This is a genomic window from Hymenobacter cavernae, from assembly GCF_014641455.1.
Lineage (GTDB): Bacteria > Bacteroidota > Bacteroidia > Cytophagales > Hymenobacteraceae > Hymenobacter > Hymenobacter cavernae.
In genome coordinates, this window is record NZ_BMHT01000010.1 from 57,672 (window position 1) to 115,342 (window position 57,671).

The following is a 57,671-nucleotide window of genomic DNA, read 5'->3' on the forward strand; positions in this document are numbered from 1 at the left end:
ATTTGCTCACTCAGGGTCCAGAGCTGCTTGGCACTGGCTTCGTCCAACGAGTAAGGCTGCACGCCCCGGGCCGTCGATGGGTCATCGTGCCGGTGCTCAATCTGCCCTGCGTCCAGTTCGGCTACATCAGCATCCTCGCAATAGACACCGCCCAGGTCGTTCAGCAGCGGACTGGTGGCGCACCAAACGGTGGTAGCCGCACCCTGCGGAATGGTTTTCAGCTTGGCAGCTACTTCCGGCAGAATGTTGCCCTGTGCATCACAGAACCCCATTTGCTGAAACAGCTCGACGGGGGCTTCACGCCCTAGCTCCGTCCCGTTGATGGAGCCTGGATGTACGGAATACGCTTTGATATTGAAGTGTTTACCGCGCTCATCCAGCTCTACGGTAAATAGGTTGCTCGCCGTCTTTGATTGACCATAGCCTTGCAGCGTGTGGTATTCCCGCTGCTCAAAATTGGGGTCCTCGAAGTTGAACGGAGCCATCTGGTGCCCGAACGAGGATACATTGACCACGCGGGCGCCGTTAGCTTTTTTGAGCGCCGGCCACAAGCGAGCTACCAGCTGAAATTGCCCCAAATAGTTAGTAGCGAGTTGCGACTCAATGCCGCGGCTGTCGCGGCGCAGCGGCACCCACATAATGCCGGCATTGTTGATCAGCAGATGGAGCGGCCGGCCAGAAGCCAGAAACCGCTCAGCAAACGCATCGATGGATGTGGGATTCGTCAGGTCCATGGGCTCCAGCTCTACATGGGCTATTCCTTGCAGGTTTTTCCGAGCCTTTTCAATATCTCTGGCCGGCACAAGCACCGTGGCTCCGGCTGCGGCCAGCACCTTAGTGGTTTCCAGCCCGATGCCGGTATTGCCGCCGGTCACGATGGCCGTTTTTCCGGTGAGGTCAATGCCTTGAATGACATCGTTGGCGGTAGAGGCAGCGTTGAAGCCGGAGCCCAGCGGCTTCTGCAATGCGCCTTGATAATTAGCTTGTCTCATGATCAAGTTATTAAGTTGATTTCGTTGAGACAAAGGTGGGATGGTTGTAATCGGCTGGCTTTGTTGAGAAGTCCTACTTTGCTTTGTTTAAAAGACCAATTCTCCTCTTAGCTGGGCAGAACCCAGGTTTGGGCTGACTCTTAAACCTAGGTCCTGCTTGTCGCCAATTTGAGCAAGCCTTTACGCAAGCTTAGACCTCCGCCGGCTGCCGCGTTTCCCACACCAGCTCTTCGGCTTCCGCGGCCTTGCTCACCAGAATCTCGGCGCCTTTGGCCACTTCACCGGCGATGATCATCCGCGAAATGGGGCGGCGCAGCTGCTGGCGAATCACGCCTTTAATCGGCCGGGCGCCGTAGCGCGGCGTGAACCCCGACAGGGCTAGGTGCTCGCGCGCTTCGTCGGAGAGGTGTAGGCTGATTCCCTGGCGGTGCAACTGCTCCAGCAGTGGCCGCAGGTGAATGTCGAAGATGCGCACCACGTTTTCCTCCGAGATAGGCGCAAAGGGCACGATTTCCGTGAGACGCGCCAGAAACTCGGGGCGGAAATAACGGCCCATCACGTCCATCAGCTCATTGCCGGCCGGAATCTTTCCTTCCCCGAACGATTTGATAATCTGCTCGCTACCAATGTTGGAGGTGAACAGAATCACGGCGTTGGAAAAGTCGCCCTCCCGACCTAGGCGGTCGTGCAGGCGGCCTTCGTCCAGGATCTGCAAAAAGATGTCGAACACCGAGCTGTGGGCTTTTTCAATCTCATCGAACAGCACCACGGAGTAGGGCTTCTCCCGAATCTTGTTCACCAGCAAGCCGCCTTCCTCGTAGCCCACGTAGCCGGGAGGCGCGCCGTAAAGTAGCGCAGCCGAGTGTTCTTCCTTGAACTCCGACATATCGAAGCGAATCAGAAACAACTCGTCATTAAACAGAAAGTCGGCCAGCGACTTCGCCAGCTCCGTTTTGCCCGTGCCCGTCGGACCTAGCAGGAAAAATGACCCAATCGGCTGCCCCGCCTTGGTCAGGCCCGAGCGCGACTCCAGAATAGCTTCGCACAAAGCTTTCACGGCGTGGTCTTGCCCGACCACGCGCTTCTGCAAAGTCAGGTTCATATTGAGCAGCTTTTCGCGCTCATTGCTTTGCAGCTTGCCCAGCGGGATGCCCGTTTTGCCCGACACGACCGCCGCAATGTCTTGCCGCTCCACGCTTTCCTTCTTCGTGCCCGAAAGCTCCACCAGCGCCGCCAGCTGCGCCCGCAGGTAGCTTTCGAGCGCTTCGGCGGTTTCCAAAGCTTCCGGCTGTTCTTCGGTTTCGAGCTGGTTTAGCCACAGGTGACTTACCTGGTTTTGGAGCAGATACAGGAACCAGCGCAGCTCCTTTAAGTATTCTGTTTCTTCCAGCTCAGGGCCGCGCGCCGCTAATGTCTCAAACTCTTCTTGTAGCCGCAGCAGCTCGGCCACGGCGTGCTCATCCATCATCCGGATGGCGGCCATGGTGCGGTCTACCAAATCAATGGCGGAGTCGGGTAGCTGGCGGTCCTTGAGGTAGCGTTTGGCCAGGCGCACGGCTTCGCTCACGGTGCCTTCGCCCACGCGCAGGCCGTGGTGGTTGGCGTAGAAAGGCAGTACACTCTCCACCATCCGCTCGGCCACGACGAGGCTAGGTTCCTCCACGCGCAGCACATCGAAGCGACGGTTAAACGCCTCATCTGCTTCGATATACTGGCGGTATTCGTCGCCGGTGGTGGCCCCAATAACGGTGATTTCGCCGCGGGCCAGCTCGGGTTTCAGCAGCTGCGCAATGCCCGAGCCCGCCGCGCTTTTCGTGTCGAGCAGCACATGGATTTCATCAATAAACAGAATGGCCCGGTTGTACTGCTTGATTTCGCTCAACACATTCTTGATGCGGTCTTCCACTTCTCCTTTATAAGAAGCGCCCGCTACCAGCGTACCTAGGTCCAGCTCGAAAAGCACGACTTGCTGCAAATGCAACGGCACTTTCTGCTGCACAATCTGCTGGGCGAACCCCTCTACCAGCGCCGATTTGCCCACGCCCGGCTCGCCCACCAGCAGTACGTTGGGCTTGGTGCGCCGCCCCAGAATCTCGGCCATTTGGCGCGTTTCCCGGTCACGCCCCACTATGGGGTCCAGCTTGCCGGCGGCAGCCTGCTCGGTTTTATTAACGCAATACGTTGCCAGCGCGCCCGCTTTACCGGTTGGCTTCGGGGAGCTGGCTTCCGGTGTACTGGCATCAGTTCCCGAACCTAGGTCTGCGGCCCGGGTGGGCTCATCCTCGGCTACGGCGTCCATTACTTCCTTCTGCGTCAGGGGCAGCGACTTCAGCTGCTCGGTGGTGAAAGCCAGCCCCGCCCGCAGCAAAGCCGCCAGCGCCGAAACCGGATCGGTCCAGTCCTTGGAGAGCTGCATGGCCACCAGGTCGGCCACTTCCAGCACCTGCTTGGCCTCGGCATCGGCCGTCGGCATTTCGGGCGGGCGCGTAGACTTGGGCAAACTTTCCAGGCGTACTTCGGCCCACTCCCGCAAATAATGGATGTCTTTGTCGAGGCGCGCCACCAACCACGAAGCGAGGCCAATTTCGTTGTGCAGTAGCGCCAGTAGCAGGTGCGGCGCGCCAAAATGCTCGTGGCGATATTCGTGGGCCACCGCTTGCGCAATGTGAATAGTCCGTTTCAGGTCGTCGGTGTAGGGCACGGGCAGAGGAAAGAAAAAGTAATGTTAAAACTGATTTAAAGGCAGTTGCACAACCAGGCAGGCAGTCCCATCATAAAGAATTAGTATAGGATAATTGTAACACTCAACAGTATTCTACGTTGAGGTAGGCAGCAATTTCCTGAAGCGTACGCCGGGCGCTACGGCGCAGTTACGTCCGCTTCAGCAACATAAAGCAACTTCCCTTCAATTACCAGTTCAGGCGGGCAGCAAACGAAAAAAGCCCGTAAAATGAACCTCGTGGTCGGACTGTTTTTAGTTGATTTGCTATATCTTAGCCTAAGCCGCTTGCCATCGGGTAGGCAGAATACCTTAGTTTTAAGTCCTTCATCATCAGTAGCCAGTCTATGTATAACTACGGAATCGGTGGACAGGAGCGCAAGCTCGATAACGCCCAGGAAGCTATTACGGATATTCCGCTGAACCGCACCTTGCTTGTGCAGAAGCTCACGGCCGATCCGCCCCTGCGGGCTCAGATTGTGGAAGGACTGCGCACGCCCGAAGCCGTATTTGCGCACTTCAAGCCCGAAGTAGAAGTGGAGTTTGAAAAGGAGGACGGCAGCGTCATTCCCGAAACCCTGCAATTTCAGTCGCTCGGCGATTTTGGCAAGAAGGGCATCATCAATCAAAGCGAATTTCTGCAAGATCTGAACACGCAGGCCGATGACTTGCAGAAGCTGCTGCGCCAGCTTAAGTCCAACAAAATCCTGAAAACGGCCCTGGAAAACCCGGAAACCAAAGCCGCTTTCCTGGCCACCATTCAGGCCATGATCAGCGAGCTGGAATAATCCACTGCCCGCTTATTTGCCCGATCAAGTTTACGCACCCTACCTAGGTAGGGAACTACAGAACGTATGGCAACCGAACAACAACAATCTGCCGCCGCGGCGGCTACCCGCGAGCGAGAGTCGGCGGTTTCGCTGGAAAAAAGCGCGCAGGCCCTAGCCAAATTCGGCGGTTTCGACTTACTGGAAACGACTATTGAGGGCGCCTCGAACCTGAACCCCGAGAAGAAGGCCCGCAAGAAGATCTTCCTGACCGAAGAAGCTAAGAAAGAGGATCGGGAGCAGCTGAAAAAGCGCCTTGCGCTCTGGCACCAGGTGCTGAGCAGCGCCGATTCGGTGGCTGATGCGGTGGAAAAAAGCGAAGCCCAGGTGGAATCGGCCAAGCACCAGCTGACCGACAACCTCAAAAAAGCCCTCGAAGCCACCCACGACCTGGAGCAGGCGTACCGCTCGGTGGCCTTGTTCTACCGCAACACGGACCAAGACGAGGTGAAGAACGTGTCCATCATGAACGCGGACAAAGAGCAGCTGCAAGACCTGGACAACACCACATTCATCGACGCCGTGTCGGATGAGCTGGAGCAGAACTACGACCGCCTCGACCTGCGCGACAACTACTCGCTGCTGGTGGTGCCGGGCTACCTAGGTTCCAACAAGGTGATTGACAAGTGGGCCAAGATTGCGCACAAGAATAAAGTGATGATGGTCACCGACTTCGAGCACTACGACACGCCCGACGACGTGATTGAGCTGTTTGAAGACGCCAACCTGACCGGCGGTGACGCGCACAAATCCAATGTCATCATGGCCTGCAACTGGCTGGTCGGGCGTGGCAAACTGGAGGAAGTAGGAGAGGAGGAGGACCTGTTTGTGCCGCCGTCTTCGGCGCTGGCGGGCCGCATCTACACCACCCTGGCTTCGCAGGTAACAGCGGGCCGCAAGCACGGCACCCTCAACGAAGTAGACGGCGTGCGCTTCCCGCTGCGCAAAAGCGAGATTGCCAGCCTGGAAAAGCTAGGTCTGGTGCCAATGGTGAACGAGTACGGCCGCGTAATGGCGTTTTCGGCCAAAACCTTGTTCAACGGCGACAACATCGGCTTGCAGACCTACTCCGTGGTGCGCGTGTTCGACTACGTGACTAAGGTACTGATCGACTTCCTGAACCGGCGCGCCTTCGAAAACTGGGACCACAACATGCGCATGGACATTCAGAGCCAGATTGTGCGCTTCCTGGATGGCATTGCCGGCCCCGGCAAGCTGATTGAGAAATTTTCGATCAAGAAGTTTGAGCGCGACCCCAATCAGAAGGACCGAATCCTGCTGGATATTCATATGGTGCCCTACTTCCCGGCCAAAACCTTCCTGGTGTCATTGGATGGTACGAAGGGCGACGACCCGGATGCGCCGGGCCGCGATTGGAATGCCGAGTACAAGCAGCAGTAGTAGCGCTGTGCGGTTGAGTGAGCTAGCTTGATAGTCTTGATTGAATTGCCAATTTCCATTTTCATCTATTCCCCAACCCCCTAATACCTAACCTTATGGCCTCTTTCAGTGCATTCTTTAACGCCGCTGGCAGCGGTGACTGCGAAGTAGTGAGCTGCAGCTACGCTTTCGAGCAAGCCATCGACGACAAAGGCAGACCATCGTCGAAAGTGCAGGGCGGTACTATCAAAGTGACCATTGTATCTACCGACAGCGCCTCGCTAACCAGCTGGATGCTTGACCCGTACAAGCGGGAAAGCGGCAAGATTACGTTCAAGCGCATCGACCAGGATTCGACGCTGAAGGAAATTGCTTTCGAAGAAGCCTACTGCGTAAGCTACGCCGAGCACTTCGACGCTCGTGGCGCCGACACTAACACTTCCATGACCTTAAGCCTCACCATTTCGGCCAACAAGATCAACGCCAATGGGGCCATGCTGGATAATAAGTGGGTGTAATCCCAGCTGTTATCATCAACTAAAAAAACCTTCACAACCTAGGTTGTGGAGGTTTTTTTAGTTGGATCTAGGTATGCTCAATAGTCCTTATTCTGGCGTGCAATATGAAAGAGTTTATTGCCAACGTCTAGGCTTTGAAAGTCTATCTTACTTACGCCGGTTGTTGGAATCACCCCAATTCCTTTTTGCAGTAATGCCAGAGGAAGAAGACGCAATTATTATATCTGCCTGGGCTAGACCACTCACTCTCAGAATCCTTTTTGAGAACGATAAAAGGTGGTCTACTACTTAATAGAAGATTGCCGGAAGTGGTATGAACACCTGATGCTTATTACTTGATTCGCTTGTACCAAGATCTTCCTACCTCCTTGAAAGAAGCAAAGTAAATCTTCAGGCGCGGGCTTCAACGCCAGGTCACCCGTTTCCTCGTGCCAGGACCAGATCAGGCCCCCAACCTGAACATCCTCAATGTTCTAATAGGCTAGTAAGAGAAGAGCGTTATAAGATCTTCTATTGTGGTATCATTACGTAATAAGTAGGTTCTATCAAGATCCTCATTTATTAAATATATGCCTTTACAGACGGGATATTGTGACCAAGCAAAAAAGCTAAATCTGGCCAGCCAAGTGTAGGATGATCCTTTAAACTCAATAGTAGCTTGATCATTTGCAATGAATATCTCTAGATAATGTTCCCCTTCTGTAACCCGCCAACCCCAACCATCAGGAGGAGTTATGAGGCTGTATATAAAATGGTTTTCTGTTGTGTATAATTTTATTAGCTTGTTTTCAAAACTCACTACATCAAGCTGGAAGTTGGGATAATATGATGGCGTAATATAATAGCGCATAAGTAGGTTATGTAAGCTCGTTGCCTAAGTAAATTGGGACTTGTTTCAGCTCTAAACCTGTAATGCTATTTCTTTGAAGAGCATCTTTTAGTCTTTCGCTAATAATAGGATAGGTGAAGATATTATCGCTTATTCCATTTGTATAGAATAAGTCTAATGGGTTGCTGGTATAATGATTATTGAAAATAAGCTTCTTGTATATGATAGAGTTATCTGTCTCTAATGTTGAATCAATGGCTTCCAAAAGCCCTCCAGGAGTTTTTATGTTAACGTGATTTATAATCTCTTCTTCGAAATCATCGAAAAGAAAAAAATCGGAGTTGTCATAATCAATCCATTTGTAAAAATCTTCGCTAATAATTTGTAGCCAACTGTAATTTATGAGAGGTTTTTTTTCGCTTTCATATTCAAAAGTATCAAGCGGGTAGAAGCGGTGTCTGCCAAGGCGAAAACTTGCAAGCAAGTTCTTTAGTCTATCACTAACTATAAGTCCCGAACCGCCGATAGCTCCTCCATCTGTTATTACATCTGTAGGAGAGCCTGTGATTAATAAGCGGGAGAAATTTGGCTCTGTTTGTGGGAAATGGTCGTATGATAATTTGCTTTGTGAATTATCCGCTTCAATATCATATTCCCATAAAGGAACTACCTCTCGTGAACCTGCTTGTTCAACATCTTCTCTGACCTTATAAAAACTCATGGCTAAAAACCTTTTAGTTGGGCTAAATCATTTAATGTTGTTTTTTCACTTATTGCTTGCTCGATAAACCTGTCAACTCTGGGCATCACCTTCTCTTCCAACAACTTGGACGCCGACATATTAGGATACTTCTTTGCTGCATTACTTATTAATGATTCAACGTATCGGTTGTAAGATGCGTGATGGTAAGCTAATTCGCCATTAGTAAATATGTGTGTGTAGGCCGACAAGGCTTTGCCATTAGCAACGCCATTAAAGTCAAAGCCTTCATGATAAGCTCTTTGAACCAGTGGATTTCTTTTTAGAGATTCTAATGGAATCTTGTGGTGCGCGTGCGCGCCAGTACCAGCTGATCCGATAGCGGTACGCAACTCTGCTCTCGCAGCTTTGGCCCACTTCTGCCATTCTTTAGCACTCTTGAGCGCGTCTTCCAAAGCTGCTTTTAAGCAGACTGTGGCATTATGAACCACGAACATCCACCAGCTAACCAGGTAGGTGTGCCACTCCGCTACTTCGAAGTTGTACACCGTAGTGGACTGCTCCGTATGGTGAGTGGTTGCACTCACGGGCATGGTAAGTCCATCGGAACGCAGCAGCGTATCACCTGTTACTAGCTCTCCTGCCTTCTTCCACGCGCCATTGGCCCAAAACGGGTGTTCGGGTGTCGCTTGCACCGTGTCGGCGCCTATCTGCAACTCAACGAGCGCATCCGAGTTGCGCTGCATAGTCTGTAGCACGGGCTTCAACGCCAAGTCACCCGTTTCCTCGTGCCAGGACCAGACCAGGTCTCCAATCTGAACGTCCTCAATGTTCTTATAGCCGCCTTCTACCGCCACCGGAGTACCGGCCGGAAAGCAGGCTGTCACGCAGATGCGCGGAATTTTGGCTACAAAGGCCCGGATACCTTTCAGCCCGTTTTTCAAGGCTAGCCCCTTAGCAGCTACTTCGGCCATCTGCTTCTTAGCTGCACTTAAGCCTACTTTCGCGCCGGCCTTAATAGCGGTGCGCACGCCGGCTTTGGCCCCCATCATGGCCGCAGTAGCCGTGCCGAAGCTGAAAACACCAGCTACCACCGATGCCACATCCCACACCAGAAACGCCGCATTCATGGCCATGCCTACCTTGTCGCCAGTCTGAATGGAGTGGATCAGGTCCCGGCCCGAGCCCCAGATAGGAATCATTCCTTCCAGAAATCCGGCTTCTCCCACCGAGTTCTTCTCTTTCTCGGCTTGCTCCAGCGCCTCCTCTGCCTCTTCCTTCGTCTCCTTGATCTGCTGGCTCATATCCGGAGGGATGGGCAGCTGACCTGAGGTCAGAAACTCGATTTTTCCCTGACCTAGGGGGCAGTGGATACAAGAGCGAAACAGCAAGGTTTCTGCGCCGCCCACTTTGGCCGGGTACGTGTCTTCCCACTGTAAGGGCTGCGGCGTGCAGGGTACGGGCGAACCACCCGCTTGTTGGGTAAGCTTCTGACAAATGACAAAAGAAGGAATGTTCGTCAGGGGCGCTTTGTCTAGTGCGTTGCCGGCTTGCAACCCGGCAATCTTGCTGGTGCGCGGCGTAGTTTGGAACGGCATAGGTACCGTGCCCTGACTACACTGTAGCAGGGCTCCGGTCGTCACGTACTCAAGCGGATGCGGCATAAGCGGTGAGAGGAAGAAGCTAGCGAAGCGACCGGGATTAAATAATATCGGTATCCTGCGACCTGATCTTAGCTTGGGCGCTAGCGTTGATAGTCAGGTTGTTGCGGAAATCGGCTGTTAAGTTCTCGGCTACTAGATCCAATGCTTGTTTAGCATCAAGGGCCACCGCTGCTTCCTGGGCTGTCACGACCACGTTCTTTTTGGCCGTAATGGTTATATTATTACCGGCTGTGAGGGTGATATCTTTTTGGGCCGTGAGTGTGATGTCTCCGCCAGCTGTGAGGCTGATCGGACCATTCGTCTTCAGCGAAATACTGCCGTCGCCATTAAAGCCGACTTCTAAGGCCGTACCCTTGTTGTTGGAATTGGAGATGAGAATCTTTTGCTGCCCGGCCGTGTCGGTCATCACGAACTTGTTGCCGCCGGCCGTTTGCAGGCCCTTCAGGCTGTTTTGCGGGTTGGTGTACTTGGCGCTCTGCTTGTTCTGCGGGTGAAACAGGTTGCCGAGCACCAGCGGCGTCTCGGCCCGGTTCAGGGCGTAGCCGATGAGCACCTGCGAGCCGACTTCGGGGGTGAAGAGCTGGCCTTTGCCGTCGCCGGAGTAGGGGGTGCTCACCCGTATCCAGTCGGTTTCGGCTTGCTGGGGCTGCTCGGTGGGCCAGTAGTAGCGCACCTTGATGCGACCTAGCCGCTCGGGGTCTTGCAGGTTGATTACTTCGGCCAGCTCGGGCTGCGCTGCCGGACTGAGCACGTGTGGATTCAGGGGCGGCAGCTCCAGCGAATGCAGAATAGCCGTGAAGGTATTATGGTAGTTGCCCGCCTGATCGACGACATGCTCCAGGCTGACAATCCGGTACTTACCTAGGCTGTCGAGCATGGTGTTGGCGCTACCTAGGCCCTCGGCCGATACGTCGATGATGGTGCCCAGGCGCAGGTTTGGGTCTTCGCTGCGGCCCTGAAACGTGAGCGACGACGTAGCCTGCGCCCGCGTCATGTTGCGGTTGGCCTCGTCCAGCTCACTCTGGCTGCGCGCCCCCAGGCCCGGCGCCACGTACGAGGTTTGGGTAAATACTTCGTGCGAGGTTTGCAGAGCAAATTGCGCGTATTGGTTGGTGCCGATGCCCGCAACCTGCTCTTCACCCTGCCCCCGAAAATGCTTGTGCTGCGGCGCTTCGTAGCTGTAGAGGCTCACCTTGGGCGGCCGGATGGTGGCCGAAAGCTGAAAGTTGCTCCAGTAGCCATCCAGGTTCAGCTTCACCGTTTTATCCTCCTTCGGCCGGCCAATCTGGAGACGGGTGCCATCGTAGTAAAACCACTCGTGGCACTCGGCAGCCAGGCGGTTCAGAAAGTCGAAGGCGCTTTCGTTGTACTGCACCACGTAGGGTAGGGGCTTGCTGCTGGCGGGGGCGTTGGTCTTGGTCAGTAAGTCGGCGGGGTAGGGCTGCATCACCTGATCCACAATGGCCGAGAGCGACTTATTCAGGAAGGTGCGCTTCTGAATGCCGTCGGTCATGAGGCAGGTGGGGCTGTAGCCTTTGATGAGGAAGCTGCCCGTGTAGTCGTTGTCATTGCCGAGCACCAAGTCCGTCACGATGCCGGTGAAAGCAAAGTCGGTGCTGGCGCCGGTGGCCTCTTCCTGAAGCAGCAGCGAAATGGGCTTGCCCACTAGCTCCTGGTGCGCCGTCTGCATAAAGCTACCCAGGCTGCCTTCCAGGTAATCGAATGGAACGCTAAGCTCGAAGGAGTGATGCGCGTGCAGATCCTGGTGCAGCCGCAGGTAGCCAACTTCCGTGATGGGGAGCTTTCGCCCCTTGGGCTGCACAACTAACTTAACCAGACGAGACATAGACAAGTAGGGATAGTGAGCGTCATCAAAGCTAAAAAAATACTTGTACTTCGCGGGGCAGTACGATACATTTAGAAAAGGGCTCGTATTACTTCGATAACCCACAGAAGCTCAACGGTAAAGCAACGTGCCAACCCGAATTTAGGTTATTTCTGGTCAACTTTTCGCTTATCGGTACCGGCATTTTCTGGCTTTACGAACCGCTATGGAATACAACGTCGTTCTGAAGAGTCCTTTTGCGAAAGCCGCAGTCATTCAGCAGCTTACCAGCACCTACGGGTTTGGCGGCCTCACCCGCTGGGGCGGCTGGCCGACGTATTCGCTGGCTTCGCCCTCCGTCTCGTCGCTTGCTTTTTCGGGGCTAAAGCCGACCGGCAATTTCTCAGTGCAGGCCCAGCCGGTGTTCGAGAATCAAGATTTTGTCCTTTTCTCAAAATCCAGCAAAGGCGGCCAGGATGTCGATTATTTCGACATCGATAAGCAGCACCTGGTGTACGTGCGCAGCGTGAATTTCTTTTACTGGGAGTGGCCTTCTACCACGGGTGCGCCCAACAAAGGCATCACGCAGGAAGACCTAGTGCAGGCCGCCAAAGACCTAGGTTTGGAGGTGGAAGTGATGATGGCCATTGCGCGGCAGGAGTCGCACGGCGGCGGGTTCTTTGCCGATGGCCGCCCCAAAATCCTGTTCGAGCGCCACAAGATGTACCAGCACCTGCGCGCGGAAGGGCACGACCCGGTGGCGCTGGCCAAAAAGTACCCCGACATCGTGAACAAGGCGCAGGGCGGCTACGGTAAGGAATCGGTGCAGTACGATAAGTTGGAAAGGGCCCGCAAGCTCGATGAGGAAGCCGCGCTGGAATCGGCATCGTGGGGGCGCTTCCAGATTATGGGCGAGAACTATAAAAACCTGTATGCCACGCCGCAGGAAATGGAGAAGGCCATGCGCGAATCGGAGAAGCAGCAGCTCGCTTTTTTCGTGGCCTTCTTGCGAAAGAAAGCAGGCGGCAAGCTGATTACGGCGCTCAAAAACCATCAGTGGGAAACGGTGGCGCTTTATTATAATGGCAAGTTCTGGAAGAAAATCAACCCGCAATACGCCAACAACCTCCAGAAATACTACGCCGAGTATAAGAAAAAACCGGCCCGTTAACGTAACCTAGGTACGTCTTTCTCACCACTTTCTGCTCCCACCATCATGAGGCGAACTGGTCTTCCATCCTGGGCTTTCCTTGGGCTAGGTTTGCTCGCGGCTTGTGCGCAAGCGACTGATACACCGGGTAGTTCGCCAACCAGCCAGCCGACGACGCCTGTAGCTGCCACGGCCACCCGGCAGTCCGCACCAGCGGCACCTAACCTATACCGCCTTGATAGTATGCGCACCCAGCGCGAAGACCCGAAGCTGCCGCTCAGCGTGTCCGTGTCATACCCGCAACTCCGGGCTGAAGGCAACACGGGCGCGGAGTCGGGCAAACTCGCCGGTTTCAACCGGGAGGTAGCTAGGTTCGTGCAATCGTTGGTAAGTGAAATTGATTCGGTGGCGAAGGAAAATGCCGCCACCGAAGTAGGCGTAGGGGCTGGCTTGCAGGTTGCTTTCAAGCCTTACACGCTGACCAACAAGCTGGTAGGCGTGAACCTGACCGTCACCCAGGATGGCATCGGACCTAGGTCCATCACCTGGGCCAACACGTTTTTTTATGATCTGGAGCGCGGTAAAAAGCTAGCTGCCCGCGATGTATTTCGGCTGAATCCGGCCTTCAAGAAGGCCGTCGCTGCCGCACTGCAAAAAAATGGCGCCGACTCCGGGTGCGAGCCCGACGCCAGCACGCTCGACTTCGATAACTTTTGCGTAGCTGGCAACGCGGTCTACTTTTTCCTGGGCGATGTGCAGGTAGGACAGGCCTGCCCGACGCGGCAGCTACAGATTCCGCTGGCCGCGTTGCAGCCCTACGTGGTGAACCAGGCGCTGGTGCAAGCGGCACAGTAAACCGCTGCTGTTTAGCGGCTTTTAGCCCAATAGCTGTCCTTGGAAGTAGAGCCCATCGAGAGGCGGGCGGCGGAAATCTGGAGCGTGCAGACGTAGGAAGTAATGTCGGTGGTGGTGCCGGGCGAAAAGCTTTCCTCGTAGGCCACGCAGAAGCCATCTTCAAAGGAGAGCTCCTCATGCGTGAGGGGCTGATCGACGTGGTCGAAGGTGAGCTGGCCGCTCATTTTCTTGTGCGGATCGGCGGCCCAGGCGAGCAGCACGTCGTCGTCGGGTACAGGTAAGGTGATGGTAATGAGGCTGGTGCGCACTTTACCCATGGCCCGGCCCCGCTCGTTCACGTTTTGCTCAAACTCGTAGCTGCACTTCGTAACCGGGTATTGTCGGCCGTCCAGGTGAAGGGTGCTGTTGAAAGAAGCCATAAGGATAGGAGCTAAGCGTCAGGAGGTTATTGCGGCCACTGGTTGTCAATCGTGACGCTCCCGACCGTCAGCCGGCTGGCCGACAGGTGCAGGGTCATCGTCATGTTCTGACTGTTCGTCGAGCTGTCGAAGTCTTTGCGCATGGCCACGCAGTAAGCATCTTCGAAGGCAATGGTCTTGCGCACCGACCTAGCATCGGAGTGATACACAACTAAGTTGCCGCTCATCTTCTTGGTGTCATCGAGGGCCCAATGATGGAGCTGCTCGTCGGGCTGCGAGTCGATTTCCAGTTGGAGCTGGCCGCCTGATACGCGCGTATCGGGGCGGCCCACTGCGTCCACATTCTGGCTCACCGCCCACACAAAGTGACGCAGCGCGTACACCTTACCTTCCAGATTCAGTTCAGCAGTAAACGACATAAGTAGCAGTTCGTATCAGACAATGAAGATACTAAGCGCAGCGGATTAAGGCCATCAATACCAAACACAAGGACCTGGGTAGCGGTACGCTGCGTACCAGGCCAACGTTGCGGGAATGACCGTTGTGCTTCTGTCAGCTTGTTTTTGTGGTTAACTGCTAGACTCCTCGTTATGATTCATTTGCTTCGTGCTTTTATCCCGGGCTTATTGCTGCTTGTGCCGTTGCTGGCAGCTGCGCAAGTACCTCAGCGGCAGAGTGTAGTAGAACTGCTGCGCGCCAACAAGTGGCAAAAGCGGCTGGTGCTGCTCTGCGCGCCTACGGCCGACAACGGTGAATTTAAGCAGCAAAAAAGCCTGCTGTCCCAGGATGCCAAAGCCATGCAGGAGCGCGATATTCAGGTGCTGGAACTGGTGGCAAACCAGCTATCAGAAGCTGACAAACAATACTTGCAGCAACAACTCAAGGTTGTGCCAGACCAGTTCACGGTGCTGCTACTCGGCAAAGACGGCGGTGTAAAGCTGCGCCAAACCGAACCGCTAACGACGCAGCAACTATTTGGCACCATCGACACAATGCCTATGCGGCAGCAGGAAATGCGCAAAAAGCAATAAGGCGAACCTAGGTTCGCCTTATTGCTTTTTGCGTGGTTAATATCTAGCCAAAAGGACGGTGTAGAGACGCAATATTTTGCGTCTCCTCGTTGCTGATGTTGTTTACCTAGACAGACCTAGGGTGTGCTAAGCCGCATCGTTCAACGACGAGACGCAAAATATTGCGTCTCTACATCGCTCAGGTAATTAATTGCCTCCGGTACTAGCTGGTTTGCTTTTGTTTATGCTTGCCAGCTGCATAAGTAACTCGCGCACTGCGGTATCCAGCTGCACATCGCGGCTGGTGTAGCTCTCGCCGATAGGGCGAGTTACGGGCACATCTACTGGGCGTGGGTTCATCTCCATCACCTTGCCGTCGCGGGTGGCGCGGATGGTCGTGTTGGGCAGGCGCAAGCTGGAGCCGTCGAGCAGCGACACGTTCGACGTAAAGATGATCCAGCCGCCAGTCGGCTCGCCTACAATCTTACCTAGGCTCAGAGCGCGGTAACCTTCGGTAAAGTCCTCGGCGTCAGATAGGGAATGTTGGTTTGTGACAAGAACCGTCGGCAGCTCCACGGCGCGTTGCCCCAGCGAACCTCGTGCAGGAATAGCTTGCGGCATGTTGCGGTTGGTCATGGTCAGGTAGCTGCGCCGGGCCAGCACGTCGATGGCGTACACGTTCACGAAGCCGCCGTTGTTGTTGCGTACGTCCACCACCACGCCTTCGCGACCTAGGTTTTCCGCATCAAGGTCGAGGTAAAGCTGCGCCAGCGAATTAGCCGACATGTCGTACATGTGCACGTAGCCCAGGCGGCCGCCGCTGGCTTTCGCTACGTAGGCGCGGCGCTCTTCCACCCACTGCCGGTAGGCCAGGCCTTTTTCCGTGTCGCGACTCAAGGGCCGCACTACTACGTCGCGGGCGCTGGTGCCCTTGGCGTTCGGTGCCACGCGCAGCGTCACGCGGCGGTTCACTTTATATTGCAGCAGTTCGTCTAGGTTGGTGGGCGCGGTCAGCTCCTGACCGTCCAGGGCGAGCAGGTAGTCGCCGGGTTTGAGGCCGGCCAAGCCACCGGCGCTGAGCGGCAACAAGTTGGTAATCCGAAACTTACCTTTCTGCTCGTATTCTTCGCGGTCAAACTCAACGCCCAGGCGGCCGGTGGAAGGCGAAACAGTGCCCGTAGTAGGAACGGCGGGATTCAGGCCGGTGTGCGAGGCGTTAAGCTCCCCAATCATCAGGTTCACCAAACGGCGGGCTTCATCCACGGTGCGCGCCCCGGCGATATACGGCGCATACTGCTCGTGCAACGCGTTCCAATTGGCGCCGTTGAAGTTCGCGTCGGCAAAATGGTCGCGCAGGTAGCTCCAGGCTTGCTCAAACACGGCTTGCTTTTCGTGCTCAAAGTCCACGTCCATCTCGGCCGATACGGCTATGGGGCGCGCCTTGCCCTTCTCGGGGTCCACGAAAATTACCTGAATCTTGCCCTGATCGAGGTAATAAATTTCCTTGCTATCGGGCGAAAACTGGGCGTCGCGCTTCAGGCCGGTCGTTGAGGTAAGCTGCCGCACCACGGCGGTCGGCTCTTTGCTCAGCTCGTCCAGCGAGTAGAGGTAGAGGTTCGATTGGTTGGCCACGAAAGCCGTCAGCAGCAGCCACTTACCATCGGGGCTAATGGAGTGAGAGTTTACGTTAACCCCAATCGGTAACAAGCTCAACCGCCGCCGGATATCTTCAAACACAATGCTCACCGGCCGCTTGGCGGAGGTCGAATCAGCGGCGGAAGCTAGGTTGTTCTTGCCGCCCCGCTTTTTGCCCCGACCTGTAGCCAAGCTCGGTGTGGTGGCGCGAGTTGAATCTGGCGCGGCGGTGGGCAGCGGGCTGGCAGGCTTCACCGTTGGGGCCGTGTTTTTGTCGGGCGCGGTGGGGGTCGGGGTTTGCTGCTCGCGGAACAAGTCACGGAACTGGTCTTCGCGGAAGCGCGGCGTGCGAGGCAGCAGATCCACGCGGGCCACTTGGGTATCTTCGGTGCGCTGGCCGGTGTCAAAAAGCAGGAACTTCCCATCCGGGCTCCACGACACGCCATTGCTGTTGGTGTTGGCCACGAAGCTGACTGGCCTGGCTTCCTTGCCGCCCGCCACCGGCACCACCGAAACGTTAGTGAAGCGCCGGGCGCCGCGGGGCAGAAACGCCAGCCACTTGCCGTCCGGCGACCAGGTGAACGAGCGCTCGGCGTGCAGCGGCACCCGGTCGAAGTTGGCTGTCGTCACCACGCGCTCTTGCTTGGAACCTAGGTCTAGCACGCGCAACTCGCGGGCGTTGCGCTCAAAAGCCAGCAGCTTGCCGTCGGGCGAAAAGCTAGGTGCCGCATCGTTCTGCTTGTCGTTGGTCAGGCGCGTTTCCTTGCCGGTGCTGAAATCGTAGCGGTAGACGTGCGTCGCCGCGTCGCGCTCCGAGATGTAGATGAGGCTGCGGCTATCCGGCGACCAGGAAATGTTCATCTCGGCGGCTGGCGTAAGGGTCAGGCGAGTTGCTTCGCCGCCGGTAGTAGCGCCGGCCGCAAACACTTCGCCGTGTACTACAAAGGCCACTTTCTTGCCATCAGGTGAAAGGGCTAGCTCCTGCAAACGGTCGGTGAAACGCACGCGCTCCACGGGACTGCCCGCCGGCGCACCCCGCCGCCGAATCGTCACTTCCTTTACTTGGCCGTTATCCGTGTCCATCGTCCAAAGGCGGAAGTTGCGCTCAAACACGATCAGCTTGCCATCATACGAAATGCTCGGCCAGAGCAAACGGCCGTCTTTAAAGCTCGTTACCTGCCGGGCCGGTGAGCGGTCGAGACCAATTGTCCAGAGGTTTTCGCTGCCGCTACGGTCCGACATGTAAAACAGCCGCTGTCCGCCGGCTGCCCACATCGGCCACAGTTCCTTGGCGCCGCTGGTCGTCAAGGCTTCGTAGCTAGGTTTGCCGTCTTTCTCGTGGCGCAGCCAGATTTCGGATTCATCTAAGTGGCTGTGGCCGTGGCGCCACCAGTAGTTGGAAGCCACCCCGCGCGCCGAAAAAGCCAGGGTCTTGCCGTCGGGTGCGGGGGCGGCGAAAAACTCGTTGGCGTAGCGGTCGGCACTCACCGGCATGGGCGTGCCCCCATTCACCGACACCCGATAGATGTCGTTCATGGAGGCAATGTCGTGGCTCGTAGACGAGAAATAGAGCCACTTGCCATCGGGCGACCAGGCGTCGAGCTGGTCGTTGGCGTCGTCGAAAGTGAGGCGCCGTAGCTGCCCGCTTTCCAGATTCAGCACGTACACGTCGCCCGCGCCGGTGCGCGTCGAGGTGAAAGCCAGCGACTTGCCATCGGGCGAGTACAGGGGCCGCGCTTCGTTGGCGGGGTGCGCCACCAGCAACCTAGCTTCGCCGCCCCCCACCGGCACCGTCCAGATATCGCCGCCCGACACAAACGCCAGCTCCGTGCGGTCGGGCGACAGGGCTGGCTCGGTGAAGTAAGCCGCCGTCGGCGGATCGGCGGCCAGGGTTGGCACTACTGGCGCGGCCAGCAAGGCCGCCAGCAACACGCGTTGAGGAAAGCTGTGCAGGGTAGAAATAGGCATATGGCAGAAAAAGGTAAAGCAGTGAAGGAGTATCCGCTGTTCTCTCAACGCGACACTAGGTAAGATAAAACGACGGTTGCGGCCGGCCAAAGGCTGCTTCTGATTTTTAACTGCTTGAAATGATGGGCTTGCTTTCGTTTTACCTAATTGAATAAACCCTTGCTGTTTAGGAGCAAGAGCGACCTAGGTCGTTTAGCCCCAGCGGGGCAGTATATCGGTAGGAACCAACGCTGTAGCACCACCAAGCCCCAGCGGGGCGGCACCTGTCGTTGAAACCTAGGTGTCGCCCCGCTGGGGCTTGGTCGTTTGTACAGGTTATTCTTCTACCGACATGTCGCCCCGCTGGGGCTAGGTTCCAAAACTCCGCAGCTTGGGTTATTATAGGAGCAAGTCTACCTAGGTGCTCAACCTGGCTACTTCTCAAAATGATAGAGAAACGTGATAACGCCCGTGTAAGCAGCTTTCGGCTGATCCTGAATTTCCAGCGTCACTTCAATTCTGGTTTTGGCTACGCCGCGCAAATCTTTCACTGACAGTACTTTAGCCCGGAGCCGCACGTAGCTATCTACCTTCACCGGCTGGTTGAAGCGCAGGCTTTCGATTTCGTAGTTTACCTGGAGCTTCAGGTTGTTGATGGTAACAATCTGCGTCCACAGATACGGTAGCAACGAGAGCGTCAGGTAGCCGTGAGCGATGGGCATCTGGAAGGGCGACTCACGCCGGGCGCGCTCCGCATCAACGTGAATCCACTGGTGGTCGAGGGTGGCTTCGGCGAATAAGTTGATCTGCGGCTGCGTGACTTGGTAGTACGGCGAGACGCCTAGCTCCTGGCCTTCATAGCGAACCAGCTCCTCTAAGCTGCTGATAATGACTTGACTCATGCGGGGCAAAGGTTGTGTAGTAGTGGCCCACCTAGGTTTCAGGTGGGCAATGTTGCGGCCGCAATATCGTGCAAAGTTGCTAGGGGTGTATAAGGTAATGCTGCTTTGGCGGCTATCAACAGTTCGGCCTGGCTGCTAGCTCTTTTCAGAACCAGTAACCAGGCCGAACGATGCTTCCGAGGAAAGTAATTTAGTTCGAAGCTTGCGGGTCAGGCATGTCTGCTTTTGGATGACGGATGAGCACCGGCTGCGTCGTCGTCTTCGTGCCTACGGTCAGGTGTAGGTTGTAGTCGCCGGTAGGCAGCGTCAGGAAGTCGAGCGTCTGGTTGTGCGGCCCCGCCGTCTGGCGCCGGTAGTCGGAAACGCGCACCACGATGCCGCGTTGGTCGTAGAGCACCCAACCCAGGGGCTGCTCCTGCGGCAGCTGGTAGTTCATCTGCACCACCCCGTTGGAAGGGTTGGGATACACGCTCATGTTGTTGTCGCCAACACCCTGAAGCCGAGTGGCAGCCATCAGAACCGGCTGCGTTGCCACGGCAGGCTCCAGTTTCCACTGCTGGTCTTCGTGGCCATTATAGCGCCACTGCTGAATGCCGCCTTCCGCAGCTAGCTTAGCCGTCAGGGCTTTACGGCTGTGCTTGGCCGTGAGCTTGTAATAGCCTCCTTCTACTTCCTCAATGCGCCAGAGCTGGTTGTTGCCGCTATAGTACGTCCATAGGCTCAGTGGGGTGCCGTTGGAGGTTTCGCTGCCCAGCACTTCCAGCACCCGGTTGCTGCCCTGCACCACGATGCGGTAGTAACCCTCGCCCACACTCTCAATTTTCCACTGCGGATCTTTCGGTGCATTTGCCGGAGCGGCACCTTCACCGGTATAGGGGTGGCTAGGTTCAATGACTTCAAGCGGCGTGCTATTAGCCCGTGACTTCAGCGTAAATACCCCCGATAACGGCGGCGCAGACGGCGCTGCGGGTTCTACTACCTTCGGAGCTCGAACGAGCTGAGGAGCCGAAGAGTTTTTGGGTTTGGGACTCTTGTCCGCCGGCTTGGCTACCGGGGCAGACTTGGGGGTTGATGCAGCTGCCACAGCGGCGGGTGCCGGTGTAGTAGGCCGAGTTTGCGTAGGTGTTTTAGGTTTCGCTACTGCGGGTGGCCGCGGAACAGCTATAGCCACGGCCTCCGTTTCCACGGGAACTGTGGCTACCGGTGCTTTGGCCGGGGTAGCCACAGCCTTAGCCGGAACTGAAGCAGCTGCAACAGCGGGCTTGCTTGCGCCCGCCGGATCCGGGGTAGTAGGCGAGCCAGATGGATATAAGTACGCCATCGGAATAATCTGCGGAGCTTTGCCCGGTGGCGTCCATTGGAGCTGTACGGTAGCATCGCCTTCTTCTTCGTAATATTCTAGCTTGAGGCTGGTTTTTTCGCCCGCAGCGAGGCTTACAGGCACTCCGATAATGCCGGTGGTACCTTTCGTGCTCCAGGTATCAATTACTTTTTTGCCATTCACCCAAAGCCGGACGCCGCTATCCGTGAGGACGGCAAATGTGTAGCTGCCGGTGCTGGGTGCAGCCAGCAACCCTTCCCAACGTACTGAAAAATAATCGGTTGGCAAGCCAGTAGCCGGTGCGCCTTTGCCCCAACGGAAGTCAACGCTGGCATCTACGCGCTGAAGCGCCGGCGCGCCGGCCAGGGTGCCGTTGTTGAAGTACGATGCCGTGAGGCCGGTGCCCGCGCCCTGCATCAGCTCGGCCTCGGTGGTGTCGTGGTGGGCAGATTTATCGGGGCCAGTGGTAGGGAGCAGAATGGGCGCGCCTGCCAGCGCGGAACTGGTTATGCTAAGCCCAAGGATAGAACAGAGAAGTAGATGTCGCACAATTCAAAGAAGATATTGACTCAAGACAGGAGAGGAAGCCGGAACAGCTAAGTGCAAAAACGGCTTACAAATTTCCGGCCGTATCTGCTTCCTGTTGAGCACAATCAGCGCCTTCTAGTGGCCTTTTTAGTCTGAGTAGCTGCTTTTTTCATACTTTATATAGTGTTACGACTATTTTTATCTTGCGTAAGGTCCTATTAAATCTGTCCTATTTGCTATTTTGTGGGGTGCCAGGTAAGTAGGGACATCTGTGCTACACCAAAATTATGTTCAAGAAACACCTAGGTTAAAAGATTGACCCAACGCTAGCCCTGCGCTGACACGATGCGTAAGGAGCTATTTTGCAGTTTGTTTTGTTTTGTTCCTGTGTCTGTCCTCCCCGAAAACTCCCGCCGCCCCGACCTGCTGCGCCTGTCGTACGACGACTACCGCGCCGCTCCGGCCATTGCTAATTCCGACCTCTCGCGCCTGCGCGATGCCCTCAATGGTCGTCCTCCGCGGTCAACCTCTTCCTCGAATGCGTTGAGCCTAGGTACGGCTTTTCACACGGCTTTGCTGGAACCTGACCTGTATGAGCCCGCCCAGCCCGGCATCAACGATACGCTGGTTTGGTGGCTAGTCGATGGCGTGAAGCTGAACCCGGACCTGAACGCGCTGCTGCAAGCCGGCACGGCCGAACCTAGCTGCATCTTCACCGAACCAACTACTAACACGCTCTGTAAGCTGCGCGCCGATCTGGTGGTAGATCAACCCGGCCAGCCCTACACCGTTATCGACTTCAAAACCACGCTGGCCCGCGACTACAACCACTTCCTGGCCCAATGCAGCGGCTACGACTACGACCGTCAGGCCGCTTTCTACTCCGACGCCCTACACGCCGACCGCTTCTTATTAGTAGGCGTCCAGAAAGTGGAGCCGTTCCAGGTGTTCACGGTGGAGGTGTCGCCACATATGCTGGCTGAGGGGCGCGCCAAGTACCTGCGCTTGCTGAAACTGTTGCAGCCTGATGCTGAGGTGCCTAGCTACCTCACCGAGACCGTGCGCGAAGTAGCCAACCACCTAGGTCAGACGCCGGAAGAATAGGAGCGAACCTAGCTACTGCACATTTTCCTGCCGCACGATAGGCTTGCCTTCTTTCACCTCAATAGCTAGCCCGCTGAAATCTACGCCGCGGGCATTTTCAATGACAATGCCCTTTTGGGCTTTGATGTTGCAGTGCTTGAAGGTAACGTTCAGAATGGGGCTGTCTTTAAGGCCGTGAATGTCGCCGACGTTGGTAGTGGTTCCTGAGACGTTGACAATCTTGACATTGCGTACCACGGGCAACACCTTGGCGGGCGGCAGCACCGGCGGTACCATGCGCCACTCCATGTTGAACTCGAATACCTTGCGCGTATCGTTGAGTTTGATGTTGCGGTAGGTGATATTCTCCACCACGCCGCCGCGGCTAGGTTGCGATTTGAACCGTATGGGCGCCCAGTTGCCGGCTTCCATCACGCAGTTGCGCACCTCCACATTGCGAATGCCGCCCGAGGTTTCGCTGCCCATCGCCACGCCGCCGTGCCCGTAGCCAAATCGGCATTTTTCCACCACAATGTCCTCGCTGGACCGGTTGACGCGCAAGCCGTCCGCATCCTTACCCGATTTGATGGAGATGCAGTCGTCGTTCACGTCGATGTTGCAGCCCGTGATGCGCACCTTCTTGCTGGAGTCCACATCAATGCCGTCGGAGCTAGGGATGTTGTGGTCGGCGGTGATGGTCAGGTTTTCGGCGACTACGTTTTCGCTGTACAAAATGTGCAGGCACCACACGGCCTGGTTGTGTAGGCGCAGCGACGAAATGCGCGCTTGCCGGCAGTTCTGAAAGCAAATCAACCTAGGTCGGCCGCGGTAAGGAGTGGCTGGTGGCGTGCCCTGGGGCTGCTGCTGTCGTTGTTGCTGCGCCCGCAACACCCAGGCGTCGCCGGAGCCATCAATCGTGCCTGCACCGCTGATTTCGACGCCGGTTAGATTGTTGGCGTTGATCAGGGCGGAAGTCCACTCGCGCTCTACGCCTTCCCAGCGGGTTTGAATCTGCGGGTAGTCGTCGGGGTTAATGGAGCCCTTCAGCACGCCGTCCTTCAGCACGCTCAAGTTCACGCCCGGCTTCAGAAAAATAGCACCCGTCAGGAACGTGCCCGCCGGCACGACCACCACGCCGCCACCCGCCGCCGAGCATTTGTCGATAACGGCTTGAATAGCGCTGGTATTCAGCGTTTGTCCATCGCCCACCGCGCCGTACTCAGAAATTACATACGACCTGCTGGCTCGGCGCATGGCGCTGGCAGAGCTAGCTAGTAAACTCAAGCCTAGCAGCAGTATGCAGAAGATGAGCCGGTTGGCAACGATGATGGTTTTGGAGCACATGGCGGTATAAAGCAGGAGAGTTGCGGAATGAGTAACAGGTTACGGCCTGGTAAGCACAATGAACCGGGTTTGATGCGGCGCCAACTGCAAGGGCAACGTCAGCGCCTCTTGGCCGGACCTAGCTTCCGCCATGTTTGTGATAGTGCCGTTGGCTGCGTCCCAGAGCTGCGCCTGACCTAGCCCCGACACCGTTAGCTGACGAGTTACCGGCTGTTCGCCCTCATTGAAAAAGAAGTATAAATCAGCGTTTTGCCAGCGGCGATGTAAGTATTTGACGGCGGGCGTCGGCTGATCCAGCGTGACATCGGCCCTAGGTAGCGCGGCCAACACGGCGGGCGTCAGTTGTCCCGATGGCTCACGCACTGCCCACGTTAGTGCCGTTGCTGAGCTAGCTTTTAGGTAGTTGCTGCCAGCTACCAGCGTAGGTTCTTTGCCCAGAAATATCACCTGCCCGCCGCCTTGCGCAAAAGCCCGCAGCCGAGCGAGTACTTCCTTCGACAAGACGCTGACGGACGGAATAAGTACCGTGCGGTAGCTTTGACCGCTGACGTTTTTCAGTTCGCCCTTACCTGCCGTTAGGCCTGTAGCCAGAGAGTAATCGTCTACAAAGTCGAAATCGCGCTGGTGCTCTAGCAGTTGCTGCGCAATAGCTAGGGTGCTTTGGTTGGCCTCTTCGTCGCCGAGCCACAAGCTAGGGGTGGGATGATACAAGGCAATTTGGGTGGCCGGCGAGCCTTGCGCCAGCAGATAGCAAGCCCGGTTGAGGTAAGCCGCCAGCGCCGGAAACTCAGGAGCAGCCAGGTACTTTGATAAGCCCATCTTGCCGGTGGCCGCTGAACCGCCCGCGTACATCAGCTCAAACAAATTGATGCCGCGCACGAGCTGGTGATCGATAACCCACTGAGCCTGAGCAACAGTAGGCGCGGGCGAGTAGGCCGCGAAACTTTCACTGAACGAGCGAGGCCGGCCAAACAAGTGCGCCGCCGAAGAAGCTAGCTTCGGAAAGTCGGCTACCTTGTCGGGCCAGATTTGGCTCCAGATGGCATCCACGCCCGGAATCTGGACGTAGCGCATGTCCTTGAAAAAGTCGCCTTCGGAGCGCACCAGCTCCATCATTTTCTCCTCGTGGTTCAGGTGCACGAAGTACTCCAGGTGGTGAGCCGCGCACCAATCGGCTTGTACTTTGAAGAAGTTGTCGCGGAACAGATCCGACCACACGTCCCAGAAATCGGCTTTGGCGCGGCGCTGCTCGTAGGTGGGCTGCGGGGCGAAGAACGAGGCGATGTACGGCGTAATATCGTAGCCCTTGCGGCGCCGAAACTCAGCTGGCAGGGCAGGAGTCCAGGGGATGAAGCCGTAATCGGGTTCGTCGCCGCGAAAACCTAGCACCGTTTGGCCGAACTCGTCGCCAATGTACTTCTGGTATTGCACATGCGTGAACTCCAAAAACTGCCGGGTAGCAGCCGGATTGAGGTAGTCGCAAAGCGAATTAAGGGTGTCTTTGCCGTGCGTAGCGTTGTTGGCGGCCCGCGTTACAGACGTGCGAAACTTATGCAGCACCAGTAGCACCTGCCAGTTGCCGGCCGGTGCTTTCCAGGTTAGCTTCCGACCTTTGATCGGGAGTACCTGGCTGCTTTTATCGTCGGTGTTAATGGCCAAAGCACCTAGGATGCGTGCCGACATTGGTTGCGAAAACGTCTCGCCGGCCGCTAGCTTGATGGTTTTGGTGGCTAGCCCCTGCATGCGCAGCTCTGGCTTTTCGGCGCTGAACTTGCCGCCGGCAAAGCCGCTGGGGTACTTGCCTTCGTCGATAATCCAGACGCGCATGTTGCGGCGTTTGGCCTGATTTACAGCTTCTTTTACCAGCTCAAACCAGCCCGTTGAGAGGTAAGCTGCCCCCATATCATAGCCGGCCTCAATGGTAACAGCCTGCACGCCGCGCGCATGGAGGCTATCCAAATCCCGGCTGATGGATTGCGGCGTGATGGCGCCGTTCCAACCCCAGGTTACCGTCGCGCCAAATTCGGGCGGAGGCGTTTTGAACTGCGCTGCTACTGCTACAACGGTTGGTTGCTGAAGCTGTTGCCACGGTCGTTGCTGCGCCCACGAGAGCAAAGGAAGTAGGCAGCTGAGGAGCAAGGCCGCCGGTTTTGTTAGCGTAGATGGCGTGGTTTGGTTAGTCAAGGCGCTGGTTTTCTTGAGGGTACTACTGCTCGCTATAGCTGATCTGCTAGCTAAGTCCTCGACTGATGAGGAAAGACGAACAAGGAATTGCTCTACAAGAAGCAAGGCTAGGTTGACGGTTGCTTACTGTACTGTCCTGGGTGAAGAAATACTAACAATCATTAGCTTTTAGAATAGTTTTCATCGGTAAAGCTGCATTATCCGACGATAGATTTGGGGTATTCAGAGATGAAACAGGGTTCGGCAGGGGTGAAATCCGGTAGCTGGCACTGCGCTTGCAATTGGGAGAACAAGCGCTTGATATTTTTTCAACGGATAATCCAAACGATTTAACCGCCTGATTATCCAATACTTTCAACCTTTTCTAACCTTCTCCTAACTATGAAAACCTCCCTGCTTTCGTTTGCCGCTGCTGTTGCTATGCTGGCTACCACTCAATCGTTCGCCGCTCCCGCACCGATCTTCGACCACCACGACAACGACCGCCGCGAAAGAAACTATAAAGACGACCGCAAAGCCGCTGCTGAGCGCGCCCGGCTCGAAGCAGCCCGCCGCAGAATGGAGCTGGAGCGTCAGCGCAGAGAAGCCGCCGAGCGGGCCCGCTGGGAAGCCCAGCAGCGCCGCAACAGCCACAGCGACCGTTATGACCGCAACGACCGTGACTTTAACTACGGCTACGACCGCAACCATCGCGTAACACCCGCCGAGCGCGCCCGCTGGGAAGCCGCGCACCGCAACGACTACGGTCGGCGTTAGGCGTACCTAGATTAGCCGCTACGCTGAAATTGGCCTAACGTGTTCATATACAACATAAAAGGAGCCCTGGCTACTAAGCCGGGGCTCCTTTTTTTAGGGCTATCTTACCAGCACGTCATTTCGACCAACGGGAGAAATCTCGCGTGCAATGCTAATTCTAATCATCAGGATTACTACCACAACATCAGCACGCGAGATTTCTCCCGTTGGTCGAAATGACGTTCGCTTTACTGGCCATGCAGGCGCTTATAGCAGCTTGCTTAACGGCAAGTTTGCTGCTAGCGTGGGCGTTAATAGCTGCGTAGTAGCCAGGTGCCATTCCGCTTCCAAGGTTGGTATCTGAGGAGCCGATTCGGTCGTCCAATCCAGGGCGGCTGATGTGTCGGTAAAGAACTGCACCTCAAAGCATACCAAATGGCGGCCGGCCCACAACACGGCTTCCACGGCCATTTGGTTGTGCACGGTGGCAGGCAGTACCAGCGCCACCCGTTGCAGCTTCTGCCGGGCAATGATAGGCAGCCAGTTCACCGTCATCCAAAGCTGATCCTCAATACTCAGGTCTGGTAGGCCGTTTAGGTCAACAAGGGCCAGCGCAGGGCGATAGTGCGCAACCAGGTCGCGTCCGTACTTCAGGGCCGGGCGCAGAAGTGTATACGTATTATCCAGCCATTGAAAACGCATTAATTGAAGTGGTTGATCGTACTGTACAAGTAGGTGGTCAACTTTAGGCAGGAGCATGGGATAATGATAAGCCTAGGTGCAAGGCTCGGTAGAGAAGAGACGGCAGGCAAAAAGCGGGTCAGCGCAGCTAATCAGTGGCTTGACTCACGCTAGCTGCTTCTCCCCGCGCAGCAAGATATACATGGAACTTGTATATTTTATAGTAACACTATGGATATTTTAATAAACTCTGCGCGGCATTTGCCCCACTCTCCAGCGCAGCCTCTACCGTGCCAAAGGCCGGGCCCGCGTACAAGGCTTCACCGGCGAAAAACAATGTCTGCTCAACGGGTTGCAGCAGCACGGGGCGCGCCGTGGCCGTGGCCACAGTAGAGTAGGTGTAGGCGCCGCGCGCAAACGGGTCGGCGGCCCAATTGGCCACGCGCCAACCATGCAGCTTCGTACGCAGGAAATCAGGCGTAGTAGCGAAGATGTAGGCCAATGATTCCAGCGCCTGATTGATGATTGTTTCGTCGGGCGCATCGCGGAGACGGGTGGCGGTGGGACCACCGAGCCAGCCAGTGAGCAGCGGACGCGGATCGGGGAGCTGGGCCCACCAGGTTGGAATGGGCGCGTCGGAGAACAGGAAACCTAGGTTGGGTGTGGGCTGACCTAGGTTTGCAGAGGCGTGTTCCCAGAGCACTTCGTCGAACTCCAACAGAATTTTGATGATGGCGCCAAAGCCCATGGCCGCCGCGGCTGCACGTTGCGCCGGTAGCTCCGGCACAAAGCGAATGTAGCCAGGCTCGTCGGCTGTGGCTTGGAGCACGCCAAGCGGTACGGTGAGCACGATTTGGCGCGCTTCGTAGTGCCGGTTCTGGTCGCAGTGTACGGTTACCTGGCCGGGCTGCCAGTGCACTTCCTGCACGATCGTACCTAGCTCAACGTGCCCACCAGCTTCCCGTAGCTGCCGGGCCAGCAGCGCCACCATGCCGCCGTAGCCACCCACGGGGCGGGGCGAATCTTCGGCACCGCCTGCTGACCATTCTTCGCGCAGGGCAAACGCGCTGGCCCGGTGCGAGTCGGCGGCGTCGTAGCCTTCGGCAAAGCGGATAGCCTGCTCGCGCAGCAGCTGGTAGCGGTCTTCGGGAAAATATTGGTGAAGGAAAGCGGCCAGAGGCATATCGTCAGACAGCTCGTGCAGCTTTTCGAGCAGTAAGGGCAGATCTTCCATATAGTCGCCGGTTTCTACGGCCTGGCCGCGCCCGACCTCGTAATTCTTGCCTTCGGTGTCGTGGTAGGCAATGCCGGCTTCATGCAGCAGCGCCCGCGTGATGGACACGTCGCCGTGCATAAACTCGGCACCTAGCTCGACAGGCTGCGCAAAATCGGGGCTGGCGAAGGTGTGGATACGTCCGCCGAGCCGGTCGCGGGCTTCGAGAACGAGGACGGATTTGTTGGCGCGAGCTAGGTCGCGAGCTGCCATGAGGCCCGCTACGCCCGCACCGATAAGTAGAATATCGGCTTGCTGATGGAGCATGTGTGAGTGGAAATGCTACAACCCTGATAGCTGTAGCTAAAGTATTGGTAATGAAGTTGTCTTGATGTAATCGGGCTTCTGCTCAATTGCGCTATACGGGTATCAAACGTAGAATAGCAGCAATACGATCAACAGCCGATAGGACACAATTCTTTTAAACCAAGTACTAGCCTAGGCGTAAAAGTTTAACAAGCAATAACTTAGCTCAACAATAAAATGGCAGACGCACAAAAATATGCTCTCATCACGGGGGCAACCAGCGGTATAGGTCTCGAATTGGCCAAATTATTCGCGCAGGATCACTACAACCTGGTCATCGTGGCTCGGAGCGAGGAAGAGTTAGCCAGCACGGCTTCTCAGCTCAGCCAGCAATATGGCGTGCAGGTGGAAACCATCGCCAAAGACTTGTTCCAGCGCGAAGCGCCCTTTGAAGTGTACGAAGAAGTAAAAGCCAAAGGCATTCAGATTGCTGCCTTGGTGAACGACGCCGGACAAGGCCAGTACGGCAAGTTTACGGAGACGGATATTTACCGCGAACTAGACATCATTCAGCTTAATATTGCTGCCTACGTGGTGCTGACCAAGTTGTACCTGAAGGAAATGGTGGCCCGCAACGAAGGCAAAATTCTGCAGGTTTCGTCTATCGGCGGCGAGCTGCCGGGGCCGTTGCAATCAGTGTATCACGGCACGAAGGCCTTCATTACGTCGTTCACGGAAGCTATTCGCGCGGAGAACAAGGACTCCAACGTTGCCATCACCGCCCTGCTACCCGGCGTGACTGACACCGATTTCTTCGATAAAGCCGACATGGAAGACTCGAAGCTGGTGCAGGAAGGCAGCAAAGCCGACCCGGCCAAAGTAGCCAAAGACGGCTACGAAGCCCTGCTGGCCAACAAAGACAAAATTATTTCGGGCTTCAAAAACAAAGCACAAGTCGCCATGAGCAACCTCATGCCCGATGATATGGTGGCTGCGAACATGCTCAAGCAAGGCGAGCCGGTTCATAAGGAAGAGAAATAGCTAGGTTTGAGTCGGATCTGACAGACCGAAGTAAAACGCCCTGGCCTGCTCAGCAGGCCAGGGCGTTTTGCGTTCTGAGGTAAACCTAGGTTTTAGCGTTCATCGGCCGAAGGACCGTAGATGCCGGGTACCGGCACATCAAGCAGGCGCAGGTACACCATTATCTGGGCGCGGTGATGAATCATGTGGTTGATGATGTGCCGGACCACCTCGGCGCGGGGCTGATTGATGACAGGGTGGCCATCGTAGTACATCGTCCACTGCTGAGCAAAAGCTTCGTCATCAGTAGCTTCTAGAGCGGTCCGGGCAGCAGCGGTGCCTTTTTCTAAGCGTTGGAGCAGCTCAGCAATTGTCGCGGCCGGTGTCCAGTCGGTGTCGGTGCTGGAGAGATGCAGGGCCGGCGTTTCCAGCGTGCTCACCATGTAGCCAGGCATATCGGCGGTGTGCGTGGCCAGTTGGGTCAGCGTCATCGATTTGGGGTGAGGCTGCCAGTTGAAGTGCGCTTCAGGGGCGCGTTCCAGCACGCGACGCGTGAGGACTAGCTCGTGGTCGAATTCGGGCAGGAGGGTTTGCGCGAGCAGCGCGGCGGTGGCGGTCAGCATAACAGCTAGGTTGTAGGTGAAGGATAGCACAAACCTAGCCCCCGGTAATGACAGCCCTATGTCAGTAGGAAGTGAGAAGATTTTACTTTTTGTAAAAATAAGAGCGCGTGCTCGGGGCTGCTGGTGAAGCCCTACAAACACCACGGCAGGAGTTTGGCGTGCCACGATAGAATTCTATCTTGCTGGCACGTAAGCCGTTCTCCGGCTCGGCGCATCGACTCTCTTACTTCACTTTCTTTCCCACCCAATTTCCAAGCCTATGAAAAACCATAGACCCCTTCTTTTCTGTGTAGGGCTGTGGCTGTGCAGCATTACGCTGCACGCGCAGAACGAGCCTATTTCGCAGCAAGCCGAGTCCGGCACGGTAGGCGCTGACTGGAACGTGCTCGACGACACGGGCTTGCAGTACGTCACCATCAAGCCCACCAGCACCATCAATGCCCAGAATCCGGGCACTCCGGCGCGGGTCATTACCTACTCCGTGACCTTCCCCTCGGCGGGTACCTATAGCCTCTACGCCCGGATTCGCGTCGGGGCGGGCGCCTTCAACGACGACAGCTTTTACTACGGCAATGGCTTTGGAGAGAAGTCGCCTACTAACGACGCCAACTGGATTACCGTTAATGGCCTGGCGGCCGCCGGCTTTACAGAGCCGACCGACGTGGTGACAGGCTCGGGTACGGCGACAACCGGGGTCTGGAAATGGATTAACCTATCTAGGCTCAACTTAACCAATAGCGGCAGCGAAACTCCTATTCGATTTGACGTAACGGCGGATGCCCTCACGCAGACGTTCCAGATCGGGGCCCGCGAAGATGGACTTGAGTTTGATAAGCTGGCTTTTGGCCGTACGGTTGCTTCTTACACTGTAGATAACCTGGATAAAGGCCAGGCCGGCACTGTGCCGCCACCACCACCACCCTACACGCCCACCGGGCCGCCTTTGGCAACGGGCAAATCGAAGTTCTTTGGGGGGATCTGGAGCCCTGCGCAGCTGACCAACTTCACGGCCTACTGGAACATGGTGGTACCGAGTAATGCCGGCAAGTGGGGCTCGGTGGAAGGAACTCGCGATGTGATGAACTGGACGAACCTGGATGCGGCCTACAAGCTAGCCAAGGACAATGGCTTCCCCTTCCGCCTGCACGTGCTGCTCTGGGGGGCGCAGCAGCCTACCTGGATTGCCTCTCTGCCGCCGGCTGAGCAGCTGGAAGAAATCAAGGAATGGTTTGCGGCCGTGGCGGAGCGCTACCCCGGCATCGACTATCTGGAAGTAGTGAACGAGCCGCTCCATAATGCCCCGGACGATAGTCCTACGACCAACGGCGACGGTGGCAACTACATCGTTGCGCTGGGTGGTGCCGGCACCACTGGCTGGGATTGGGTGATCAACGCCTTCAAGCTAGGCCGCCAGTACTTTCCCAACGCGCGGCTCATGATCAACGACTACAGCGTGGAGAATTCCGTCGAGAATGCTACGCGCTACCGCAACATCATTACCTTACTGCAACAGCAGCAGCTCATCGATGCCATCGGCATCCAAGGCCACTCTTTCTCCACCCGCCCGACCTCGGCGGCGGTCCTGAAAAGCAGCCTGGATGTGCTGGCTGCTACCGGCTTACCTCTGTACATCACCGAACTCGACGTGAATGGGGCGGAAGATGAAACGCAGCTCTCGGAATATCAGCGGGTGTTTCCCGTGTTCTGGGAGCACCCTAGCATCAAAGGCATCTCGCACTTCGGCTGGCTTCCAGGCGCGGATGCCGAAGCGCACCTTGCGTACGCCAACGGAGCCGAGCGCCCGGCGTTGGTGTGGCTGAAGGACTACGTGCGCAACACGGTACTGCCGTGCAACGTGAGCGTAACTTCCCGGCTCACGGAGCCTGCTTCCTGCACGGGGACAAACGGGGCGATTAACCTGACGGCGCAGGGCGGGGGTACGGTCAACTACACCTACCGCTGGACCGGTCCGAACGGCTTTACCGCCACCACGGAAGACCTGACCAACCTAGCCCCCGGCACTTACCAGGTGACCGTGACGGCGCCCAACAGCAGCTGCAGCACCACGGCCGAAATCGTGCTGCGGTGCGGAGTGCTGGCCACGGGCCAACCAGCACCAGTACTGGCGGCGTTCCAGATTTACCCGAACCCCGCTGCTGAGCAGGCTACGCTTTCGTTCCAGCCCGAGCAGGCCGGCAATGCCCAGGTGCAGGTGTACAACCAGCTGGGCAGCTTGGTGGCTACGCTTTATGATGGCAAAGTGCAGGGCGGCAAGCGCTATAATCTATTGCTGGATAATTATGCGCTGGCTAATGGCGTGTACAACTGCCGGCTGGTGCTTAACGGCAAGTCGCAGAGCTTGCGCTTGCTGGTGAGAAAGTAAGGAACCTAGGTTACCCTAGGTTGCGTAGTTGGTAAGCTAGCCCCAACCGGGCGGCATACTGGTAGAAACCAACAAAGTAGCAAAACCTAGCCCCGGCGGGGCGACACTCGTCATTAAAACGTGGGTGTCGCCTTGTTGGGGCTAGGTTTGTTTGTCCCATCCACATAGGTTAAGTAGAAGGCAATTCAGCAAAAAGGGTTGGGTGGCATCACGCTGCTCAATCTTTTTGCCTCAAGCCAGCAGATCTAAATAGAAACTGTCTCAGCACCTGCTTAACCAAAATGCGCGTATGCCGCCCGCGCTAAATCTCGTACGTGCTGCCGAAGCTCCGGCGGCGACACAATAGTAATATCAGGCGCAAACAGCAGCAGCCACTTAGCCAACTGCTTCAGGCAGCCCACCAGAAACGTCATTTCCAGCGAGCCATCGGGGGCAGCCTGTTCGTGGGCCCAGCCGAAGTAGTGCTTGTTTTCCTGCACCGAGGGCAGCACCGCCGGCCCAAACCGCACCACCGCCGCGTGGGTCTGCCACTGCTGGGCTTGCTGTTCCCAATACGATTGCAGCGTGTCGGGGCGCGGGGCAAACTCTTCGTCGCGCAGGCGTATTCCGGCAATGCGGTCGAGGCGAAAGTCGCGGTACTCTTGCCGCAGGCGGCAAAACGCCACCACGTGCCAATATTGACCGAAGTACACGCCGATGGGCTCGATGTCGCGCTGGGTGGCTGTGCCATGGTAGCCGGCGCGGTAGTCCAGCGTCACGACGCGCCGGGCCGCAATACTGTCCAGTAGCTGCTGATGCGTGTTGCCGGGCAACAGCGGTGCGGCGAGCGTTGATCGGGGGCGGAATACTCTGATGTGTGGGCCGAGCGCTTCGAGGTAGTCGCGGTCGGGGCGGCGCAGCACGGCGCGGAGCTTGTCCATGGCCGTCTGGCTTACCTGCGCCGTATGCGCATCGGTGAGCTGCGCCACCAGCTTTTCGGCTGTAATCAGGGCAGTGGCTTCTTCGCGGGAAAACATGACGGGTGGCAGCCGGTAGCCATCAGCCAGCGAGTAGCCCACGCCCGCCTCGCCGCAGAGTGGCACGCCCGCTTCTTCCAGCGTGCGCAGGTCGCGGTACACGGTCCGCAGGCTCACGCCGTAGCGCGCAGCTAGGTCGGAGCCTTTCACCATGCGCTTGGCCTGGAGCTGAATCAGGATGGCGGTAATTCGGTCGAAGCGGTTCATAGCGCCGGCACTTCAGGCAACGTGTTAGCAGGAAGATAGATGCGGAAGGTGGTCCCTAGCCCAACCTCACTTTCTACTTCCAGATGACCACCCACCTGCTGCACAATCCGATTCACCAGGTACAAACCTAGGCCCGAGCCTGCCACGTGGTCGTGGAAGCGGCGAAACAGCTGAAACAGGTTGGCGCCGTGGCGCTCCGTGTCGATACCCAGGCCATTGTCCTGCACCACCAGCACAGGCGCGCCTTCGTTGGTTAGCTCGGTGCGTACCTGCACCACCGGCGGCCGCTCGGGGTGTGCGTATTTAAGGGCGTTGCTGAGCAGATTGTACAAGACACTCTGTAAGTTAAGCTGCGCGAAGTACAGCACCGGAACCGCCGAAAAATCGAGCTGAAAGTCGGCCTTTAAGTCCAACGATTGTCCCGACATACTTTGCAGTACTTTTTGGGTGAGGGGCAGCAAGGCTACGTACTCAGCCGGCAGCCGTTCGGTATGCCGCTGCACCTGCACCACTTCGGTGAGGCCCTGAATGGTGTTGTTGATCTGCTCCAGCGCCATTTCAAACATCTCCACCAGCAGCAGCGCCTCGGGGTCGTGGAAGGTAGCGGTGCGCTTCAGCTCCTCAAACACACCCGCCATGTTATTCACGGGCTGCTTCAAGTCGTGCGAGGCCGTGTACACAAAGTTATCGAGGTCCGCGTTGGTGCGCGTGAGCTGCTGATTGGCCAAACCTAGGTCGGCGTTGGCGGTGCGCAGTCCTTCGTTAGTAGCGGCCAGCTGCTCGGTCAGGGCTTGCAGCTGCTGCCGTACCCGCTCGCGCTCAGTCACGTCGTTTATCACCCCGGCCACCCGTATCGGCTTGCCCGCCGTATCATAAAAGACCCGGCCCCGGGCTTCGAGCCAGCGCAGTTCCCCGTCGGCCCGACGGATGCGCGGATTGATGCGCAGAGTGCCGGTTTCCAGGGCTTGCTTCAGCTGCTCTTGAAACTGCACCTGATCTTCGGGCTGCATGTGGGCCAGCAGCGTTTTAATATTCCATTCTGGCAGTGGCGTATCGTAGCCGAACAGCACATGATGGCCTTCGCTGCGCTCGATTTGACTGGTGAGCAAATCCAGGTTGAAGGTGGCCATGTTACTGGCTTCCAGCGCCATTTGCAGACGCTCCTCGTTTTGCTCCAGCTTTTGCCGCGCCAGCACGTACTCCGTCACATCGAGGGCGTAGTGAATGATGCCATTAATAACGCCTTGTTCGTCGTACGTCGCCTGCAAAACAATATCGAAATAGCTTTCCTGCTGGCCGCTTTCACTGTCGATGGCGTCGATCCAGACCAGCGTTTCTTTGGCAATAAGCAGCTCGCCGGTGCGGTACACCCGATCCAGCAGCTTCAGATAACCTTGCGCCACTAGTTCCGGCACGGCCTCGTGCAAGGGAAGATTAAGTAGCTCACGGTTGCCAAATCGTTGCTGATAGTGCGCGTTAACCAGCTCGTAGGTGTGCTCGGGGCCGCTGAAGATGCACATGGGCATCGGCATCTGGAGCAGGAACGAGCGAAGCCGCTCGCGCTGAAGCTGAGCCTCCAGCAAGGCACGCCGCAACTTGGCCGTGCGATCGGCTATGTGGGCTTCCAGCTCCTGATTAAGCTGCTGCAAGGCCACTTGGGTCTGAAACAGCTCGTCGTTATTAGCCAGAATTTCTTCATTGGCAGCCTGTAGCTCTTCGTTGGCCGCCGCTAGCTCCTCATTGAGCACGCGCAACTCCTGCTCCTGGCGTTCTACCTGGCGGCGCGCCAGCACCTGCGTTGTTACTTCGTAGGCAAACACCAGAATACCACTGATTTCGCCACCAGGACCATGGGTCGGCTGGTAGATGAAGTTGTAGTAGTTATGACCTAGCCCCCCCGAATTCTCATGATCGAGCTGCACGAGCATTTCCGTCGCCACGAACGACTCGCCGGTCTGGTACACTCGGTCGAGCAGGGCAAAGATGGGTTGCCCTGCTAGCTCAGGCATGGCCTCCCGGATTGGCTTGCCTAGCAGAGGGCGCGGGCCAACCAGCTGCTGGTAGCGCGGATTGACGAGCGTGAAGGTGTGCTCTGGCCCTTCAAAAATGGTGATCATGGCCGGCGCTTCCATGAAAAGGGAATGCAAGCGGTTACGCTGGATTTCGGCTTCGGCCCGGGCAGCTTTTTCGCGGCTCTGGCTTTCGCGCAGGGCTTCTTCCACAGCGGTGCGGTTCTGGTCGGCCGTGTCGGTGAAGCTCACTAGCAGCCCCTGGCCCACGCGGCGGGCTGATAAGTGGAAGTAGTTATCGAGCCCGTCGCCCTGGTAGTTTATGCTATAACGTTCGACTTTCTCCGACTCGAAAGCGCGGCAGTGAAACTCAAAAACGCCGGTTTCTAGTGTGTGCGGGAAGAGGTGTAAGTATCGTTCGGTGGGGTGCGCCGGCAGCTGAAGCATCCGTTGGGCGGTAGCATTGAGCAGCACAATCTCCATATCCACGATTTTGCCGGTGTCAGCATCCCAGATCGGCTTGTAAAAGGCTACCCCGGTCAAAGAAGCATCCAATAGACCTTGCAGCAGCTCGTCAAGAGGAAAAATTTCCTGCAATTCGGAGAAGTGGGAAGAAGAGGCCGCGGCGGAATCAGGCATGATTAAACAAGGTAGTAAGAAGGACGCAGTATAAATGGCCCGCACCCAACACATCAGCAAGTTAACTAACCCGCCAAAACCAAAGTGGTTTTGACAACTGCCTGCCTCACGCAACCTGTCAAATTTGATGGTCAAAAACCTAGCTTGGATGCTGTTACGCCGTAGTAACAAGCTCGGCAACGGAATAAGAAAGCGCCGCTTGGCGCCGATACCAGGCCACCGAGGTGCGTTGCGCCCTATTTCGTTGAAAGGATGCTTCCCGCAAAGCCATGCGTACACCCTACATAACAAGGCTAGGGTGTCGCTATGTGGATACCCTAGCCTTGGTAAAACAAATCAGGCAGCGTGTGCTAATTGGCTGCCGTGAGCTACACGTTAGCCAGCTCCGAAAAGCTGGTGCCTGCGCCGGTTGCCAGCAATGGCGCGTCCACAAACTGTGCGTGTACGATGGGCGTAGTAGCCGTAATGTTACCCCCTGCGTCGCAGTAGCAAACGACATACTCGGTCAGCGTGTCGGCCGGAATGAAGGTTACGTCGAGATAGGGGCTGCACGCGTTGCGCGCCACGCACTGCCACTCCTGGTAATCACGGCGGCGATAAACGTAGGCAAAACGGCCGGGCTGGGTAGTAAAGTCCAGACGGCGGCCAGCCGGAACATGATGTAGCTTGAGTTCAGGAGTAAAAGAAGTCATAGAGGTTAAATGGTTGGAAGAGTCGGAAGGAACGGCTGGTATTTAGGTTGGTAAGATACTGGCCTAAATGGTAGATTAGGGCACTTTAGGTTCCGGTTTTCTACGGGTTTTCCTACCAAAAAACCTCAGTTTTATCCTGCATAGTACACGCAGAGAGTGACTGAGTGTATGATGTTCGTTGGACATCATCACTCAGTCACTCTACTGTCCGTCAAGAGCTTGAATTTGGGCTTTGTAGGCGGGAGGGAGGAGAGCGGTTTTAACCCACTGACTCAGAGAGAAATGCTGGGTGTGGCGGTAGACTGGCACCACTGGCCGCAGCCACGACCAGGAACCTAGCCTCAGCAAGCTGCGTACCCGCTCGGGGACCACTAAGCGCTGTCCTTGCAGCAGCAGCCAGTAACGCAACGGACCTAGGTGCCGGCGATACTGCTGAAACAAATCGGCGCTGAAGTGGCTGTATACCAGATCCTGCACTAGGTGCTGCTCCCGCGCCACGAGCCACTCAGCATGCGTGGTGGGCAGATCAGGGATGTTCATACGCTGTCCGACGCGGGCAAATACGTCGAAAACTTCCTCTTTTTCCGCCGTCGTGAGGGGGCGCTCCAGCGCTTCAAAGGAGCGAATGGAATAATCGATGAGCATAAACAGTACATCGCGGTAGGCCCAGGCGGGAATGGCCGCGCCGCGCTTCGCTTCTACCGCACCATGAATGGCCGTGATGGTGTCGATGGCGCGCTCAGCTCCGGCCCGGTGAGCAAACACAATCTGGCGGGCATACTCGACAGTGGAGAAGAGCCGCCCTAATGGATCGGCGGGCAGCCGTCCGGTGAAGTAGAGCCAATCAACGGCTTTGTTCAAGGCAAATTCGGCCGCGGCCCCGGCAAAGATGAACAGCACCGTGTCGGCCTTGCCCCAGATGGTGCGCACGATGGAGTGCTTTGCTACGAAATATTCCATGCTATAAGAACTGAAAAATAGGCCAAAAGGCTCCGAAGCTTGTTGCCGCAATGCTAATCTAGCTCCAGGCTAGCAACCATCTATAGCCGCTCCTGCGTTGAGGGAGGGAAGCTAGGTTTAGCTTCCTAATTCTTACAAAAAAGAACACGTTACCTATGACTTCTATTGCTCAGCCCATAGATCAAGCTGTTTTTCATAACTCGTTGGTGGAGGAATTGCGCGGTGAGGCTTCCATGAATAAGGGGCCGCGCCAGGTGCCTGGCTACCACTACTCGCGCATTGAGCCAACAGCCGTGCGCGACCCGCACCTGCTCGCCTGGTCCGATGACTTGGCCGCATACCTAGGTTTGGTGCACCCGCCAGAGCGCGGCCCCGCCGTTGATATTTTAGGCGGTAACCGGCTGGCTTCTACCATGAAGCCATTTGCGGCGCGCTACGGCGGACACCAGTTCGGTAGCTGGGCCGGGCAGCTCGGCGATGGGCGAGCTATTTCCCTGGGCGAGCTAACTGCCGTGGATGGCACCAGCTGGGAAATTCAGCTTAAAGGAGCTGGTCCCACGCCGTATTCGCGCCGCGCCGACGGGCGAGCCGTGCTGCGTTCTTCGCTACGGGAGTTTCTGTGCAGCGAGGCCATGCACTACCTAGGGGTGCCCACTACACGGGCTCTGAGCCTAGTCGGGACCGGCGACATGGTCGTGCGGGATATGTTTTACAACGGCAACGCACGGCCGGAGCCGGGTGCCATCGTGGCGCGGGTAGCGCCCACATTTATTCGGTTCGGTAACTTCCAGATCATGGCCGCGCTGGGCGAAAAGGACAACCTGCGTGCCATAGCTGATTACACCATTCGCCACCACTACCCCGAGCTAGGAGAGCCTGCACCGGCTGTGTATGTGCGGTGGTTTGAGGAAATCTGCCGGCGCACGGCTGTGATGATAGCACATTGGATGTCAGTAGGTTTTGTGCACGGCGTGATGAATACTGATAACATGTCCATCCTAGGCCTGACCATCGACTACGGCCCTTATGGTTGGCTGGAGCCCTACGACCCCGACTGGACGCCCAACACTACCGACTTCGGCTCGCGGCGCTACGCCTTCGGCCAGCAGCCGCAAGTGGCCCTGTGGAACCTCTACCAACTGGCTCGCGCATTGGCCCATTTGGTAGAGAACCCCCAGGACCTGCAACAAGGCCTGGAAGTATACCGCACGACCTTAGCCGACACGCGCCATGCCATGCTGTTGCAAAAGCTAGGTCTGACGCCGCTTGCGCCGGACGCGGAAGACCGGGCTTTCCTAGAAGAGTTGCTCGAAGCGCTAGCTGGTTCGGAAATCGACATGACGTTGTTCTTTCGCCACCTTTCGCATACGGCGCCGGCTTTGTTGGAGAACCTGGAAAACGAGGAAACAGCTTGGCGCGAGCTGCTCGCCAAAGCGGCTTACTCGATGTCGATGGAGGAAGAGCAAACGCTGTTGCATTGGCTACAACGGTATCTGCCAAGGCTCCGGCAGGAAACGGCTAGCCAAGAAGCTATTCGGAAAAGCATGCTCGGCGTGAACCCCAAATACGTGCTGCGCAACTACTTGGCTCAAAACGCCATAGAAGCGGCCGAATCGGGTGATCTGTCTTCGCTGAATACGCTGATGGAAGTCCTCAAAACGCCTTTTGCGGAGCATCCTGACCACGAAGAGCTGGCAGCCAAGCGCCCCGACTGGGCCCGCGAGAAGCCCGGCAGCGCCACGTTGTCGTGCAGCTCGTAGAGTGTGCCAAGGTCCAGCTGAAAACCACAAGAACGCCATGCTACGCTTGCCGAAGCATGGCGTTCTTTTTCGTGCTACTTCCTTGCCCTTTGCGACCTTTGCCACATGCACACCCTTGACCAACTACGCGCCGGAGAGCTGGCGGGCATTCAACGCCTCGATTTATCAGCCGGCCTGACGGAGTTTCCGACCGAGATTTTCGACCTGGCCGATTCGCTGGAAATTCTCAACCTTTCGGGCAATGCGCTGTCCTCATTGCCCGACGACCTAGGTCGTCTGCGCAAGCTGCGCGTTATCTTCTGCTCTGATAACCAGTTTACAACGGTGCCGGAGGTGCTGGGTCAGTGCACCAATTTGAGCATGATTGGCTTCAAGGCCAACCAGATCCGCATACTGCCGGCTACATCGCTGCCACCACTGCTACGCTGGCTTATTCTTACTGATAATCAGTTGGCTACTTTGCCCGAAGAACTAGGTACGTGCACGCACTTGCAAAAGCTCATGTTAGCCGGCAATCAGTTGGCCGAACTGCCCGAAAGCATGGCAGCGTGTACGAACTTGGAATTGTTGCGCATTGCCGCTAACCGCTTCACGGCGCTGCCGGCGTGGCTGCTCGCACTACCTAGGTTGTCGTGGCTAGCGTATGCCGGCAATCCTTTTTCCGAGGAAATGGAAGCGGCCGTGTTGGCGCAACATCCTATCAGTACCATCGATTGGCGTCACCTGATGGTGCAGCAAAAGCTAGGTGAAGGTGCCTCTGGAGTTATCTATCAGGCTCAGTGGCAGCAAGATGCTGCTCTGGCACGCGATGTGGCAGTAAAGCTGTTCAAGGGTGCCGTGACCAGCGACGGTTTGCCGCACAGCGAAATGTCGGCCTGCATCAGCGCCGGCGCCCACCTGAATCTGATTGCGGTGGAAGGCAAAATCGAACATCATCCGACCGCCGCCGAAGGGCTGGTGCTGGATCTGATTGACCCGTCGTTCCGCATCCTGGCTGGGCCGCCGAGCCTGGCTTCCTGCACGCGCGATGTGTACGATGCTAATACCGTGTTCAGCCTCGATGCGGCGTTGCGCATCGCCCACGGCATTGCTTCCGCGGCGCAGCATCTGCACGCGCGCGGCATCATGCATGGTGATTTATATGCGCACAACATCCTGACTACCAACACCGGCAACTGTCTGCTGGGCGACTTTGGTGCTGCGTGCTTCTTCGACCCAAATGACTCGGCGACGGCCACTGCTTTGCAGCGCCTCGAAGTCCGGGCTTTTGCCTGTTTGCTGGAAGAACTATTGGAGCACTGCGAACCTACAATTGCTTCCACTGCTTTTCATGCTCTTTCCGATTTGCAGCGGCGCTGTGCGCAACCTGACGTGGCAGCTCGCCCCTTATTCGCCGAAATCTCGCAGCGGCTCGCAAACTTGTTACAGGCAGCTGAAGGCTAGTTTGTTATTTGCTTTTTGAGATATCGCTGAGGGTGTTTAGCACGATGGGCGTTAGTCCCAGAGCTATCATCGCCCGGCGCTCGCGAGGCGGTATGTTGGGTAAGAAGCAGGCTAATGCTAGAAAAATCGGACCTTCTATCTGCCCGGCCCGTACGTGCGCCTTGAAGCTGATGAGCGGAAAAATTCCTTTTCTCGGCCATTTCGTGATGGCGCCCGTTGCTCCCTCGCCCAGCGCATTCGCCAGGATGAGTAAGCCAGCTAGCCTGCTACGCTGGCCCGCCCACGCGGCTAGTCCTAACATGCTAGGGAAAGCAAACATATCGAATCGCGCGTGCGCTTGTGGCGAAATAATATTCAGCGCCTGCTGCACGGAAGAGGCCTTTTGGGACAAGGAGGAAAGCAACGTGTTAGCCATAAAAGCAGAAAAATAGGTACGCTTGTTTCTCTGCGTGTTACGCGGGTCGCCAGGGCAAGTTGTGGCCTGCCTGAGCCGTAGAAGTGTTTTTACCAGGAATGGAGCGCGCAGCCTGCGTTTCGCGCTCCATTCTGCTGATTCTCCTTAAAGTCGAACTATGGCACTATGACGCATAGCCAACCCCAACTCAGAACCGTGGACGTAACGCGGTACGTGAAACCCTTACGCGAAGGCGGCTCCTTGCCCGCCATCGTAGAGGCCGACGACAATTTCCTGTACGTCCTAAAATTTCGTGGCGCCGGGCAAGGCGTTAAAGCCCTGATTGCCGAGCTGATTGCCGGCGAAATTGCTCGCATCCTAGGTCTGCGGGTGCCTGAAATCGTGTTTGCCACGCTCGATGAAGCGTTTGGCCGCACCGAGCCCGACGAGGAAATTCAGGATTTGCTGCGGGCCAGCGAGGGCCTGAACCTAGCTTTGCACTACCTCTCCGGCGCCATCACCTTCGACGCGCTGGTGACTAATGTTGAGCCGAAGCTAGCTTCCCAGATTGTGTGGCTCGACTGCCTAATTACGAACGTCGACCGTACCGCCCGCAACACTAACATGCTCATGTGGCACAAGGAGTTGTGGCTCATCGACCACGGCGCGGCGTTCTACTTTCACCATTCTTGGCCCAACGTGGAAGAGCAGGCCCGGCGGCCGTTTGCGCAGGTGAAAGACCATGTTTTACTGCCGCAAGCCACTGCACTAGATGAAGTTGACGCCGAGTATCGGGGCCTGCTCACGCCCGAGCGCATCCGCGCCATCGTGGCGCTCATCCCCGACGAATGGCTCCTAGGTGATTCGCCCTTCGCCACTACGGAAGAGCATCGGCAGGCTTATATCCAGTTTTTAGAGGTCCGCCTGGCCTCATCCGAAATCTTTGTTAAGGCCGCGCAACATGCAAGAAAAGCACTTATTTGAGTACGCCGTCATTCGCGTGATGCCTAGGGTGGAGCGCGAAGAATTTCTGAATGTCGGCGTCATCCTGTATTGTGCCGGGCGAGGCTTTCTGCAAACGAAGTACACCTTGAACGAGGCCCGCCTGCGTGCTTTTTCGACCGAACTGGACACGCCCGAACTACACGAACGACTGCGAACGTTCGAGCGAATCTGCGCCGGGCGAAAGGAAGGAGGCGTCATTGGACAATTGCCTGTGGCCTCACGTTTTCGGTGGTTAACGTCCACCCGCAGCACCATCGTGCAAACGTCGCCCGTTCACCCCGGCCTGTGCCAAGATCCCACCGAAACGCTGGCGCGGCTCTTTGCACAAATGGTGGAGTAAGAAAGCGAGGTGATAGGAGTTAAAAAGTCATTGTCATCCTGAGCTTGCGAAGGACCTAATGCCAGTTGAACGCCAATTATTAACGCGACTTGCGCAACTGGCATTAGGTCCTTCGCAAGCTCAGGATGACAGACGTTTTTTAGCGGCAACAAAGCTAGGTTCTGCCTTTGCTGCTCCTAAAAAGCCACTATTCTTTACCTATCGGCAAACGGCCAAGCTGCGTATATAACACGAAAGGCCAGCACCTGCACTATAATCAGGAAGGTGTATAGCAACCAGGAAAGCAAGGGCAGATGTTGGCCGATAACCGCAACCCTAACCGTAATACGATGGACGCAGAATTGGTAAAGGAGAAAGCAGCAGCCAGCACCACCTACGACGTGGCGCAAATCATGGGTGCTCTGTACGGCGATGGCATCTTGGGGCTCAAAGGCGCGTTTTCGCGTGAGTGGGCCCAGCAGCTAGGAGACGACCTTGCCGTGCTGTACGAAGAAGCCTTAAAGCGCCCCGGCGGCGCTATTGGCCGCGGCCCCAAGCGCCATTACGTCGAGATTCACCCCGAAGATATCCGCGGTTTCGTGGAGCTGGCCACGCACCCGTGGGTAACGGCCGTGTGCGAGGCGGTGCTAGGTCCGGAATACAAGATTGTGGAAATCGGCTTCGACGTGCCCAACCCTGGCGCCGTCGACCAGCCCTGGCACCGCGACTTTCCTGCGCCGGAAGATACCATCGTGGGTCGGCGGCTCAACTCCCTGGCTTTCAACCTCACCACGGTTGATGTGTACGAAAATATGGGGCCGTTTGAAATTGCACCCGGCACGCAGTGGGATTTGCCTGTTGACTTTCAGCACGGGATGTTTCCGCCCAAAACCAACTACCCGCGCTACCAAGAGCGCGCCCAGCGCAAGATGCCGCAGATGGGCGACATCTCGGTCCGCTCAGCCCTGACCATTCACCGCGGCACGGCCAACAACTCCGACAAGCCGCGCCCGGCCCTGGTGCTAGGTGTCGATGCGCCCACTGCCAACAATGCCGAGCGCCACGATCTGCAAATAACCCGTGCCTTCTACGCCACCCTCCCCAAAACCTTAAAGCAGCACCTGACCTGCCGGTTGGTCGATGAGCTGGAGCCTATCGTGCAGGGCCACACAATCGAAGGGTTGATGATGGGGGAGGCGTAAAGCGCAACCTAGGTTTCATCCGCAAAACGCCCCTATCATCCTAAAAACGTCTGTCATCCTGAGGAACGAAGGACCTAATACCAATTGAGCTAGTCGTAGCAACGATCATCGTTCAACTGGCATTAGGTCCTTCGTTCCTCAGGATGACAGCGATTTTTTCTACTAGAACCAAACCTATGCACACGCCCGACGACCACATTCATCAGGAGGCGCAACTGGCGCCAATGACGGTAGCCGAGATCAACAAGCTGACGGAAAGAGGCAGGGCGCTGCCGCCCAGCGGCGACCAAACGCATGTGCTGGTGGCAGATGGCGAAGACCCATGGGTGATTACTTACCAAGGACATTTATACTACTGCACCGTCGATCGGACGAAGCAGAAGATCATGGTTGCCAAGTTTTCCGAGCTTCAGGAAATGGCACAGGCCGAGCTAGTGCAGGTGTGGCCGGGCAAGCAGGGCGCTACGCCAGAATTTGTGGAGATATGGTCGCCGGAGTTGCAGGTGATTGATGGGCACCTGTTTATCTATTTTGCGCTTTACAACGCCAAGCTAGGAGAGGAGCGTCTCTACGTTCTCCAGGCATTGTCCAAAGATCCGCTGGGCGAGTACGAACTGCAAGGCAAGCTGGAAATCCCGACTGACCGCTGGGCTATTGATGGCTCGGTACTCGTGACGAATGAAGGTGAGAAGTACTTCATCTGGTCGGGATGGGAGGGCCTTACCAACACGAGCCAGAACATCTACATCGCCAGGATGCATGATCCGTGCACCATCGCCTCCGACCGGGTGTGCATTTCAAAGCCCGAGTACGACTGGGAAAAACAGGGCTACCCATACGTGAACGAAGGTCCGCAGGCGTTGGCGCGCAACGGCCGCATCTTCATCATCTATTCGGCGAGCGGCAGCTGGACCGACGACTACTGCCTGGGCCAGCTCACGTACCTGGGTGGCGACCCGCTGAACCCCGCGTCGTGGCGCAAAGAGCCAAAGCCGGTTTTTGCCAAAACCGACACCATTTTTGGCCCCGGCCACGCCTCTTTCGTCCAACTGGAAGGTCAGGATTACATCGTGTACCACGCGGCCCACAGCAGTCAGGCCGGCTGGGCCAGGCAGATTCGGGCCAAGTCGTTCACCTGGAACGAAGACGGCTCGCCCAACTTTGGCAAGCCGGAATAACAAGTTGGCTGTCAGTGGACTATCATTCCTTCCGTCAGTCGGAATGACGTTCTTTTTCTGTTACACGCCGCACGACCTAGGTTTATGCTTGCCGTTCCAGCCAAGCATAGGCGCACGCTACATCGTCGAAGAGGATGACGACGGGCTTGGTGACGAACAGCATAGCCGTTCCCATCGATTTGCGCGCTGCCCAGTTTCGGGGGCATACCCATGCTACAAAGCGAATACCCTGCTCGGCTAAAAGACTGTAATACTGTTCGCCTACCCAGCGTGCGCCCTGCTGCCATTCGCTGGTTACCTGACTGTTATCGTTTAGCATTTTGCTGCAAGGTCGGGTTTGCAGGAGCTGAAGCACCTGCTCGCCGCCGCGCTGGGCAGATACGGCGTTGTGCTCACCTTTCCACTCCACGTACAGCCATTGCTGGTCGGGGTCGTAGAAAATGGCAAGGCCGGGCGTATCGTAGAGAGACTCCATTGCAAGCGGCAGAACAGAAGATCGAAGCGGGTGGGAATACTTCTTTTAGGCTCCGAAAGATACACAGTGCCAAAGTGTTTTTCTTGGTTTTTGCAACCTGAGGTTAGAAGCTAAAGTGCTCTTTTTGAGCTCATTTTGCAATTCTGCTCAACGGCTGCCCTGCCAATAAAACCTAGGTAGTACAACTGTGCAGTAAGTCATCAATCCGTTTACCATTGTCGATCAATCCAGGCTTTTGTTTCCGCCTCAGCTTCTTCAGGTGATTCGTGCTGTCGGCGACACCAAGCGGCGCATAAGCGCTTCCATAACTTTTTCATTACTACAATAGCTCATTTAATTATATATTAAAATTATATAATATTATTGGTTTGGGCAATATTCCTCCTAATTAGGAGGAGCGCCTAACCTGCCTTATTACTGGTCTCAGACCTAGGTTACTGATTAAGGCGCTGCTGAAAGGCCTCCAGGAACAGCCCAACGTGGTAGCCATCGGCCAGGCCGTGGTGCACGTTTACGGCCACCGACATGCGCAGACTGGCGCCATCCTGATACGATTGGCCCACCGAAATCTTGGGGCAGCTATCGGGAAATTGGAAGCTGCGGGCGTGGGTCAGGCCGGTGAAGCGCACCCACGGAATAGCGGAAAAGTGAATCACATCGGGGCGGCCGGTGGTGTCGCTCAGGCGCAGGCCGCTGCTTTGCTGCACGGCTTCTATCTCCCGGTTGGCCCCCGCGATAAACTGACCTAGGTCGTTGTGCTGCTCAATAAAAGAAAAGCCGAACGTGCGGTCAGGGCGGCCGATGGTGGCGGACGCATGGATGCGGTCGTAGCGATACACCCGCCCCGCCTCAATGCGGTAGCGAAACTCCTCGACTTCGTTGGCAGCTTGTAGGGCTAGGTGCAGATAGTAGAGAAAAAATGAAACTCCGAGCCGCTTAGCTTCGGCGTAGGCGCGGGTGCAATCAACCTCGGCCACCAAGCCAAAAAAGGGCTCATCGAACCCGGAGAAGAAGGTAAAATGCTCCCGGCGGGGCCACGTAGCAAGGTCAATCAGCTGTTTCATGGGGCGCAAGTTCGATAACTTTGCCGCGCTGCGCCACTCAGACCTAGGTTTATAGCTGATCGGTGGGCGTTCAGTTGTGTTTAAAATTACGCTTTCCCAATCATGCCAACTCCTCAACTCATTGCCTTCGACGCCGACGACACGCTGTGGCCCAACCAGCCCCACTTCGACTACGCCGAGGCCCAGCTCGCCGCCCTGCTCGCCCACTACGCCGACTCCGACACCCTAGGTAAGCGCTTCTACGAAGTGTGGCAGCAGAACATGCACCTGTTTGGCTACGGTGCCAAGTCGTTTATGCTCAGTATGATCGAAACGGTGATTCAGCTCACCGACGGCACTGTAACCGGCACCGAGATTCAGCAGATTCTCGACTATGGCAAGCGCCTGCTGGATTTCCCCATTGAGCTGCTGCCGGGCGTTGAAGAGGTGCTGGCCGAGCTGAAACAGCGCGGCGTGCCGCTCATGCTGCTCACCAAAGGCGACCTGTTCGACCAGGAAAGCAAGCTGGCCCGCTCCGGCCTGGGCGACTACTTCGACCACGTAGAAATCGTGAGTGAGAAGAACGAGGCCACGTACCAGCGCATCCTCACGCGCTACCAGGTGCTCCCCGCCGACTTCGTGATGGTGGGCAACTCGCTCAAATCCGACATTCTGCCCGTGGCAAAGCTAGGTGCGCGGGCCGTGCACGTTCCCTACCACGCCACCTGGGTGCACGAGGAAGTGCCCGCGGAAAAGCTGGCCGGTGTGCGGTTTGAGCGGGCTGAGTCGTTGCGGGAGGCGTTGGGGTATTTGGGGTAGAGAGATACCTACTCGCTTGAGTAACAGTATTTTTGCTATTTTATATAATTTATTTTAGTTTCTATTGAACAAACTTGATTGTCAATACAAAACAAGCATAATTAGCTTGCAGATGCTGCGGCAGAAGAATTCGCGGAGGAACCGTCTTCTGTGTTCTAGGCTGTGGCGCTTGTAAAGTCTGTTTCACTATATCCACAAGAAAGCTATGAACAAGCGCCTTGACGAGTTGAAACAAGAAATTAAGTTTCGGCCTGCTTCTATTGTAGTTGAGTTCAATAGCCAGAGTGAGTACGAGAAAGCGGTAGACCTCTATTGCCGTTTGCTTAATAGAAGAAACCCATATGGAGGCAAAAGGCCATATCCTTCTCCAACACCTTTCGCAGTAGGCGACTATAAAGAAGTAGAACTGCGTCTTGAGTTTGCAAACACAGGTGCACTTGCAAATAAGGTGGAAGTTTACTGGGAAATTCCCCAAGGAAGTCTCGAAGAAATTCATGACGCTCTATCTGATGAGAATTATTCTCGCATAGAGCCTCGACCAGGTACAGATTTACCACCTGACGATAATGAAACTAGGCGCATCCTCTTCAAAGACTACTCAGGCAACTTAGTTGGTCTAATTACCAATCCCCCTTTCCCTCGTGGCGATAGATTCAAGTGGTTGGAGTTGCTTTTAACAAGCTTGATCTCACTATTTCTTGGACTTGCGTTTGCTCCCAAGCTCACCGCATTATTTAAAGCTTTACGTAAATCGAACCATTAACAATTAAGTATAGAGAAGGGTAACACATTCTTTTTCAGGGTGGCGATTGTTGAAAGTGCAGGTCTAGCTCAAATAAAGCTTTCTTATGAAACGCTGGCTTGCTTTGTTCTGGGTGTTGAGCTTACTACGTGTCGAGCCACTGAAAGCCCAGACGCGAGCAGCCGATAGCCTGCGGACCTTGCTCAACAAAGCGACCCAAGCCGATACCACGCGTGTGCGCCGGCTGCAATCGTTGTCGAATGAACTACTGGCGACTGACCTGCCCCAAGCCGTTACGCTGCTCAAAGAAGCTCTCACGCTAAGCCAACGTATTCACGATCAGCGTGGGGAAGGTCGTGCATTGATCAGCCTAGGTACGGCTGCACGACTAGAAGCTGACTACCCTCAGGCGCGGCGCTACACGCAACAGGCACAAGCGTTGTTCAGGCGCCGCAACGACCGAAAAGGACTGGGTAAGGTTCATTTGCAGTTGAGTCTGATTGAGATGATTCAGGAGAATCTTGCGCCAGCCCTGCGTGCGGCTCTTCAGGGCTTGCCTTATGCTGAGCAAGCCGGCGACCATGCGACCCAAGCTCAACTGCAATTTGTGTTGGGAAGCATCTACGTTAAACTGGAGAACTACCAGGAAGCTTTACCGGTGCTACAGGCCACGCTACGGAATGGCGAAAAGCTAGGAGATGAGTATGTAGTAGCCGCTACGCTGGAACTGCTGGGGAATACGTACCAAATGTTAAAAGATTGGCCGAAGGCGCTGACCTATTTTCGGCGGGCCGTTCAACTAAATCAACGGCTGGGAGATGTGCGTAGCGCCACAGGGAACGAGGCGAAAGTAGCCGAACTATACGAGCAGCAGGGCAGCTATAAGCAGGCATTGATGCATGGATTTCGAGCAAGAAATTCCGCACGAGCAAACAAGGATACGTACAACCTACCAGCCGCAGAGCTGACGCTAGCTAAGGTTTATCTAGCCTCTGGGAACGTTGATAGCGCTATCATCCTGGCTCGGCGAAGCTTTGATATAAGCCAGCGCACGCATAGCAACGAGTATCTGCGCAACGCCAGCAACGTGCTGGCTCAAGCTTATGCCCGACGCCGCGACTTTGCCCAAGCCTATCGTTACCAAAGCCTGTGGGTTGCTTACCGAGACTCTGTTTCCGGCGAAGAAACCCAACGCAAAACCAGCGCCTTACGCTACGGCTACGAGCTGGATAAGAAGCAGGCTCAGATTGCATTACTCAACAAAAAGCGGCAGCTGCAACGTCAGCAGTTGTACGGTTTGCTGGCCGGGCTAGGTGGCGTGCTGCTGCTGGCGGGGCTGCTGCTGCGCAACATCTTGCTCAAGCAGCGCATTAATCAACACCTAAAAGAAAAGAACAGCCAGATAGCAGCCCAGCGCGACGCCCTCGATCGAACGCTGGTGGAGCTGCGCGCCACGCAGAACCAGCTGGTGCAGCGCGAGAAAATGGCTTCGCTGGGGGAGCTGACCGCGGGTGTGGCGCACGAAATTCAGAACCCGCTGAACTTCGTGACCAACTTCTCCGACCTGAACGCCGAGCTGATGACGGAGCTAGGGGAGGAGCTGGCGAAGGAGCCTTTATCGGTGGGCGGTAAGGAAGCCATCGACCAGCTGATGCAGGATCTAGCTCAGAATCACACCAAGATTCACCAGCACGGCCGCCGCGCCGACCGCATCGTGAAGAGCATGCTGGAGCACTCGCGGGCAAGCCAGGGTCAGCGCCAGGCCACCAACCTCAACGCGCTGGTAGAGGAAAGTCTGCGCCTGGCTTACCACGGCGAGCAAGTGAGAAACAAGGAGTTTCAGGCGACCCTCACCACCAAGCTCGACCCCGGCCTGGAAGCCATGCAGGTGGTACCGCAAGACCTGAGCCGGGTGCTGCTGAACCTGCTCACCAACGCCTTTTATGCCGTGGCCGAAAAGCGCCGGCAAGAGGGCGAGGGGTTTCAGCCGGAAGTGTGCGTGCAAACCCAGCGCACGGATAAGCACGTCTGTATTCGGGTGCGCGACAATGGGAACGGCATTCCGGCCGCCGTGCGGGAAAAAATATTCCAGCCTTTTTTCACGACCAAACCCACCGGCGAAGGCACCGGCCTAGGTTTGTCGCTCAGCTACGACATCGTTACGAAAGGCCACGGCGGCACGCTCAGCGTTGAAAGTCAGGAAGGTCAGGGCACGGAATTCACCATCTGCCTGCCCGCCGAGGAGAGCGTTAGTTAAACGGCGCTGGTATAATTTGTTGATTTATTTAGTTTTATTCTATAAGTTATAAGCCCGTCCTGACCTAGGTCGGGGCTTATACAAATGGTTTCGCTAAGTGGTGCGCTGCTGATGACGAACGATAAAACGGAGGCACAGGCAGGCTGCAAACCGAGTAGGTAGTCAGGTGCTTCCGAGGCTCCGGTGTCGGCGCGTGCTACTTGCCAGCGCCTGATCTTCAACTAACTAGCGCTGGCTACCTAGGTTACTATCGGTTGGGTTTACCTGAATTTACGGGCTGCGATGTTGCTCCAGCATCTTATTCCTGCGCGCTTCCGCACCAGAATGGCTGCCCGGCAACGCCTTCGGGCGTCCGTCACGGAAGCGGCGGATGCAAGTCGAAGCAGTTTTTGGGCCCGGCATGAGGTGCGGCAGTTCCTGCTGCATGGCCTGTTGCTGCTGGCAGGGGTGTTTTCAGCGGCCCTGGGTCTGAAAGGCTTCCTGCTGCCCAACGAATTCATCGACGGCGGTGTGACTGGCATAGCCTTGATTATCAATCAGCTGACGGGCGTGTCGTTGTCGCTGCTGATTCTGCTGCTCAACATTCCCTTCGTCATTCTGGGCTACTACCACCTGGGGCGCAAGTTTGCCCTCAAAACTCTGCTGACGCTGCTGGCGCTGGCCGGGGCGCTGCTGCTGGTGTCGGTGCCGCCCCTCACCCAGGATCGGCTGCTGATTGCCGTATTTGGCGGCTTTTTCCTCGGGGTCGGCGTTGGGCTGGCCATGCGGGGCGGTGGCGTGCTGGACGGCACCGAAATCCTGGCCGTCTATCTTTCGCGCCGAATGCCGGCTTCTATTGGTGATATAGTATTGATTATCAACGTGCTGATTTTCGGGGTGGCCGCCTGGCTGCTGTCGGTAGAAACGGCCTTGTATTCGATCCTGACGTATTTGTCGGCGGCCAAAACCGTCGATTTCATCCTGGTAGGCATCGAGGAATACACGGGCCTGACGGTTATGTCCTTCCACAGCACCGAAATCCGGCAGATGATAACCGACAAGCTGCGGCGCGGCGCGACGGTATACGAATGCACCCAGGGCTTCGGCTCGCACGGCCACCAGCACCTCAAAATGGAGGCGGTGTTCACGATTATCACCCGGCTGGAGGTCGTCAACGTGACGGATGAAATCTACAAAATTGATCCGCAGGCGTTTATTTATACCCAGAGTATCAGCGACATGAAGGGCGGCCTGATCAAGAAGCGCGCCTTGCACTAACCTAGGTTTAGCTGGCCCTCCACTTCATCCAAGCCTTGCTCACGCGAAAGAATTCCCATGGAACAAGGATGCGGTTTTCTGGCAATACTAACGGGCGCAACAAAGGCGGGATATTCGTCTTTTACGGCTCATCTGCTGCTGGACTTCAACTTGTCTGGGGCTGGTAATCTGCTACTTGCGGGGCTAGGTGCGCTGCTGCTAATAGCGTTGCGCTGGTGGTGGCGAGCGTCCCGAACGCCCCACCGGCCGGCGAAAAGAACAACTGGTGTTCGGGCCCCGGAGACACCTAGGTATGAACGTGATAATTCTGAAGCAGAACCCGAAAACAGCGACACGGATGATGGAAAGCCGGACCCCAGGCTGATTCGGGAGCTGCTTACTGCTCTTCAGGTGAAAGCCGAGCGGGAAGCCGCCACCGATAAACTCGTACGACTGGGGCCGGTCGTGCTGCCGCTGCTCGGCGAAGCCCTGACCCAGGAAACCGACGAGCACCGGGCGCAGCCGCTGGCAAACCTGTGCGTCCGCCTAGGTACGCCCGCGGCCCGACAGCTGCTGGTAGACCTGGCTCCGAAGGTCAGCTTGCCCGCCCGGGCTGCCATCGTGCAGGCGCTGAGTTCTTTTGCCTCGGTGCCCACCGATGCGCCGGTGTTTCATCGGCTGGTGGAGGAAGAGCTGCGGCTGGCCCAGCACCTGCTGCACGGTATGATCGGGGCCGACGCGGAGCTGCGCCACGCCCTGCACTACGAGCTAGGACAGGGTCGGCAGCGCCTGCTCGGCTTGTTGCTGCAAGTGTACGAGCGGCCCTTGCTGCTGGAGGCCCGGCGCACGCTGGCGCGCACCACCGGCAAGCAACAGGTCAATGCCCTGAAAAGCCTGAAAAATCTGCTGCCCCGGCCGCTTTATGAAGGGTTGGAGGCGCTGGTGGAGGGCGGCCACTCGCGGGCCAAAGCCCAGCTGCTGGATGAGGTGCTAGGTCCGCTCACGGCCTCCGAGCCCCTGATTACCACAATCGTGCGCCGGGGCACGGCGGCCTTCACCGCCTGGACGCTCGGCGTGGCGCTGCGGCAGTGGCATCCGCAGCCCGCCACGGTGCTGCACCTGTACCCGCACCTGTTCAGCCCGGATCTGCTGGTGCAGGAAAGTGCCCGCGCGGTGGTGCAGCGGCTGCCCGTGCAGCGCCCCGCCGCCTACGACGTTCTTCTGGCTGAATATCCGTCACTTACTTCCCAGCTTATGGCTACCCAACCAACGGACGCCTGCACGTCGGCGCTGGAGCGTGTGCGCATGTTAAAAGGCACCGCCCTTTTTGCCGACACCCCCGAAAACGTGCTGGCGGCCATCATGCCCATTATGAAGGAAGTTTCCTTCGCGCCGGAGCAGGAGATTTTTGGGAAAGGCGCGCTCGGAACTTCGCTTTTTATCATCTGCGAGGGCGAGGTCGGCATCGTCAATGGCGCGCAGCAGCTCGCTTCCTTCCACTCAGGCGACTTTTTCGGCGAGCTGGCCCTGCTCGATGCTCAGCCGCGCTCGGCTACGGCCGTGGCGCACGGCCACGTAACGGCTCTGCGCCTCGATCAGGAAGATTTTTATGAGGTAATGGCCGAACGCAGCGAGGTTCTGCGCACTATTCTGCGGGTGTTGTGTCAGCGCCTGCGCCGACAAAACGAGCAGCTGCAAGTGCAGCAGTAACGAGGCAGGCCTGAAACCAAACCTGGGTGCAGTCAGACCTAGGTAGTCAGCCCTGCGAAAAACGTAGATCGGGCTTTTTAATGCCTGGTTGAGCTTGAGCGGTTAGATCGAAGGAAGCGTCCGGCGGCCCGTACTTTCCAGGCTAGCCTGCGTATCAGGTTGAAAATTAGCTTGAAACCCCTCCTGATGAACGAGAATCCTAACAAACTTGAACTCCCTTTTTACGCCAAAGCGCCGCTGGTGCTGCTCGGCCTGGCCTTGCTCGTACTAACAATCTACCTGGCCGGCGACATCCTGTTTCCGCTGTTCTTCGCGGCCATCTTTGCCATCCTGCTGCTACCGATTGAGCAGTGGCTGCTCCGGCGCCGGGTGCCGGAGCTGCTGGCCATTACTCTGACGGTGCTGTTGGGAGTGGCGGTGCTGTTGGGCGTTATGTATTTTATCTACCTGCAAGCCGGGGAGCTAGCTTCGCAGATGCCGATGTTCAAAGCCAAGCTCTTGCAGACGCAGCGGGAGCTGGTAGGCTGGCTCGATGCGCGCTTCGGCATCACCAACCAGCGGCTGCTCGGTTGGTTGCAGCAAGCCACCAGTCGCGCCACGGCGCTGGCGGTGCAGGCCCTCTCAACGGTGTCGGGGCTGCTGGTCGTCGTGACGTTGGTGCCGGTGTATATTTTTCTGCTGCTGCTGTACCGCGAGCGGCTGGTTAACTTTCTTATTCAGGTGTTTTCGGGCCGTAAGCACGACCCGGAAGTGGAGGAGGTGCTGCACGAAAGCAAAGGTACCATCCAAAGCTACATGACCGGCCTGCTGATTGAAGGCGCCGTAGTGGCCGTACTCAATGTGGCCGGGTTGTTTATCCTGGGCATTCCATATGCCTTGCTGCTGGGCGTGTTGGGCGCCTTGCTGAACTTCATTCCCTATGTAGGCGGCCTGGTTGCCATTCTGCTGCCGGTGCTCATGGCCTTTGTCACCAAGCCTGGGTACCTCTATCCGCTGGGCGTGGTAGGGGTGTACATGGTCATTCAGTTTATCGACAATAACGTGCTGGTGCCGCGCATTGTGGCGGGCAAAGTGCAGGTAAACGCCCTGGCAGCCGTTGTGGGAGTGCTGGTTGGCAATTCCATCGGCGGCATACCCGGTATGTTTCTGGCGCTGCCGGGCATGGCCATCCTCAAGATTATCTTCGACCGAATTGAGGCGCTGAAACCCTGGGGCCTGCTGCTCGGCGACGACGACCGACCACGTAAAGTCAAAGACAACAACAGCGAAAAAGTGCTGACCTAGGTTTCAGGATAGCGGCCGACAACAGTTGCATCTCTACCGCTTTTACCAGAACGTCATTCCGACAACAGAAGGAATCTCGCGTGCGGTCGTTGCGGTAGTAATTCCTTTTATCAGGTTTGCCATTGCACGCGAGATGTCTCCCGTTGGTCGACATGACGTTCTGGCAAAAGCGGTAGAGATGCTTCGACAAGCTCAGCACGACGGTCTTGTTGGTTTAATATTCAGCTGTCTAGGCAAGTTACTTGCCCTTCTCCTTGTACGTCCGCTTCAGCCACGATTCCGGTACGGGCACAATGCAGATATTCATCGACTTATTATCTGCCGACAGCATCGCTGACTGAATCTGAATGCGGGTGCCGTCGGGGCTGAATGTGGGGTGGGGGTGGTCGGCGGCGGTTTCCTTGTGGCCGGTGGTCAGCATAAGCATCTCGTGCGTCTGCCGGTCGATGAGGTAGAGGCTGCGTGAGAAGTCGTCGCCGACGGCAAAGCGACCATCAGCTGAGCCGCTTACGTGCCACAGGCCGCTGCCGCTCGGTGTTTGGCCGGCAATGGTCACCTCGCGGGTGCGCAGGTTCACGATACCTAGGCCGGTCGGTTTTTCGCGGGTGCCCGATTCGCCCCAGCCGGCTTCCTGACCGGGGTTACGTGGGTCGCTGGCTTGGTTGCTGGCCGTCGCGCCATCTTTGTTGAAGTTGATTTTGCGGTGTCCCATCAAGGCAAACGCCACCTCATCGCGCGTAATTACGGCCTCGTGCGTCACCCATTCGTAGCTGGCTTCCGGGTAGAGCGGGCGCAGGCCCGAGCCGTCGGCCAGCACCGTCCAGGTGCGTTGGGGCGACTTGCCGCCGGTTTCCCAGCAAAATACAATTTCGCCCGGCACCCACGGGTTCGTCTGAACGTGCCCGATCTGGAACGGCACCGACACGACGTGCTTGAACTCGCCGGTTTTCAGGTTCATGCTGGCCAGTCCTGCCGGTCCTGCACCCATGTTTCGCGGCCCAAAGTTGCTCTCAATCTTGGTATTAGCAGCTAGGTGCTTGGCAGCTTCGGCCTTGCCGACCCGGAAATATACTACGTCTTCGTTGGCATCCAGGGCCATGTCGCCGCCGGCACCCATTTCGGGCGGGGTGGTGCCGCACACGCGCTGGTAAACGCTGGGAGCCTGCATCTTACCGGCTTTGCTGTCGGCAAACACCTTCGCTAGGTCTACCTCGATAATCTGCACGCTGGTGGCCGGATTTTCGCGGGTGGTGCCGGCCGGGTTGCGCATGAAGTACAGCTTCATCGACTTGCGCCCAATATTGAGCATGCCGGTGTAGCCGCCCTCCGTTACCTGCACCATCTCGCCGGTTTTCTCGTTCACCGCCATGGCCTCGCCCGGCACCCGCCCGGAGCGAAAGATGAGCCAGTGCCCATCCGAAGTCCACTGATTATGCGTCTGGTAGATCTTCGAGTCGCCGCTGGGGGTGCTCGTGAGGAAAGTGAGCATGGTGCCCGTTACGGGGTCCTTCACCACTTTGCGCTCCGAGGGAAAGCGCTTGCCGATTTGGGCGGCGGCCGGAGTTGCCAGCAGAGCGGCCGCACTCAGCGCCGCAAGCAGCAAAGTAGATTTCAGTTTCATGGTGGTTTTGGGGAGCTAGGTTTGGGCAACAGGTTTCGCGGGTACCGGCAACTGCCTTTGTACCAGCATTTCAAGGACGCCAGATTGGCGGGGTGCTCCATCCTGCACCCTCCTGTTAGGAGTGGCTTGCCTTCGGGCCAGGAACTGACGGCTGAGCGCCAACGGCAAACTTCGCTTCCGCGAAAGGAAACTATTTCTTCCGGGCTACTCGTATGCAAGTCAGTACGTTATAAAGTAGCAAAACAGTGTGCTATGAATCTCCCGGGCTTAAAGATCAAACCACGCAAAAGCACTACACCGCCCGACGACTACACGAAGTGGGGCTGGTATGTGATGGCCGCGTTGGCCGTTTTGTGGATGCTCTACAGCTTTCTGTACCACAAGTAGGCTGCCGGGCGTTCGCCGGAGTAGCAGGACGATAGCCGCTTCTGAAGTTGCGCGCTGGGGTAATAGTGTAGGCGAAAGCTGCTGGCATGCAAAGAGTTTGGCCGCCAGTAGGTAGGAGCCTGTGGGTGGCCGTGGCACAACCTTCCCGGCGCAAGGCAGTATTGAAAAGCTGACCTTTTCTCCCAAATAACCTACCCACTACTTCGTAATGGCTACTGACAACCAACCCGCCGACCAGCAAAATCAAACCCCCGACCCGGCCCAGCTCGGCGGCGACCAAGCGCCTGCAACACGCTCAGAAGACGACCCGCGCGATATGTCCACAGTGATGGCAGATGCCGATATGGACCGTAGCCAAGCACCCGGCGCGGCCTTCGGCACCAGTGACCCGCAACCCGGCCAGGGCTCCGATTTCGACCAGCAGCGGCGGCAAGGTGCCGAAGGCACCGGCAACAACTCCGATGATGCCGTAGGCCAGGG

The 57,671-nt window shown here is 56.8% G+C and carries 48 protein-coding genes (2 of these 48 cut by a window edge); 24 read left to right on the forward strand and 24 right to left on the reverse strand.

Annotation, left to right across the window (positions count from 1 at the left end):
- Both IEX74_RS21415 and IEX74_RS21420 read right to left on the reverse strand, forming a co-directional pair.
- Positions 1-992, reverse strand: partial view of an SDR family NAD(P)-dependent oxidoreductase gene (locus tag IEX74_RS21415; protein WP_188816133.1) — the 5' portion only. Its footprint begins 28 nt before the window's first position; 992 of the gene's 1,020 nt are visible here — the first part of the coding sequence; the start codon lies at positions 990-992; its stop codon lies off the left edge, out of view.
- Positions 993-1,182: 190 nt separating this feature from the next.
- Positions 1,183-3,693: an ATP-dependent Clp protease ATP-binding subunit gene (locus IEX74_RS21420; RefSeq protein WP_188816134.1), complete on the reverse strand. Its 2,511-nt coding sequence runs from the start codon at positions 3,691-3,693 to the stop codon at positions 1,183-1,185.
- A gap of 365 nt (positions 3,694-4,058) precedes the next feature.
- Between IEX74_RS21420 and IEX74_RS21425 the strand changes: the two genes are divergently transcribed.
- The 3 genes from IEX74_RS21425 (at position 4,059) to tssD (IEX74_RS21435) (ending at position 6,436) form a co-directional block, all read left to right on the forward strand.
- The gene (locus IEX74_RS21425; RefSeq protein WP_188816135.1) at positions 4,059-4,499 is read left to right on the forward strand and encodes a type VI secretion system contractile sheath small subunit; all 441 of its coding nucleotides are present in this window, start codon (positions 4,059-4,061) and stop codon (positions 4,497-4,499) included.
- A gap of 66 nt (positions 4,500-4,565) precedes the next feature.
- Positions 4,566-5,939, forward strand: a complete 1,374-nt coding sequence (locus tag IEX74_RS21430) for a DUF5458 family protein (protein ID WP_188816136.1) — start codon at positions 4,566-4,568, stop codon at positions 5,937-5,939.
- Positions 5,940-6,034: 95 nt separating this feature from the next.
- Positions 6,035-6,436 carry a type VI secretion system tube protein TssD gene (gene tssD / locus IEX74_RS21435; protein ID WP_188816137.1) on the forward strand — a complete coding sequence of 134 codons (402 nt, stop codon included), beginning with the start codon at positions 6,035-6,037 and terminating at the stop codon, positions 6,434-6,436.
- Positions 6,437-6,917: 481 nt separating this feature from the next.
- On the opposite strand, the gene IEX74_RS21440 is transcribed toward tssD (IEX74_RS21435), so the two are convergent.
- Genes IEX74_RS21440 through IEX74_RS21455 form a run of 4 tightly spaced genes read right to left on the reverse strand, consistent with a single transcriptional unit; the run spans position 6,918 to position 11,475 of the window.
- Complete coding sequence (locus tag IEX74_RS21440; protein ID WP_188816138.1) at positions 6,918-7,286, reverse strand: hypothetical protein; 369 nt, start codon at positions 7,284-7,286, stop codon at positions 6,918-6,920.
- Positions 7,287-7,293: 7 nt separating this feature from the next.
- On the reverse strand, positions 7,294-7,986 hold the full coding sequence (locus IEX74_RS21445) for a hypothetical protein (RefSeq protein ID WP_188816139.1): 693 nt from the start codon (positions 7,984-7,986) through the stop codon (positions 7,294-7,296).
- Positions 7,987-7,988: 2 nt separating this feature from the next.
- The gene (locus IEX74_RS21450; protein ID WP_188816140.1) at positions 7,989-9,629 is read right to left on the reverse strand and encodes a polymorphic toxin-type HINT domain-containing protein; all 1,641 of its coding nucleotides are present in this window, start codon (positions 9,627-9,629) and stop codon (positions 7,989-7,991) included.
- A gap of 37 nt (positions 9,630-9,666) precedes the next feature.
- Positions 9,667-11,475 (reverse strand): type VI secretion system Vgr family protein, encoded by a 1,809-nt coding sequence (locus IEX74_RS21455; RefSeq protein ID WP_188816141.1) that lies wholly within the window; start codon positions 11,473-11,475, stop codon positions 9,667-9,669.
- Positions 11,476-11,680: 205 nt separating this feature from the next.
- On the opposite strand from IEX74_RS21455, the gene IEX74_RS21460 reads away from it, so the two are divergent.
- Together IEX74_RS21460 and IEX74_RS21465 are read left to right on the forward strand one after the other, a co-directional pair.
- A complete protein-coding gene (locus IEX74_RS21460) occupies positions 11,681-12,625 on the forward strand; it encodes an N-acetylmuramidase family protein (RefSeq protein WP_188816142.1) in 945 nt (314 codons plus the stop codon).
- A 45-nt stretch (positions 12,626-12,670) separates the two neighbouring features.
- Positions 12,671-13,459 carry a hypothetical protein gene (locus IEX74_RS21465; protein WP_188816143.1) on the forward strand — a complete coding sequence of 263 codons (789 nt, stop codon included), beginning with the start codon at positions 12,671-12,673 and terminating at the stop codon, positions 13,457-13,459.
- Between the two features lie 11 nt (positions 13,460-13,470).
- Here IEX74_RS21465 and tssD (IEX74_RS21470) read toward each other — a convergent pair whose 3' ends face one another.
- Entirely contained in the window at positions 13,471-13,878 is a 408-nt protein-coding gene (gene tssD, locus IEX74_RS21470) for a type VI secretion system tube protein TssD (protein WP_188816144.1), read from the reverse strand.
- A gap of 26 nt (positions 13,879-13,904) precedes the next feature.
- Entirely contained in the window at positions 13,905-14,297 is a 393-nt protein-coding gene (tssD, locus tag IEX74_RS21475; protein WP_188816145.1) for a type VI secretion system tube protein TssD, read from the reverse strand.
- 171 nt (positions 14,298-14,468) lie between these two features.
- Between tssD (IEX74_RS21475) and IEX74_RS21480 the strand changes: the two genes are divergently transcribed.
- The gene (locus IEX74_RS21480) at positions 14,469-14,909 is read left to right on the forward strand and encodes a DUF4174 domain-containing protein (protein ID WP_188816146.1); all 441 of its coding nucleotides are present in this window, start codon (positions 14,469-14,471) and stop codon (positions 14,907-14,909) included.
- 186 nt (positions 14,910-15,095) lie between these two features.
- Here IEX74_RS21480 and IEX74_RS21485 read toward each other — a convergent pair whose 3' ends face one another.
- The 3 genes from IEX74_RS21485 to IEX74_RS21495 form a co-directional block, all read right to left on the reverse strand.
- Complete coding sequence (locus IEX74_RS21485; RefSeq protein ID WP_188816147.1) at positions 15,096-18,491, reverse strand: S41 family peptidase; 3,396 nt, start codon at positions 18,489-18,491, stop codon at positions 15,096-15,098.
- A gap of 413 nt (positions 18,492-18,904) precedes the next feature.
- Positions 18,905-19,372 carry a MaoC family dehydratase gene (locus IEX74_RS21490; RefSeq protein WP_188816148.1) on the reverse strand — a complete coding sequence of 156 codons (468 nt, stop codon included), beginning with the start codon at positions 19,370-19,372 and terminating at the stop codon, positions 18,905-18,907.
- 190 nt (positions 19,373-19,562) lie between these two features.
- On the reverse strand, positions 19,563-21,242 hold the full coding sequence (locus IEX74_RS21495; protein WP_188816149.1) for a PA14 domain-containing protein: 1,680 nt from the start codon (positions 21,240-21,242) through the stop codon (positions 19,563-19,565).
- A 366-nt stretch (positions 21,243-21,608) separates the two neighbouring features.
- Between IEX74_RS21495 and IEX74_RS21500 the strand changes: the two genes are divergently transcribed.
- On the forward strand, positions 21,609-22,325 hold the full coding sequence (locus IEX74_RS21500; RefSeq protein ID WP_188816150.1) for a PD-(D/E)XK nuclease-like domain-containing protein: 717 nt from the start codon (positions 21,609-21,611) through the stop codon (positions 22,323-22,325).
- A gap of 12 nt (positions 22,326-22,337) precedes the next feature.
- Here IEX74_RS21500 and IEX74_RS21505 read toward each other — a convergent pair whose 3' ends face one another.
- Together IEX74_RS21505 and IEX74_RS21510 are read right to left on the reverse strand one after the other, a co-directional pair.
- A complete protein-coding gene (locus IEX74_RS21505; protein WP_188816151.1) occupies positions 22,338-23,648 on the reverse strand; it encodes a glycoside hydrolase family 28 protein in 1,311 nt (436 codons plus the stop codon).
- A gap of 39 nt (positions 23,649-23,687) precedes the next feature.
- Positions 23,688-25,763, reverse strand: a complete 2,076-nt coding sequence (locus IEX74_RS21510) for a glycosyl hydrolase (protein WP_229755409.1) — start codon at positions 25,761-25,763, stop codon at positions 23,688-23,690.
- A gap of 450 nt (positions 25,764-26,213) precedes the next feature.
- On the opposite strand from IEX74_RS21510, the gene IEX74_RS21515 reads away from it, so the two are divergent.
- The gene (locus IEX74_RS21515; RefSeq protein ID WP_188816153.1) at positions 26,214-26,588 is read left to right on the forward strand and encodes a hypothetical protein; all 375 of its coding nucleotides are present in this window, start codon (positions 26,214-26,216) and stop codon (positions 26,586-26,588) included.
- Between the two features lie 246 nt (positions 26,589-26,834).
- On the opposite strand, the gene IEX74_RS21520 is transcribed toward IEX74_RS21515, so the two are convergent.
- Entirely contained in the window at positions 26,835-27,269 is a 435-nt protein-coding gene (locus IEX74_RS21520; RefSeq protein WP_188816154.1) for a hypothetical protein, read from the reverse strand.
- 208 nt (positions 27,270-27,477) lie between these two features.
- Complete coding sequence (locus IEX74_RS21525; RefSeq protein ID WP_188816155.1) at positions 27,478-28,788, reverse strand: flavin monoamine oxidase family protein; 1,311 nt, start codon at positions 28,786-28,788, stop codon at positions 27,478-27,480.
- A gap of 216 nt (positions 28,789-29,004) precedes the next feature.
- On the opposite strand from IEX74_RS21525, the gene IEX74_RS21530 reads away from it, so the two are divergent.
- Positions 29,005-29,808, forward strand: coding sequence for an SDR family NAD(P)-dependent oxidoreductase (locus IEX74_RS21530; RefSeq protein ID WP_188816156.1), 804 nt, complete (start codon positions 29,005-29,007; stop codon positions 29,806-29,808).
- Between the two features lie 92 nt (positions 29,809-29,900).
- Here IEX74_RS21530 and IEX74_RS21535 read toward each other — a convergent pair whose 3' ends face one another.
- Entirely contained in the window at positions 29,901-30,410 is a 510-nt protein-coding gene (locus tag IEX74_RS21535; RefSeq protein WP_188816157.1) for a DinB family protein, read from the reverse strand.
- A gap of 259 nt (positions 30,411-30,669) precedes the next feature.
- On the opposite strand from IEX74_RS21535, the gene IEX74_RS21540 reads away from it, so the two are divergent.
- Positions 30,670-32,793: an endo-1,4-beta-xylanase gene (locus IEX74_RS21540; protein ID WP_188816158.1), complete on the forward strand. Its 2,124-nt coding sequence runs from the start codon at positions 30,670-30,672 to the stop codon at positions 32,791-32,793.
- Between the two features lie 272 nt (positions 32,794-33,065).
- Here IEX74_RS21540 and IEX74_RS21545 read toward each other — a convergent pair whose 3' ends face one another.
- The 4 genes from IEX74_RS21545 to IEX74_RS21560 all read right to left on the reverse strand — a co-directional run bounded on the left by IEX74_RS21545 (position 33,066) and on the right by IEX74_RS21560 (position 38,316).
- The gene (locus IEX74_RS21545; protein ID WP_188816159.1) at positions 33,066-34,016 is read right to left on the reverse strand and encodes a helix-turn-helix transcriptional regulator; all 951 of its coding nucleotides are present in this window, start codon (positions 34,014-34,016) and stop codon (positions 33,066-33,068) included.
- Positions 34,013-36,664: a PAS domain-containing sensor histidine kinase gene (locus IEX74_RS21550; RefSeq protein WP_188816160.1), complete on the reverse strand. Its 2,652-nt coding sequence runs from the start codon at positions 36,662-36,664 to the stop codon at positions 34,013-34,015. The genes IEX74_RS21545 and IEX74_RS21550 overlap by 4 nt, the downstream gene beginning before the upstream one ends.
- A 368-nt stretch (positions 36,665-37,032) precedes the next feature.
- Complete coding sequence (locus IEX74_RS21555; protein ID WP_188816161.1) at positions 37,033-37,356, reverse strand: hypothetical protein; 324 nt, start codon at positions 37,354-37,356, stop codon at positions 37,033-37,035.
- Between the two features lie 201 nt (positions 37,357-37,557).
- On the reverse strand, positions 37,558-38,316 hold the full coding sequence (locus tag IEX74_RS21560; protein ID WP_188816162.1) for an oxygenase MpaB family protein: 759 nt from the start codon (positions 38,314-38,316) through the stop codon (positions 37,558-37,560).
- A gap of 155 nt (positions 38,317-38,471) precedes the next feature.
- On the opposite strand from IEX74_RS21560, the gene IEX74_RS21565 reads away from it, so the two are divergent.
- On the forward strand, positions 38,472-40,076 hold the full coding sequence (locus IEX74_RS21565) for a protein adenylyltransferase SelO (RefSeq protein WP_229755410.1): 1,605 nt from the start codon (positions 38,472-38,474) through the stop codon (positions 40,074-40,076).
- 105 nt (positions 40,077-40,181) lie between these two features.
- On the forward strand, positions 40,182-41,519 hold the full coding sequence (locus IEX74_RS21570) for a leucine-rich repeat-containing protein kinase family protein (protein ID WP_188816163.1): 1,338 nt from the start codon (positions 40,182-40,184) through the stop codon (positions 41,517-41,519).
- Positions 41,520-41,523: 4 nt separating this feature from the next.
- On the opposite strand, the gene IEX74_RS21575 is transcribed toward IEX74_RS21570, so the two are convergent.
- Complete coding sequence (locus IEX74_RS21575) at positions 41,524-41,934, reverse strand: hypothetical protein (protein WP_188816164.1); 411 nt, start codon at positions 41,932-41,934, stop codon at positions 41,524-41,526.
- 165 nt (positions 41,935-42,099) lie between these two features.
- Here IEX74_RS21575 and IEX74_RS21580 point away from each other — a divergent pair, with 165 nt between their 5' ends.
- The 4 genes from IEX74_RS21580 to IEX74_RS21595 all read left to right on the forward strand — a co-directional run bounded on the left by IEX74_RS21580 (position 42,100) and on the right by IEX74_RS21595 (position 45,617).
- Positions 42,100-42,897 (forward strand): HipA family kinase, encoded by a 798-nt coding sequence (locus IEX74_RS21580; RefSeq protein ID WP_188816165.1) that lies wholly within the window; start codon positions 42,100-42,102, stop codon positions 42,895-42,897.
- Positions 42,875-43,258, forward strand: a complete 384-nt coding sequence (locus IEX74_RS21585; protein ID WP_188816166.1) for a DUF3037 domain-containing protein — start codon at positions 42,875-42,877, stop codon at positions 43,256-43,258. The genes IEX74_RS21580 and IEX74_RS21585 overlap by 23 nt, the downstream gene beginning before the upstream one ends.
- Positions 43,259-43,587: 329 nt before the next feature.
- Positions 43,588-44,439 (forward strand): phytanoyl-CoA dioxygenase family protein, encoded by an 852-nt coding sequence (locus tag IEX74_RS21590; RefSeq protein ID WP_188816167.1) that lies wholly within the window; start codon positions 43,588-43,590, stop codon positions 44,437-44,439.
- A 176-nt stretch (positions 44,440-44,615) separates the two neighbouring features.
- On the forward strand, positions 44,616-45,617 hold the full coding sequence (locus IEX74_RS21595; RefSeq protein WP_188816168.1) for a glycoside hydrolase family 43 protein: 1,002 nt from the start codon (positions 44,616-44,618) through the stop codon (positions 45,615-45,617).
- A gap of 82 nt (positions 45,618-45,699) precedes the next feature.
- Here the strand turns inward: IEX74_RS21595 and IEX74_RS21600 are convergent, their stop codons facing one another.
- Both IEX74_RS21600 and IEX74_RS21605 read right to left on the reverse strand, forming a co-directional pair.
- Positions 45,700-46,092 carry a hypothetical protein gene (locus tag IEX74_RS21600; protein WP_188816169.1) on the reverse strand — a complete coding sequence of 131 codons (393 nt, stop codon included), beginning with the start codon at positions 46,090-46,092 and terminating at the stop codon, positions 45,700-45,702.
- A 434-nt stretch (positions 46,093-46,526) separates the two neighbouring features.
- Positions 46,527-47,156: a chloramphenicol acetyltransferase gene (locus tag IEX74_RS21605; protein WP_188816170.1), complete on the reverse strand. Its 630-nt coding sequence runs from the start codon at positions 47,154-47,156 to the stop codon at positions 46,527-46,529.
- A gap of 102 nt (positions 47,157-47,258) precedes the next feature.
- Here IEX74_RS21605 and IEX74_RS21610 point away from each other — a divergent pair, with 102 nt between their 5' ends.
- The 6 genes from IEX74_RS21610 (at position 47,259) to IEX74_RS21635 (ending at position 55,183) form a co-directional block, all read left to right on the forward strand.
- Positions 47,259-47,954: an HAD family hydrolase gene (locus IEX74_RS21610; RefSeq protein ID WP_188816171.1), complete on the forward strand. Its 696-nt coding sequence runs from the start codon at positions 47,259-47,261 to the stop codon at positions 47,952-47,954.
- Positions 47,955-48,159: 205 nt separating this feature from the next.
- The gene (locus tag IEX74_RS21615; RefSeq protein ID WP_188816172.1) at positions 48,160-48,717 is read left to right on the forward strand and encodes a hypothetical protein; all 558 of its coding nucleotides are present in this window, start codon (positions 48,160-48,162) and stop codon (positions 48,715-48,717) included.
- 85 nt (positions 48,718-48,802) lie between these two features.
- A complete protein-coding gene (locus IEX74_RS21620; RefSeq protein ID WP_188816173.1) occupies positions 48,803-50,953 on the forward strand; it encodes a tetratricopeptide repeat protein in 2,151 nt (716 codons plus the stop codon).
- A 324-nt stretch (positions 50,954-51,277) separates the two neighbouring features.
- A complete protein-coding gene (locus tag IEX74_RS21625) occupies positions 51,278-52,210 on the forward strand; it encodes a YitT family protein (RefSeq protein WP_188816174.1) in 933 nt (310 codons plus the stop codon).
- 57 nt (positions 52,211-52,267) lie between these two features.
- Positions 52,268-53,899: a cyclic nucleotide-binding domain-containing protein gene (locus IEX74_RS21630; RefSeq protein WP_188816175.1), complete on the forward strand. Its 1,632-nt coding sequence runs from the start codon at positions 52,268-52,270 to the stop codon at positions 53,897-53,899.
- Positions 53,900-54,085: 186 nt separating this feature from the next.
- Complete coding sequence (locus tag IEX74_RS21635) at positions 54,086-55,183, forward strand: AI-2E family transporter (protein ID WP_188816176.1); 1,098 nt, start codon at positions 54,086-54,088, stop codon at positions 55,181-55,183.
- Positions 55,184-55,421: 238 nt separating this feature from the next.
- On the opposite strand, the gene IEX74_RS21640 is transcribed toward IEX74_RS21635, so the two are convergent.
- The gene (locus IEX74_RS21640) at positions 55,422-56,804 is read right to left on the reverse strand and encodes a TolB-like translocation protein (RefSeq protein WP_188816177.1); all 1,383 of its coding nucleotides are present in this window, start codon (positions 56,802-56,804) and stop codon (positions 55,422-55,424) included.
- Between the two features lie 252 nt (positions 56,805-57,056).
- Between IEX74_RS21640 and IEX74_RS23400 the strand changes: the two genes are divergently transcribed.
- Positions 57,057-57,191 carry a hypothetical protein gene (locus IEX74_RS23400; RefSeq protein ID WP_262892052.1) on the forward strand — a complete coding sequence of 45 codons (135 nt, stop codon included), beginning with the start codon at positions 57,057-57,059 and terminating at the stop codon, positions 57,189-57,191.
- A gap of 208 nt (positions 57,192-57,399) precedes the next feature.
- Positions 57,400-57,671 carry the 5' portion of a hypothetical protein gene (locus IEX74_RS21645; protein WP_188816178.1) on the forward strand. 244 nt of this gene lie beyond the right edge of the window, so 272 of the gene's 516 nt are visible here — the first part of the coding sequence; it begins with the start codon at positions 57,400-57,402; its stop codon lies beyond the right edge, outside the window.

Bases quoted from the DNA above. Each gene is read 5' to 3' on its own strand.
- IEX74_RS21590 (WP_188816167.1), top strand. From the start codon at position 43,588: ATGGACGCAGAATTGGTAAAGGAGAAAGCAGCAGCCAGCACCACCTAC.
- IEX74_RS21460 (WP_188816142.1), top strand. From the start codon at position 11,681: ATGGAATACAACGTCGTTCTGAAGAGTCCTTTTGCGAAAGCCGCAGTC.
- IEX74_RS21625 (WP_188816174.1), top strand. From the start codon at position 51,278: ATGGCTGCCCGGCAACGCCTTCGGGCGTCCGTCACGGAAGCGGCGGAT.
- IEX74_RS21530 (WP_188816156.1), top strand. From the start codon at position 29,005: ATGGCAGACGCACAAAAATATGCTCTCATCACGGGGGCAACCAGCGGT.
- IEX74_RS21545 (WP_188816159.1), bottom strand. From the start codon at position 34,016: ATGAACCGCTTCGACCGAATTACCGCCATCCTGATTCAGCTCCAGGCC.
- IEX74_RS21430 (WP_188816136.1), top strand. From the start codon at position 4,566: ATGGCAACCGAACAACAACAATCTGCCGCCGCGGCGGCTACCCGCGAG.
- IEX74_RS21480 (WP_188816146.1), top strand. From the start codon at position 14,469: ATGATTCATTTGCTTCGTGCTTTTATCCCGGGCTTATTGCTGCTTGTG.
- IEX74_RS21595 (WP_188816168.1), top strand. From the start codon at position 44,616: ATGCACACGCCCGACGACCACATTCATCAGGAGGCGCAACTGGCGCCA.
- IEX74_RS21600 (WP_188816169.1), bottom strand. From the start codon at position 46,092: ATGGAGTCTCTCTACGATACGCCCGGCCTTGCCATTTTCTACGACCCC.
- IEX74_RS21615 (WP_188816172.1), top strand. From the start codon at position 48,160: ATGAACAAGCGCCTTGACGAGTTGAAACAAGAAATTAAGTTTCGGCCT.
- IEX74_RS21635 (WP_188816176.1), top strand. From the start codon at position 54,086: ATGAACGAGAATCCTAACAAACTTGAACTCCCTTTTTACGCCAAAGCG.
- IEX74_RS21540 (WP_188816158.1), top strand. From the start codon at position 30,670: ATGAAAAACCATAGACCCCTTCTTTTCTGTGTAGGGCTGTGGCTGTGC.
- IEX74_RS21490 (WP_188816148.1), bottom strand. From the start codon at position 19,372: ATGAGTCAAGTCATTATCAGCAGCTTAGAGGAGCTGGTTCGCTATGAA.
- IEX74_RS21575 (WP_188816164.1), bottom strand. From the start codon at position 41,934: ATGGCTAACACGTTGCTTTCCTCCTTGTCCCAAAAGGCCTCTTCCGTG.
- tssD (WP_188816137.1), top strand. From the start codon at position 6,035: ATGGCCTCTTTCAGTGCATTCTTTAACGCCGCTGGCAGCGGTGACTGC.
- IEX74_RS21440 (WP_188816138.1), bottom strand. From the start codon at position 7,286: ATGCGCTATTATATTACGCCATCATATTATCCCAACTTCCAGCTTGAT.
- IEX74_RS21630 (WP_188816175.1), top strand. From the start codon at position 52,268: ATGGAACAAGGATGCGGTTTTCTGGCAATACTAACGGGCGCAACAAAG.
- IEX74_RS21525 (WP_188816155.1), bottom strand. From the start codon at position 28,788: ATGCTCCATCAGCAAGCCGATATTCTACTTATCGGTGCGGGCGTAGCG.
- IEX74_RS21535 (WP_188816157.1), bottom strand. From the start codon at position 30,410: ATGCTGACCGCCACCGCCGCGCTGCTCGCGCAAACCCTCCTGCCCGAA.
- IEX74_RS21465 (WP_188816143.1), top strand. From the start codon at position 12,671: ATGAGGCGAACTGGTCTTCCATCCTGGGCTTTCCTTGGGCTAGGTTTG.
- IEX74_RS21620 (WP_188816173.1), top strand. From the start codon at position 48,803: ATGAAACGCTGGCTTGCTTTGTTCTGGGTGTTGAGCTTACTACGTGTC.
- IEX74_RS21565 (WP_229755410.1), top strand. From the start codon at position 38,472: ATGACTTCTATTGCTCAGCCCATAGATCAAGCTGTTTTTCATAACTCG.
- IEX74_RS21455 (WP_188816141.1), bottom strand. From the start codon at position 11,475: ATGTCTCGTCTGGTTAAGTTAGTTGTGCAGCCCAAGGGGCGAAAGCTC.
- IEX74_RS21560 (WP_188816162.1), bottom strand. From the start codon at position 38,316: ATGGAATATTTCGTAGCAAAGCACTCCATCGTGCGCACCATCTGGGGC.
- IEX74_RS21445 (WP_188816139.1), bottom strand. From the start codon at position 7,986: ATGAGTTTTTATAAGGTCAGAGAAGATGTTGAACAAGCAGGTTCACGA.
- IEX74_RS21555 (WP_188816161.1), bottom strand. From the start codon at position 37,356: ATGACTTCTTTTACTCCTGAACTCAAGCTACATCATGTTCCGGCTGGC.
- IEX74_RS21505 (WP_188816151.1), bottom strand. From the start codon at position 23,648: ATGTGCTCCAAAACCATCATCGTTGCCAACCGGCTCATCTTCTGCATA.
- IEX74_RS21550 (WP_188816160.1), bottom strand. From the start codon at position 36,664: ATGCCTGATTCCGCCGCGGCCTCTTCTTCCCACTTCTCCGAATTGCAG.
- IEX74_RS21520 (WP_188816154.1), bottom strand. From the start codon at position 27,269: ATGCGTTTTCAATGGCTGGATAATACGTATACACTTCTGCGCCCGGCC.
- IEX74_RS21640 (WP_188816177.1), bottom strand. From the start codon at position 56,804: ATGAAACTGAAATCTACTTTGCTGCTTGCGGCGCTGAGTGCGGCCGCT.
- IEX74_RS21450 (WP_188816140.1), bottom strand. From the start codon at position 9,629: ATGCCGCATCCGCTTGAGTACGTGACGACCGGAGCCCTGCTACAGTGT.
- IEX74_RS21585 (WP_188816166.1), top strand. From the start codon at position 42,875: ATGCAAGAAAAGCACTTATTTGAGTACGCCGTCATTCGCGTGATGCCT.
- IEX74_RS21580 (WP_188816165.1), top strand. From the start codon at position 42,100: ATGACGCATAGCCAACCCCAACTCAGAACCGTGGACGTAACGCGGTAC.
- IEX74_RS21485 (WP_188816147.1), bottom strand. From the start codon at position 18,491: ATGCCTATTTCTACCCTGCACAGCTTTCCTCAACGCGTGTTGCTGGCG.
- tssD (WP_188816144.1), bottom strand. From the start codon at position 13,878: ATGGCTTCTTTCAACAGCACCCTTCACCTGGACGGCCGACAATACCCG.
- IEX74_RS21610 (WP_188816171.1), top strand. From the start codon at position 47,259: ATGCCAACTCCTCAACTCATTGCCTTCGACGCCGACGACACGCTGTGG.
- IEX74_RS21425 (WP_188816135.1), top strand. From the start codon at position 4,059: ATGTATAACTACGGAATCGGTGGACAGGAGCGCAAGCTCGATAACGCC.
- IEX74_RS21605 (WP_188816170.1), bottom strand. From the start codon at position 47,156: ATGAAACAGCTGATTGACCTTGCTACGTGGCCCCGCCGGGAGCATTTT.
- IEX74_RS21570 (WP_188816163.1), top strand. From the start codon at position 40,182: ATGCACACCCTTGACCAACTACGCGCCGGAGAGCTGGCGGGCATTCAA.
- tssD (WP_188816145.1), bottom strand. From the start codon at position 14,297: ATGTCGTTTACTGCTGAACTGAATCTGGAAGGTAAGGTGTACGCGCTG.
- IEX74_RS23400 (WP_262892052.1), top strand. From the start codon at position 57,057: ATGAATCTCCCGGGCTTAAAGATCAAACCACGCAAAAGCACTACACCG.
- IEX74_RS21515 (WP_188816153.1), top strand. From the start codon at position 26,214: ATGAAAACCTCCCTGCTTTCGTTTGCCGCTGCTGTTGCTATGCTGGCT.